The 57,671-nt window shown below is 57.5% G+C and carries 47 protein-coding genes (1 of these 47 only partly in view); 32 read left to right on the top strand and 15 right to left on the bottom strand.

Annotated features, from left to right (window positions below; all coding sequences use genetic code 11):
• Together ACOTX1_RS13880 and livJ are read left to right on the top strand one after the other, a co-directional pair.
• Positions 1-340: the 3' portion of a 4-aminobutyrate--2-oxoglutarate transaminase gene (locus ACOTX1_RS13880; RefSeq protein WP_022651967.1), read on the top strand. Its footprint begins 926 nt before the window's first position; 340 of the gene's 1,266 nt are visible here — the last part of the coding sequence; its start codon lies off the left edge, out of view; it ends in the stop codon at positions 338-340.
• Between the two features lie 197 nt (positions 341-537).
• Positions 538-1,638, top strand: coding sequence for a branched chain amino acid ABC transporter substrate-binding protein LivJ (gene livJ / locus ACOTX1_RS13875; protein WP_003861530.1), 1,101 nt, complete (start codon positions 538-540; stop codon positions 1,636-1,638).
• 117 nt (positions 1,639-1,755) lie between these two features.
• Here livJ and panM read toward each other — a convergent pair whose 3' ends face one another.
• The gene (panM, locus tag ACOTX1_RS13870; protein ID WP_421766827.1) at positions 1,756-2,139 is read right to left on the bottom strand and encodes an aspartate 1-decarboxylase autocleavage activator PanM; all 384 of its coding nucleotides are present in this window, start codon (positions 2,137-2,139) and stop codon (positions 1,756-1,758) included.
• A 424-nt stretch (positions 2,140-2,563) separates the two neighbouring features.
• On the opposite strand from panM, the gene livK reads away from it, so the two are divergent.
• From livK to ugpQ, 10 genes are all read left to right on the top strand, one after another.
• Positions 2,564-3,673, top strand: a complete 1,110-nt coding sequence (livK, locus tag ACOTX1_RS13865; protein WP_003861537.1) for a high-affinity branched-chain amino acid ABC transporter substrate-binding protein LivK — start codon at positions 2,564-2,566, stop codon at positions 3,671-3,673.
• Positions 3,674-3,719: 46 nt separating this feature from the next.
• Positions 3,720-4,646: a high-affinity branched-chain amino acid ABC transporter permease LivH gene (gene livH / locus ACOTX1_RS13860; RefSeq protein ID WP_003861540.1), complete on the top strand. Its 927-nt coding sequence runs from the start codon at positions 3,720-3,722 to the stop codon at positions 4,644-4,646.
• A complete protein-coding gene (locus tag ACOTX1_RS13855) occupies positions 4,643-5,920 on the top strand; it encodes a high-affinity branched-chain amino acid ABC transporter permease LivM (protein WP_003861542.1) in 1,278 nt (425 codons plus the stop codon). The genes livH and ACOTX1_RS13855 overlap by 4 nt, the downstream gene beginning before the upstream one ends.
• Positions 5,917-6,681: a high-affinity branched-chain amino acid ABC transporter ATP-binding protein LivG gene (gene livG / locus ACOTX1_RS13850; RefSeq protein WP_003861544.1), complete on the top strand. Its 765-nt coding sequence runs from the start codon at positions 5,917-5,919 to the stop codon at positions 6,679-6,681. The genes ACOTX1_RS13855 and livG overlap by 4 nt, the downstream gene beginning before the upstream one ends.
• Before the next feature lies 1 nt (position 6,682).
• A complete protein-coding gene (livF, locus tag ACOTX1_RS13845; protein WP_022651964.1) occupies positions 6,683-7,396 on the top strand; it encodes a high-affinity branched-chain amino acid ABC transporter ATP-binding protein LivF in 714 nt (237 codons plus the stop codon).
• Between the two features lie 251 nt (positions 7,397-7,647).
• Positions 7,648-8,964 carry a sn-glycerol-3-phosphate ABC transporter substrate-binding protein UgpB gene (ugpB, locus tag ACOTX1_RS13840; RefSeq protein ID WP_023314972.1) on the top strand — a complete coding sequence of 439 codons (1,317 nt, stop codon included), beginning with the start codon at positions 7,648-7,650 and terminating at the stop codon, positions 8,962-8,964.
• 72 nt (positions 8,965-9,036) lie between these two features.
• The gene (ugpA, locus tag ACOTX1_RS13835; protein ID WP_003861551.1) at positions 9,037-9,924 is read left to right on the top strand and encodes a sn-glycerol-3-phosphate ABC transporter permease UgpA; all 888 of its coding nucleotides are present in this window, start codon (positions 9,037-9,039) and stop codon (positions 9,922-9,924) included.
• Entirely contained in the window at positions 9,921-10,766 is an 846-nt protein-coding gene (gene ugpE, locus ACOTX1_RS13830) for a sn-glycerol-3-phosphate ABC transporter permease UgpE (protein ID WP_263522239.1), read from the top strand. Before ugpA ends, ugpE begins: the two co-directional genes overlap by 4 nt.
• Position 10,767: 1 nt before the next feature.
• The gene (locus tag ACOTX1_RS13825; protein WP_003861554.1) at positions 10,768-11,838 is read left to right on the top strand and encodes a sn-glycerol-3-phosphate import ATP-binding protein UgpC; all 1,071 of its coding nucleotides are present in this window, start codon (positions 10,768-10,770) and stop codon (positions 11,836-11,838) included.
• Positions 11,835-12,575, top strand: coding sequence for a glycerophosphodiester phosphodiesterase (gene ugpQ / locus ACOTX1_RS13820; protein WP_022651961.1), 741 nt, complete (start codon positions 11,835-11,837; stop codon positions 12,573-12,575). Before ACOTX1_RS13825 ends, ugpQ begins: the two co-directional genes overlap by 4 nt.
• On the opposite strand, the gene ACOTX1_RS13815 is transcribed toward ugpQ, so the two are convergent.
• Positions 12,565-12,936 carry a DUF2756 family protein gene (locus ACOTX1_RS13815; protein WP_022651960.1) on the bottom strand — a complete coding sequence of 124 codons (372 nt, stop codon included), beginning with the start codon at positions 12,934-12,936 and terminating at the stop codon, positions 12,565-12,567. The genes ugpQ and ACOTX1_RS13815 overlap by 11 nt on opposite strands.
• 122 nt (positions 12,937-13,058) lie before the next feature.
• Here ACOTX1_RS13815 and ggt point away from each other — a divergent pair, with 122 nt between their 5' ends.
• Positions 13,059-14,804 (top strand): gamma-glutamyltransferase, encoded by a 1,746-nt coding sequence (gene ggt / locus ACOTX1_RS13810; protein ID WP_263522236.1) that lies wholly within the window; start codon positions 13,059-13,061, stop codon positions 14,802-14,804.
• An 87-nt stretch (positions 14,805-14,891) separates the two neighbouring features.
• Here ggt and yhhY read toward each other — a convergent pair whose 3' ends face one another.
• Entirely contained in the window at positions 14,892-15,380 is a 489-nt protein-coding gene (gene yhhY / locus ACOTX1_RS13805; RefSeq protein WP_003861561.1) for an N-acetyltransferase, read from the bottom strand.
• A 258-nt stretch (positions 15,381-15,638) separates the two neighbouring features.
• Here yhhY and ACOTX1_RS13800 point away from each other — a divergent pair, with 258 nt between their 5' ends.
• The 5 genes from ACOTX1_RS13800 (at position 15,639) to gntU (ending at position 20,580) form a co-directional block, all read left to right on the top strand.
• Positions 15,639-16,676, top strand: coding sequence for an oxidoreductase (locus ACOTX1_RS13800; protein ID WP_023314969.1), 1,038 nt, complete (start codon positions 15,639-15,641; stop codon positions 16,674-16,676).
• Between the two features lie 123 nt (positions 16,677-16,799).
• Positions 16,800-17,495: a pirin family protein gene (locus ACOTX1_RS13795; RefSeq protein WP_003861565.1), complete on the top strand. Its 696-nt coding sequence runs from the start codon at positions 16,800-16,802 to the stop codon at positions 17,493-17,495.
• Positions 17,496-17,586: 91 nt separating this feature from the next.
• Positions 17,587-18,582 (top strand): gluconate operon transcriptional repressor GntR, encoded by a 996-nt coding sequence (gene gntR, locus ACOTX1_RS13790; protein ID WP_003861567.1) that lies wholly within the window; start codon positions 17,587-17,589, stop codon positions 18,580-18,582.
• 126 nt (positions 18,583-18,708) lie between these two features.
• Positions 18,709-19,236, top strand: a complete 528-nt coding sequence (gntK, locus tag ACOTX1_RS13785) for a gluconokinase (protein WP_003861569.1) — start codon at positions 18,709-18,711, stop codon at positions 19,234-19,236.
• 3 nt (positions 19,237-19,239) lie between these two features.
• Positions 19,240-20,580, top strand: coding sequence for a gluconate transporter (gene gntU, locus ACOTX1_RS13780; protein ID WP_003861572.1), 1,341 nt, complete (start codon positions 19,240-19,242; stop codon positions 20,578-20,580).
• Positions 20,581-20,659: 79 nt separating this feature from the next.
• On the opposite strand, the gene yhgN is transcribed toward gntU, so the two are convergent.
• Complete coding sequence (gene yhgN / locus ACOTX1_RS13775) at positions 20,660-21,253, bottom strand: NAAT family transporter YhgN (RefSeq protein WP_003861574.1); 594 nt, start codon at positions 21,251-21,253, stop codon at positions 20,660-20,662.
• 178 nt (positions 21,254-21,431) lie between these two features.
• Here yhgN and asd point away from each other — a divergent pair, with 178 nt between their 5' ends.
• The 6 genes from asd to glgP all read left to right on the top strand — a co-directional run bounded on the left by asd (position 21,432) and on the right by glgP (position 32,143).
• The gene (gene asd, locus ACOTX1_RS13770) at positions 21,432-22,535 is read left to right on the top strand and encodes an aspartate-semialdehyde dehydrogenase (RefSeq protein WP_003861575.1); all 1,104 of its coding nucleotides are present in this window, start codon (positions 21,432-21,434) and stop codon (positions 22,533-22,535) included.
• 239 nt (positions 22,536-22,774) lie between these two features.
• Complete coding sequence (glgB, locus tag ACOTX1_RS13765) at positions 22,775-24,961, top strand: 1,4-alpha-glucan branching enzyme (RefSeq protein WP_023314968.1); 2,187 nt, start codon at positions 22,775-22,777, stop codon at positions 24,959-24,961.
• Positions 24,958-26,931, top strand: coding sequence for a glycogen debranching protein GlgX (gene glgX, locus ACOTX1_RS13760; RefSeq protein ID WP_023314967.1), 1,974 nt, complete (start codon positions 24,958-24,960; stop codon positions 26,929-26,931). Before glgB ends, glgX begins: the two co-directional genes overlap by 4 nt.
• 17 nt (positions 26,932-26,948) lie before the next feature.
• Positions 26,949-28,244, top strand: a complete 1,296-nt coding sequence (gene glgC, locus ACOTX1_RS13755; RefSeq protein WP_003861582.1) for a glucose-1-phosphate adenylyltransferase — start codon at positions 26,949-26,951, stop codon at positions 28,242-28,244.
• Positions 28,244-29,677, top strand: coding sequence for a glycogen synthase GlgA (gene glgA / locus ACOTX1_RS13750; RefSeq protein WP_003861584.1), 1,434 nt, complete (start codon positions 28,244-28,246; stop codon positions 29,675-29,677). Before glgC ends, glgA begins: the two co-directional genes overlap by 1 nt.
• An 18-nt stretch (positions 29,678-29,695) precedes the next feature.
• Positions 29,696-32,143 carry a glycogen phosphorylase gene (gene glgP, locus ACOTX1_RS13745; protein ID WP_023314966.1) on the top strand — a complete coding sequence of 816 codons (2,448 nt, stop codon included), beginning with the start codon at positions 29,696-29,698 and terminating at the stop codon, positions 32,141-32,143.
• Positions 32,144-32,230: 87 nt separating this feature from the next.
• Here glgP and glpD read toward each other — a convergent pair whose 3' ends face one another.
• Positions 32,231-33,739 carry a glycerol-3-phosphate dehydrogenase gene (glpD, locus tag ACOTX1_RS13740; protein ID WP_023314965.1) on the bottom strand — a complete coding sequence of 503 codons (1,509 nt, stop codon included), beginning with the start codon at positions 33,737-33,739 and terminating at the stop codon, positions 32,231-32,233.
• Between the two features lie 254 nt (positions 33,740-33,993).
• Between glpD and glpE the strand changes: the two genes are divergently transcribed.
• From glpE to ACOTX1_RS13725, 3 genes are read left to right on the top strand one after another with little or no spacing between them, the layout of a single operon-like run.
• Positions 33,994-34,326 carry a thiosulfate sulfurtransferase GlpE gene (gene glpE, locus ACOTX1_RS13735; RefSeq protein WP_023314964.1) on the top strand — a complete coding sequence of 111 codons (333 nt, stop codon included), beginning with the start codon at positions 33,994-33,996 and terminating at the stop codon, positions 34,324-34,326.
• Between the two features lie 47 nt (positions 34,327-34,373).
• Positions 34,374-35,204 carry a rhomboid family intramembrane serine protease GlpG gene (gene glpG, locus ACOTX1_RS13730; RefSeq protein WP_003861592.1) on the top strand — a complete coding sequence of 277 codons (831 nt, stop codon included), beginning with the start codon at positions 34,374-34,376 and terminating at the stop codon, positions 35,202-35,204.
• A gap of 16 nt (positions 35,205-35,220) precedes the next feature.
• Positions 35,221-35,979: a DeoR/GlpR family transcriptional regulator gene (locus tag ACOTX1_RS13725; RefSeq protein ID WP_003861593.1), complete on the top strand. Its 759-nt coding sequence runs from the start codon at positions 35,221-35,223 to the stop codon at positions 35,977-35,979.
• 62 nt (positions 35,980-36,041) lie between these two features.
• Here the strand turns inward: ACOTX1_RS13725 and malT are convergent, their stop codons facing one another.
• Complete coding sequence (gene malT, locus ACOTX1_RS13720; RefSeq protein ID WP_003861595.1) at positions 36,042-38,747, bottom strand: HTH-type transcriptional regulator MalT; 2,706 nt, start codon at positions 38,745-38,747, stop codon at positions 36,042-36,044.
• A 572-nt stretch (positions 38,748-39,319) separates the two neighbouring features.
• Here malT and malP point away from each other — a divergent pair.
• Positions 39,320-41,713: a maltodextrin phosphorylase gene (gene malP, locus ACOTX1_RS13715; protein WP_023314963.1), complete on the top strand. Its 2,394-nt coding sequence runs from the start codon at positions 39,320-39,322 to the stop codon at positions 41,711-41,713.
• Between the two features lie 9 nt (positions 41,714-41,722).
• Positions 41,723-43,804, top strand: coding sequence for a 4-alpha-glucanotransferase (malQ, locus tag ACOTX1_RS13710; protein WP_023314962.1), 2,082 nt, complete (start codon positions 41,723-41,725; stop codon positions 43,802-43,804).
• An 86-nt stretch (positions 43,805-43,890) separates the two neighbouring features.
• On the opposite strand, the gene gntT is transcribed toward malQ, so the two are convergent.
• The 3 genes from gntT to gntX all read right to left on the bottom strand — a co-directional run bounded on the left by gntT (position 43,891) and on the right by gntX (position 46,830).
• Positions 43,891-45,207: a gluconate transporter gene (gntT, locus tag ACOTX1_RS13705; protein WP_003861600.1), complete on the bottom strand. Its 1,317-nt coding sequence runs from the start codon at positions 45,205-45,207 to the stop codon at positions 43,891-43,893.
• Positions 45,208-45,512: 305 nt separating this feature from the next.
• Entirely contained in the window at positions 45,513-46,088 is a 576-nt protein-coding gene (gene nfuA, locus ACOTX1_RS13700) for a Fe-S biogenesis protein NfuA (protein ID WP_003861601.1), read from the bottom strand.
• Positions 46,089-46,149: 61 nt separating this feature from the next.
• Positions 46,150-46,830, bottom strand: coding sequence for a DNA utilization protein GntX (gene gntX, locus ACOTX1_RS13695; protein WP_023314961.1), 681 nt, complete (start codon positions 46,828-46,830; stop codon positions 46,150-46,152).
• A gap of 36 nt (positions 46,831-46,866) precedes the next feature.
• Here gntX and bioH point away from each other — a divergent pair, with 36 nt between their 5' ends.
• On the top strand, positions 46,867-47,649 hold the full coding sequence (gene bioH / locus ACOTX1_RS13690; protein WP_023314960.1) for a pimeloyl-ACP methyl ester esterase BioH: 783 nt from the start codon (positions 46,867-46,869) through the stop codon (positions 47,647-47,649).
• On the opposite strand, the gene feoC is transcribed toward bioH, so the two are convergent.
• The 5 genes from feoC to greB all read right to left on the bottom strand — a co-directional run bounded on the left by feoC (position 47,624) and on the right by greB (position 53,658).
• On the bottom strand, positions 47,624-47,860 hold the full coding sequence (gene feoC, locus ACOTX1_RS13685; RefSeq protein ID WP_017384148.1) for a [Fe-S]-dependent transcriptional repressor FeoC: 237 nt from the start codon (positions 47,858-47,860) through the stop codon (positions 47,624-47,626). The genes bioH and feoC overlap by 26 nt on opposite strands.
• Before the next feature lie 10 nt (positions 47,861-47,870).
• Positions 47,871-50,189, bottom strand: coding sequence for a Fe(2+) transporter permease subunit FeoB (feoB, locus tag ACOTX1_RS13680; RefSeq protein ID WP_263522231.1), 2,319 nt, complete (start codon positions 50,187-50,189; stop codon positions 47,871-47,873).
• Positions 50,190-50,219: 30 nt separating this feature from the next.
• Positions 50,220-50,447, bottom strand: a complete 228-nt coding sequence (gene feoA / locus ACOTX1_RS13675; RefSeq protein WP_003861611.1) for a ferrous iron transporter A — start codon at positions 50,445-50,447, stop codon at positions 50,220-50,222.
• Positions 50,448-50,766: 319 nt separating this feature from the next.
• Positions 50,767-53,097 (bottom strand): Tex family protein, encoded by a 2,331-nt coding sequence (locus tag ACOTX1_RS13670; RefSeq protein ID WP_023314958.1) that lies wholly within the window; start codon positions 53,095-53,097, stop codon positions 50,767-50,769.
• Between the two features lie 87 nt (positions 53,098-53,184).
• On the bottom strand, positions 53,185-53,658 hold the full coding sequence (gene greB / locus ACOTX1_RS13665) for a transcription elongation factor GreB (protein WP_003861614.1): 474 nt from the start codon (positions 53,656-53,658) through the stop codon (positions 53,185-53,187).
• A gap of 228 nt (positions 53,659-53,886) precedes the next feature.
• On the opposite strand from greB, the gene ompR reads away from it, so the two are divergent.
• The gene (gene ompR / locus ACOTX1_RS13660) at positions 53,887-54,606 is read left to right on the top strand and encodes a two-component system response regulator OmpR (RefSeq protein WP_001157751.1); all 720 of its coding nucleotides are present in this window, start codon (positions 53,887-53,889) and stop codon (positions 54,604-54,606) included.
• Positions 54,603-55,949 (top strand): two-component system sensor histidine kinase EnvZ, encoded by a 1,347-nt coding sequence (gene envZ, locus ACOTX1_RS13655; protein ID WP_003861615.1) that lies wholly within the window; start codon positions 54,603-54,605, stop codon positions 55,947-55,949. The genes ompR and envZ overlap by 4 nt, the downstream gene beginning before the upstream one ends.
• 97 nt (positions 55,950-56,046) lie before the next feature.
• Here the strand turns inward: envZ and pckA are convergent, their stop codons facing one another.
• Positions 56,047-57,666, bottom strand: coding sequence for a phosphoenolpyruvate carboxykinase (ATP) (pckA, locus tag ACOTX1_RS13650; protein WP_023314957.1), 1,620 nt, complete (start codon positions 57,664-57,666; stop codon positions 56,047-56,049).
• Positions 57,667-57,671: the final 5 nt, after the last annotated feature.

Genomic DNA, 57,671 nt, shown 5'->3' with positions numbered 1-57,671 from the left:
GGTGCTGGATGTGATTGACGAGGACGATCTCTGCACCCGCGCGGCGCATCTCGGGCATCATCTGGTCGAGGTGCTGAATAAAGCGAAGGATGGCTGTCCGTATATCGCCGATATCCGTGGGCAGGGGTCGATGGTGGCGGTGGAATTTACCGATCCGCAAACCGGACAGCCGTCGCCGGAATTTACCCGTCAGGTTCAGGAGCGCGCGTTGAACGAAGGGCTGCTGCTTTTGAGCTGCGGCGTTTACGGCAACGTTATTCGCTTCCTCTACCCACTCACCATCCCCGAAGCGCAGTTTCGTAAAGCGCTGGATATTATTTCCGCCTCGCTGACACGATAAAGCCAAAAGCCCGGCTGAAATGAAGGCCGGGCTTATCATATTTTCATTTCAAATTAGCTATTCCAAAATCATAAAAATGGGGTATGTTTTAGCAGAGTATGCTGAAAAAGCGCGAACAGCACGCCTATAACTGAAATAAAGCGCTACACAACAACATCACAACAATCGTTATAACCATAATAATGGGGAATCTCAGGATGAACATGAAGGGTAAAGCGTTACTGGCAGGATGTATCGCGTTGGCATTCAGCGCCATGGCGCAGGCCGATATTAAAGTGGCCGTGGTGGGCGCAATGTCCGGTCCGGTAGCACAGTACGGCGACCAGGAATTTACGGGCGCGGAACAGGCGGTTGCAGACATTAATGCTAAGGGCGGCATCAAGGGCGAAAAGCTGCAAATCGTAAAATATGACGATGCCTGTGACCCGAAACAGGCGGTCGCGGTGGCGAACAAAGTGGTAAACGACGGGATCAAATACGTTATTGGTCACCTGTGCTCCTCTTCCACCCAGCCCGCGTCTGACATCTACGAAGACGAAGGCATTCTGATGATCACGCCGGCCGCGACGGCGCCAGAGCTGACCGCGCGCGGCTATAAGCTGATCCTGCGTACCACCGGTCTGGACTCCGATCAGGGGCCAACCGCCGCGAAATACATCGTGGAAAAAGTGAAGCCGCAGCGCATCGCGATTGTTCATGACAAACAGCAGTACGGCGAAGGCCTGGCCCGTGCGGTGCAGGATAACCTGAAAAAAGCGAACGCCAACGTGGTGTTCTTTGACGGTATCACCGCCGGTGAGAAAGACTTCTCGACCCTGGTCGCGCGTCTGAAGAAAGAAAACATCGATTTCGTTTACTACGGCGGCTACCATCCGGAAATGGGGCAGATCCTGCGTCAGGCGCGTGCGGCGGGTCTGAAGACGCAGTTCATGGGGCCAGAAGGTGTCGCGAACGTTTCCCTGTCTAACATCGCGGGTGAATCCGCTGAAGGTCTGCTGGTGACCAAGCCGAAGAACTACGACCAGGTGCCTGCGAACAAACCTGTTGTCGATGCCATCAAGGCGAAGAAACAGGATCCAAGCGGTGCATTCGTCTGGACCACCTACGCAGCGTTGCAGTCTCTGCAAGCGGGCCTGAACCAGTCAGCCGATCCGGCGGAGATTGCCACCTGGCTGAAAGCGAACTCGGTAGAAACCGTGATGGGGCCGCTGTCCTGGGATGAGAAGGGCGACCTGAAGGGCTTCGAGTTCGGCGTGTTTGACTGGCATGCCAATGGCACTGCTACTGATGCCAAATAATGCTGGTGCGGGTTGATGCCCTCACCCTAACCCTCTCCCACGGGGAGAGGGGATTACCCGGTTTTCTCCCTCTCCCTTAGGGAGAGGGCCGGGGTGAGGGTATCAGGCCGCACAGATCTAGCGCTTCTCCCACCCGTTCGACTGCGCCGTAAACCCTAACGCCTGCATAAACGCTGCCATCACGCCGCGATCCTCCACGCCCACGTCGGCCATCCACCAGGAGTTTACGCTCGGGTTTTCGCGGATCACCTCTTCAATCAAATACTGCCCGACCCCGCGACGACGGGTCACGTCGCGCACGCGCAGGGAGTCCAGCGCCCCTTCCGTGCCGCTCAGCGTTACGCGGACGGCGGCCAGCAGACGTTCATTAAAACGCGCGGCATAGATGCGGTGGTTTTCATCGACGGCCAGCGATGAAGGGGAATATTCCGGCCAGATCTTGCCCAGGTCGATATGATCCTGGTCGCTAAAGGTCACCAGACGCACGATAGTCAGTTTCATTAGCTGCTTGTCCAAATCAAAAAGAGTAGGGCCAGTGTACTCAATTTATTTGCTCAGGCGCTTTCTCTTTTTCTTCCCATTTACCAGGTGATTAGTTTTTTGACAGCGTAATGCGCAGTTTGAAAACACATGGATCGAAAAATAAGCAGAATTTTAACCTGAAGGGCAGTGATTTATTCGGCGCTTTGTACCGTTATTTTATGCTGCCAACTGCGCTTTTATTTGTTTATCTCCGCCTGATTTCAGAATATTATCTTTGCTTAATCGCCTGAAAAATAGAGATATTAGTCTGGTTTTTGACAAAAAACTGCGCTAAACCATTAAAGGCACTGGTAAAAATAGCGTTGTTCATTAAAAGTACAGAATGCTTTTTAACCATAATAAAACAAAATATAAACACGACATCACGAATGGGGATTCAGAGATGAAAAGGAACGCGAAGACGTTAATCGCGGGGATGGTCGCACTGTCGATCTCGCATGCCGCTATGGCAGACGACATTAAAGTTGCGGTAGTGGGGGCGATGTCCGGCCCTGTTGCCCAGTGGGGTGACATGGAGTTCAACGGCGCGCGTCAGGCCATCAAAGATATCAACGCCAAAGGCGGGATCAAAGGCGACAAGCTGGTGGGCGTGGAGTATGACGACGCCTGCGATCCAAAACAGGCCGTCGCGGTCGCCAACAAAATTGTTAACGACGGTATCCAGTACGTCATAGGGCACCTGTGTTCCTCTTCCACGCAGCCTGCGTCTGATATCTACGAAGACGAAGGCATTCTGATGATCACCCCGGGCGCCACCAACCCGGAACTGACCCAGCGCGGCTACCAGCACATCATGCGTACCGCCGGTCTGGACTCCTCTCAGGGGCCAACCGCCGCCAAATACATCCTCGAAACCGTTAAGCCGCAGCGTATCGCCATCATTCATGATAAACAGCAGTACGGCGAAGGCCTGGCGCGTTCCGTACAGGACGGCCTGAAAAAAGGCGGGGCGAACATCGTCTTCTTCGACGGCATTACCGCCGGTGAAAAAGACTTCTCCGCGCTGATCGCCCGCCTGCAAAAAGAGAATATCGACTTCGTTTACTACGGCGGCTACTACCCGGAAATGGGGCAGATGCTGCGCCAGGCGCGCGCCACCGGCCTGAAAACCCAGTTCATGGGGCCAGAGGGCGTGGGCAATGCCTCCCTGTCCAACATCGCGGGGGATTCTGCCGAAGGCATGCTGGTGACGATGCCAAAACGCTATGACCAGGATCCGGCGAATAAGGTTATCGTGGATGCGCTCAAGGCGCAGAAGAAAGATCCAAGTGGTCCGTACGTCTGGATCACCTACGCGGCCGTGCAGTCTCTGGCCACCGCGCTGGACCGTACCGGCAGCAAAGAACCGCTGGATCTGGTGAAAGATTTAAAAGCGCACGGGGCGAACACCGTGATTGGGCCGCTGAACTGGGATGAGAAAGGCGATCTGAAGGGATTTGAATTTGGTGTCTTTAAGTGGCACGCCGACGGTTCGTCCTCGGTCGCCAGATAATCATCCCACCGCCCGGCTCACCGGGCGGGTATAAAAAGGTTTGCATATGTCCGAGCAGTTTCTCTACTTTTTGCAGCAGATGTTTAACGGCGTCACGCTGGGAAGCACCTACGCGCTGATCGCCATCGGCTACACGATGGTTTACGGCATTATCGGCATGATTAACTTCGCCCACGGCGAGGTGTACATGATCGGTAGCTACGTCTCCTTTATGATCATCGCCGCGCTGATGATGATGGGCATCGACAGCAGCTGGCTGCTGGTGGCCGCCGGGTTTGTCGGCGCGATTGTGATCGCCAGCGCCTACGGCTGGAGTATCGAACGGGTAGCCTACCGACCGGTGCGCAGCTCCAAGCGCCTGATCGCGCTGATCTCCGCCATCGGGATGTCCATTTTCCTGCAAAACTACGTCAGCCTGACTGAAGGTTCACGCGACGTGGCGCTGCCAAGCCTGTTTAACGGCCAGTGGATTGTGGGGGCCAGCGAAAACTTCTCCGCCTCTGTCACCACCATGCAGCTGGTAATCTGGGTTGTGACCTTTATTGCGATGCTGGCCCTGACCCTGTTCATCCGCTACTCCCGCATGGGACGCGCCTGCCGCGCCTGCGCGGAAGATCTGAAGATGGCGAGCCTGCTCGGGATTAACACCGACCGCGTGATTGCCCTGACCTTCGTGATCGGCGCAGCGATGGCGGCGGTGGCTGGCGTGTTGCTCGGTCAGTTCTACGGCGTAATCAACCCGTACATCGGCTTTATGGCCGGGATGAAAGCCTTCACCGCGGCGGTACTGGGCGGCATCGGCAGCATTCCGGGCGCGATGATCGGCGGCCTGATTTTGGGCGTGGCCGAAGCGCTCTCCTCTGCGTATCTGAGCACCGAATATAAAGATGTGGTGTCGTTTGCCCTGCTAATTCTGGTTCTGCTGGTGATGCCTACCGGTATTCTGGGCCGTCCGGAGGTAGAGAAAGTATGAAACCGATGCATTTTGCGATGGCGCTGCTCTCTGCCGCCATGTTCTTCGTCCTGGCGGGCGTCTTTATGGGCGTCCAGTTAGGGCTGGACGGCACGAAGCTGGTGGTGGATACCGCCCCCGACATCCGCTGGCAGTGGGTGTTTATCGGCACCGCTGTGGTGTTCCTGTTCCAGCTGCTGCGTCCGCTGTTCCAGAAGACGCTGAAAAACGTCTCCGGGCCGAAATTCGTCCTGCCGGCGATCGACGGTACAACCGTGAAACAGAAGCTGTTCCTTGTGGCGCTGCTGGTGGCTGCCGTGGCGTGGCCGTTTATGGTATCGCGCGGGACGGTGGATATTGCCACCCTGACCATGATCTACGTGATTCTGGGGCTGGGTCTGAACGTGGTGGTGGGGCTGTCTGGCCTGCTGGTGCTGGGCTACGGCGGGTTCTACGCCATCGGCGCGTACACCTTCGCGCTGCTGAACCACTATTACGGCCTCGGCTTCTGGACCTGTCTGCCGCTGGCGGGGCTGGTCTCTGCCGCGGCGGGCTTCCTGCTCGGCTTCCCGGTGCTGCGCCTGCGCGGTGACTACCTGGCGATTGTGACCTTAGGCTTCGGCGAAATCGTCCGTATCCTGCTGCTCAACAATACCGAGGTGACCGGCGGTCCGAACGGCATCAGCCAGATCCCGAAACCGACCTTCTTCGGCCTGGAGTTCAGCCGTACCGCCCGCGAAGGCGGCTGGGATACCTTCAGCAACTTCTTTGGCATCAAATACGATCCGTCCGACCGCGTGATCTGGCTCTATCTGGTGGCGCTGCTGCTGGTGGTGATTACGCTGTTTGTGATCAACCGTCTGCTGCGCATGCCGCTGGGTCGCGCGTGGGAAGCGCTGCGCGAAGATGAGATCGCCTGCCGCTCCCTGGGCCTGAACCCGACCCGCATCAAGCTGACCGCATTTACCATCAGCGCCGCGTTTGCCGGTTTCGCCGGAACGCTGTTTGCCGCGCGTCAGGGCTTCGTCAGCCCGGAATCGTTCACCTTTGCCGAATCGGCCTTCGTGCTGGCGATTGTGGTGCTCGGCGGAATGGGCTCGCAGTTCGCCGTGATCCTCGCGGCTATCCTGCTGGTGGTCTCCCGCGAGCTGATGCGCGACTTTAACGAATACAGCATGTTAATGCTGGGTGGTTTGATGGTGCTGATGATGATCTGGCGTCCGCAGGGTCTCCTGCCGATGACCCGTCCACAGCTGAAGCTGAAACGCACACAGGCGAAAGGAGAGCAGGCATGAAGCCTTTATTATCCGTTAACGGCCTGATGATGCGTTTTGGCGGCCTGCTGGCGGTCAACAATGTGAATCTGGATCTGCACAAGAAAGAGATTGTCTCCCTGATTGGCCCGAACGGCGCGGGAAAAACCACGGTCTTCAACTGCCTGACCGGCTTCTACAAGCCGACGGGCGGCACCATCATGCTGCGCGATCAGCATCTTGAAGGGCTGCCGGGCCAGCAGATTGCCCGCATGGGCGTGGTGCGTACCTTCCAGCACGTGCGTCTGTTCCGCGAGATGACGGTGATTGAGAACCTGCTGGTGGCGCAACATCAGCAGCTGAAAACCGGCCTCTTCTCCGGCCTGCTGAAAACCCCGGCCTTCCGCCGCACGCAGGAAGAGGCGCTCGATCGCGCCGCGACCTGGCTCGACCGTATCGGCCTGCTCCAGCACGCCAACCGTCAGGCGAGCAACCTCGCTTACGGGGATCAGCGTCGCCTGGAGATTGTGCGCTGCATGGTGACGCAGCCGGAGATCCTGATGCTCGACGAACCAGCGGCAGGTCTCAATCCGAAAGAGACCAAAGAGCTGGACGAGCTGATTGCCGAGCTGCGCGACCATCACGACACCACCATCCTGCTGATTGAGCATGACATGAAGCTGGTGATGGGCATTTCGGACCGTATCTACGTGGTAAACCAGGGCACGCCGCTGGCAAACGGCACGCCGGAAGAGATCCGCAACAACCCGGACGTGATCCGCGCATACCTTGGTGAGGCATAAGATGGAAAAAGCGATGTTAACGTTCGACAAGGTCAACGCGCACTACGGCAAAATTCAGGCGCTGCACGATGTCAGCCTGCATATTAATCAGGGCGAAATCGTCACCCTGATTGGGGCTAACGGCGCGGGCAAAACCACGCTGCTCGGCACCCTGTGCGGCGACCCGCGCGCCACCAGCGGGCGGATTGTGTTTGATGGTAAAGACATCACCGACTGGCAGACCGCCAGAATCATGCGTGAAGCGGTGGCGATTGTCCCGGAAGGGCGTCGCGTATTCTCCCGCATGACGGTGGAAGAGAATCTGGCGATGGGCGGTTTCTTCGCCCACCGGGATGAATACCAGACCCGCATCAAGTGGGTGTACGAACTCTTCCCGCGCCTGTGGGAGCGTCGTATTCAGCGCGCGGGCACCATGTCCGGCGGCGAGCAACAGATGCTGGCGATTGGCCGCGCGCTGATGAGCCAGCCGCGTCTGCTGTTGCTGGATGAACCGTCGCTCGGTCTTGCGCCAATCATCATCCAGCAGATTTTCGACACCATTGAGCAGCTGCGCAAAGAGGGGATGACCATCTTCCTCGTCGAACAGAACGCCAACCAGGCGCTGAAGCTCGCTGACCGCGGCTATGTGCTGGAGAACGGGCGCGTGGTGCTCTCCGATACCGGCGATGCGCTGCTGGCGAACGAAGCGGTGCGGAGCGCGTACCTGGGCGGATAGGTAAAAGCAAAAAGGCAACGCAAGTTGCCTTTTTTAGTGTTTTCTCCCTCACCCTGTGGGAGAGGGCCGGGGTGAGGGCACCAGACCGCACCCAACATCTAAACCCCTTCACACAACCATCATCCCTCTGACGCCTGGCTGTAACCTGTCTGTAAACAAACAGTTATTTTTCTGTCATTCGAGCATGTCATGTTACCTCGCGAGCATAAAACGCGTGATATCGCGCATCCGGCACAATAAGAGAGATGACAATGACATCGTTACGACACACAGCTTTGGGTCTGGCACTGGGTCTGGCTTTTGCGACGAACGCAATGGCTGTGACGACCATTCCGTTCTGGCATTCCATGGAAGGGGAGTTGGGTAAAGAGGTTGACTCCCTGGCGCAACGTTTCAACGACACCCACCCGGATTACAAAATTGTGCCGGTGTACAAAGGCAACTACGAGCAGAGCCTGAGCGCGGGCATCGCCGCCTTCCGTACCGGTAACGCGCCTGCGCTGTTACAGGTTTATGAAGTGGGCACCGCGACCATGATGGCCTCCAAAGCCATCAAGCCGGTGTACGAGGTGTTCAAAGAGGCGGGCATTAACTTTGACGAGTCCCAGTTTGTGCCAACCGTGGCGGGATACTATACGGATTCCAAAAGCGGGCATCTGCTGTCCCAGCCGTTTAACAGCTCCACGCCGGTGCTGTACTACAACAAAGACGCCTTCAAGAAAGCCGGTTTAGATCCGGAGCAGCCGCCAAAAACCTGGCAGGACCTGGCCGAATACACCGCGAAGCTGAAAGCGGCGGGGATGAAGTGCGGCTACGCCAGCGGCTGGCAGGGCTGGATCCAGATTGAAAACTTCAGCGCCTGGCACGGCCTGCCGGTTGCCACCAAAAACAACGGCTTCGACGGTACCGACGCGGTGCTGGAGTTCAACAAGCCGGAGCAGGTGAAGCACATCGCGCTGCTGGAAGCACTCAATAAGAAGGGCGACTTCAGCTACTTCGGGCGTAAAGACGAATCCACCGAGAAGTTCTACAACGGCGATTGCGCCATTACCACCGCCTCATCTGGCTCGCTGGCAGACATCCGTCACTACGCCAAATTCAATTACGGCGTGGGCATGATGCCGTACGACGCTGACGTCAAAGGCGCGCCGCAGAATGCCATCATCGGCGGGGCGAGCCTGTGGGTGATGCAGGGTAAAGACAACGGCACCTACAAAGGCGTGGCCGAGTTCCTCGACTTCCTGGCGAAGCCGGAAAACGCCGCCGAGTGGCACCAGAAGACCGGCTACCTGCCGATCACCAAAGCCGCGTACGACCTGACCCGCGAGCAGGGCTTCTACAGCAAGAACCCGGGCGCGGATATCGCGACGCGTCAGATGCTGAACAAGCCGCCGTTGCCGTTCACCAAAGGCCTGCGTCTGGGCAACATGCCGCAGATCCGCACCATCGTCGATGAAGAGCTGGAAAGCGTCTGGACCGGGAAGAAAACGCCACAGCAGGCGCTGGATTCCGCGGTAGAGCGCGGGAATCAGCTGCTGCGCCGCTTTGAGCAGTCGACGAAGTCTTAATCTTTTTGCCCTCACTAACCCTCTCCCTTTGGGAGAGGGACGGGGTGAGGGGAAACCAACCTGAGCTAACCTATGTCATCATCCCGTCCGGTGTTCCGTTCCCGCTGGCTGCCGTATCTGCTGGTCGCGCCGCAGCTGGTCATCACCGTCATCTTCTTTATCTGGCCTGCGGGCGAAGCGCTGTGGTACTCGGTACAAAGCGTCGATCCGTTCGGGCTTTCCAGCCAGTTTGTCGGGCTGGACAACTTTACCGCGCTGTTCCACGACAGCTACTACCTGGATTCCTTCTGGACGACGATCAAATTCAGCGCGCTGGTCACCGTCAGCGGCCTTGTCGCCTCGCTGTTCTTCGCTGCGCTGGTGGACTACGTGGTGCGCGGCAGTCGTCTGTACCAGACCCTGATGCTGCTGCCCTACGCCGTGGCTCCCGCCGTGGCCGCCGTGCTGTGGATCTTCCTGTTTAACCCAGGGCGCGGGCTGATTACCCACTTCCTGGGCGAATTTGGCTACGACTGGAACCACGCCCAGAACAGCGGTCAGGCGATGTTCCTGGTGGTGTTCGCCTCGGTGTGGAAGCAGATCAGCTATAACTTCCTGTTTTTCTTTGCCGCGCTACAGTCTATCCCGCGTTCGCTGGTGGAGGCTGCCGCGATTGACGGCGCAGGGCCGGTGCGCCGCTTCTTCCGGCTGTCGCTGCCGCTGATCGCCCCGGTGAGTTTCTTCCTGCTGGTGGTGAACCTGGTGTACGCCTTCTTCGACACCTTCCCGGTGATCGACGCCGCCACCGCGGGCGGCCCGGTGCAGGCAACCACCACGCTGATTTACAAGATCTACCGCGAGGGCTTTGCCGGGCTTGATCTCTCAGCCTCTGCTGCACAGTCGGTCGTGCTGATGTTCCTCGTCATCATCCTCACGGTGGTGCAGTTCCGCTATGTCGAAAGTAAGGTGCGCTACCAATGATTGAGAACCGTCGCGGGCTGACGATTTTCAGCCATACCCTGCTAATCCTGGGCATCCTCGTCATCCTGTTCCCACTGTACGTGGCCTTCGTCGCCGCCACGCTGGACACCAAAGCGGTGTTCGACACGCCGATGACGCTGATCCCAGGCACGCATCTGTTCGAGAACATGAAGACTATCTGGACGCAGGGCGTGGGCGCTAACAGCGCGCCGTTCTGGCTGATGATGCTCAACAGTTTCATCATGGCGTTCGGCATCACCGTCGGCAAAATCACCGTGTCGATGCTTTCGGCCTTCGCCATCGTCTGGTTCCGCTTTCCGTTGCGTAACCTGTTTTTCTGGATGATTTTCATCACCCTGATGCTGCCGGTGGAGGTGCGTATCTTCCCGACGGTGGAGGTGAGCGCCAACCTGAAGATGCTCGACAGCTACGCGGGCTTAACCCTGCCGCTGATGGCCTCGGCGACCGCCACCTTCCTGTTCCGCCAGTTCTTTATGACCCTGCCGGATGAGCTGATTGAAGCCGCGCGCATCGACGGGGCCTCGCCGATGCGCTTCTTCCGCGACATCGTGCTGCCGCTGTCGAAAACCAATCTCGCGGCGCTGTTTGTGATCACCTTTATCTACGGCTGGAACCAGTATCTGTGGCCGCTGCTGATTGTTCAGGACGTCAACCTCGGCACCGCCGTGGCAGGCATCAAAGGCATGATCGCCACCGGCGAAGGCACCACCCTCTGGAACCAGGTGATGGCGGCGATGCTGCTCACCCTTATCCCACCCGTAGTCATTGTTTTAGCCATGCAGCGCGCGTTTGTCCGCGGCCTGGTCGATAGCGAGAAATAAGATGGCAGGTTTAAAATTACAGGCAGTAACCAAAAGCTGGGACGGCAAAACCCAGGTCATTCAGCCGCTGACGCTCGACGTGGCGGACGGGGAATTTATCGTGATGGTCGGCCCGTCCGGCTGCGGAAAATCCACCCTGCTGCGTATGGTGGCCGGGCTGGAGCGTGTGACGTCCGGGGATATCTGGATTGACCGCCAGCGCGTTACCGAGATGGAACCCAAAGATCGCGGCATCGCGATGGTATTCCAGAACTACGCCCTCTATCCGCACATGAGCGTGGAAGAGAACATGGCCTGGGGGCTGAAAATTCGCGGTATGGGCAAAGGCCATATCGAGGAGCGCGTGAAAGAGGCCGCGCGCATTCTGGAGCTGGACGGCCTGCTCAAGCGTCGCCCGCGCGAGCTCTCCGGCGGCCAGCGCCAGCGCGTGGCGATGGGGCGCGCCATCGTGCGCGATCCGGCGGTATTTCTGTTCGACGAACCGCTGTCAAACCTCGACGCCAAACTGCGCGTGCAGATGCGTCTTGAGCTACAGCAGCTGCATCGGCGGCTGGGAACCACGTCCCTCTATGTGACCCACGATCAGGTTGAAGCCATGACCCTCGCCCAGCGCGTGATGGTGATGAACAAAGGCATCGCCGAGCAGATTGGCACCCCAGTGGAAGTCTACGAGAAACCGGCCAGCCGTTTTGTGGCGAGCTTTATCGGCAGCCCGGCGATGAACCTGCTGGACGGGCGGATCAATGCGGCGGGAACCCACTTCGAGCTGGAAAGCGGGATGGCGTTGCCGATCAACTGGTACTATCGTGGCTACGCCGGGCGTAAGATGACGCTTGGTATCCGCCCCGAGCATATTGGTTTGACGTCTCAGGCGGACGGCGGCGTGCCGCTGGTGATGGACACGCTGGAGATGCTGGGCGCAGACAACTTGGCGCACGGACGCTGGGGCGAGCAAAAGCTGGTAGTGCGTCTGCCGCATCAGGAGCGCCCGAAAGCAGGCAGCACGCTGTGGCTGCATATGCCGGAAAATCACCTGCACTTATTTGACGGTGAAACAGGACAACGAGTATGAGCAACTGGCCTTACCCCCACATCGTCGCCCACCGTGGTGGCGGTAAACTGGCGCCGGAAAACACCCTGGCGGCAATTGACGTTGGCGCACGCTACGGCCACACGATGATCGAGTTCGACGCCAAGCTATCGAAGGACGGCGAAATTTTCCTGCTGCACGACGACAACCTCGAACGCACCAGCAACGGCTGGGGCGTGGCGGGTGAACTGCCGTGGCGTGACCTGCTGAAGGTGGACGCCGGAAGCTGGTTCAGCGGCGAATTCAAAGGCGAACCGCTGCCGCTGCTGGCGGAAGTGGCGGACCGCTGTCGTCAACACGGCATGATGGCCAATATTGAAATCAAACCGACCACCGGCACCGGGCCGCTGACGGGTAAAGTGATTGCCATTGCCGCGCGTGAGCTGTGGGAAGGGATGACCGCGCCGCTGCTGTCGTCGTTTGATATCGACGCGCTGGAAGCCGCACAGGCCGCCGTTCCGGAGTTGCCGCGCGGGCTGCTGCTGGATGCGTGGCGAGAAGACTGGCGCGCGCTGACGACCCGCTTAGGCTGCGTGTCGATCCACCTCAACCATAAGCTGCTGGATGAAGCGCGCGTGACGCTGTTGAAGGAGGCCGGTCTGCATATCCTGGTGTATACCGTCAACAAACCCCAGCGTGCAGCCGAGCTGCTGCGCTGGGGCGTGGACAGCATCTGTACCGATGCGATTGACCAGATCGGGCCGAACTTTATTTATTAAGCATACTGCCGTTCTGCTGGGTCGGCAGCATGTGCTGCTGACCGCTGCTTTGCGATACTCCGCCTCCTAACATCCCACCGTTTGCATTAGGCAGCGGCTGTTCAAGCATCTGGCCCTGCTGTACGCGCTGGGTGTTGGTATTCATCTGGTTTTGCAGGTGCTGCTGCTGCACCTGGGTCTGCGTCTTTAACTGCTGATTGAGCATCCCTTTCTGCTGCTGTTGCTGGCTCATCATCTCCGTCTGCATACGCTGCTGGCTCGGAATGACGTAGCCCGGCTGGTTCGGGTTGTTCAGGGTGTTGATTGGCTGTGCGAGCGCGGCGAACGGAAGCAGCGCGGTCAGGATCAGTAATCGTTTCATGGTTATCTCCTCCTTTGAGGCTTCTCTTAAGTTTACCCTCATTCCGGCATAACGATGATTTTTTAAGAGTTGTGAACCAGGCTTAAGCGGGGAATATGGGCCCCTTCACCTGGAGAACAATAATGATGAAACCAACCTTTTTGCGCTGGGTCGCCATCGCTGCGCTGATGGCAGGCGGCACATTTACCGTGGCGGCCAACCCGCCCGCCGCTCCACCGGTCTCTTACGGCGTGGAGGAGGATGTTTTTCACCCCGTGCGGGCGACGCACGGCATGGTGGCCTCGGTTGACGCGCTGGCAACGCAGGTGGGCGTCGATATTCTTAAACAGGGCGGTAACGCGGTGGATGCGGCGGTCGCGGTGGGATATGCGCTGGCGGTGACGCATCCACAGGCGGGGAACCTGGGCGGCGGCGGGTTTATGATGCTGCGCACCAAAGACGGTAAAACCACGGCCATCGACTTCCGTGAGATGGCGCCGAACCAGGCCTCCCGCGATATGTTCCTCGACGATCAGGGCAATCCGGACAGTAAAAAATCCCTGACCTCGCACCTTGCCTCCGGCACGCCGGGCACCGTTGCGGGGTTCTCGCTGGCGCTGGAAAAATACGGCACGCTGCCGCTGAATAAAGTGGTGCAGCCTGCCATCAGGCTGGCGCGCGACGGCTTCGTCGTCAACGACGCGCTGGCGGACGACCTCAAAACCTACGGCAGCGAAGTTATTCCCAATCATGAGAACAGCAAGGCTATCTTCTGGAAAGACGGCGAGCCGCTGAAGAAGGGCGATAAGCTGGTGCAGAAGAACCTCGCAAAAAGTCTCGAACTGATTGCCGAAAACGGTCCGGATGCCTTCTATAAGGGGCCGATTGCCGATCAGATTGCGGATGAGATGCAGAAGAACGGCGGGCTGATCACCAAAGCGGATCTGGCGGAATATAAGGCGGTGGAGCGCGAGCCGATTAGTGGCACCTATCGCGGCTACGAGGTCTTCTCCATGCCGCCGCCGTCTTCCGGGGGCATTCACATCGTGCAGATCCTCAATATTCTGGAAAACTTCGATATGCACAAGTATGGCTTCGGTAGCGCCGATGCCATGCAGGTGATGGCCGAGGCGGAAAAGCGCGCCTACGCTGACCGCTCGGAATACCTCGGCGACCCGGACTTCGTAAAGGTGCCGTGGCATGCGCTGACCAACAAGGCGTACGCCAAATCCATTGCCGATCAGATCGACATCAACAAGGCTAAGCCGTCGAGCGAGATCCGCCCGGGCAAGCTGGCGCCGTATGAAAGTAACCAGACTACCCACTTCTCGGTCGTGGACAAAGAAGGAAACGCGGTGGCGGTGACCTACACGCTTAACACCACCTTCGGTACCGGGATTGTGGCGGGCAATAGCGGTATTTTGCTGAACAACGAGATGGATGATTTCTCTGCCAAGCCGGGCGTGCCGAATGTCTACGGCCTGGTCGGCGGCGATGCGAATGCGGTAGGGCCGAAGAAGCGCCCGCTATCATCCATGTCGCCCACCATTGTGGTGAAAGACGGCAAAACCTGGCTGGTGACCGGCAGCCCTGGCGGGAGCCGGATTATCACCACCGTACTGCAAATGGTGGTGAACAGCATCGACTTTGGGATGAACGTCGCCGAAGCGACCAATGCGCCGCGTTTCCATCACCAGTGGCTGCCGGACGAGTTGCGCGTGGAGAAGGGCTTTAGCCCGGACACCCTCAAGCTGCTTGAGCAGCGCGGGCAGAACGTGGCGGTGAAGGAGGCGATGGGCAGCACCCAGAGCATTATGGTCGGACCGGATGGCGCGCTGTTTGGCGCGTCGGACCCGCGTTCGGTGGATGATTTAACGGCGGGGTATTGATTTTGTTGCCCGGTGGCGCTGCGCTTACCGGGCCTACAACGGCACGGACGTAGGCCGGGTAAGGCGAAGCCGCCACCCGGCAACTCATTACTTCATCCTCGCCATATAATACGCATCCACATACTCGCCGTTGCGCAGGGCATAGCGCCTGCCGGTGCCTTCAATCTCAAACCCGTGCTTTTTGTACACCGCGATTGCCGGTTCGTTATCCACAAACACCGTTAACTCGATGCGGTCGACGCGCAGCCAGTTGTCGCACATATCGATCATGGTGCGAATCAGCGCGCTGGCCACGCCGCGGTTATGCCACTCTGCGCCAACGCATATACCGAAATCGGCAACGTGGCTGCGGCGTGGTCGCTGGGCGACATCAATGGTGAGGTGGCCGACCACGATATCATCAATGCAGGCAACCAGCTGTTTAATGCCCGGCTGTTCGCCTAGCCGCATTTGCCACATTTCCATTGAAGGATGAGGAACCTGTAGCGTGTTGTGGTACACCTCCGGCTGGGCGTGGATCTGACGAATGGCGTCGTAATCTTTCGGTTCAGCGTGGCGTATCACTATCTCACTCATTCCTTGTTCCTCAGTCAGTTAAAAGTCCCCTCCAACATCAGTGACTTTAAAAGTTGAGTCAATCGCTATTTTTTGCAAAAAGTGTTGGACAAGTGCGAATGAGAATGATTATTATTGCTCTGCGTTCAGGAAGACCTCCTACGGGAACCTGAAAGCACGACATTGCTCACATTGCTTCCAGTATTACTTTAGCCAGCTTTTAGCTGGCTTTTTTTTTGTTATGGTTAGACTCAGCAACCTTCGAAAAAGGACTGAGCCATGACACTACACTGCGCATTTATTGGATTTGGCAAAAGCACCACGCGTTACCACCTTCCGTATGTTCTCAACCGTAAAGAGACCTGGCACGTCGCTCATATCTACCGCCGCAGCGCGAAGCCGGAAGAACAGTCTCCGCAGTATTCCCATATTCATTTCACCAGCGATCTTGATGAAGTGTTAAATGATCCGCAGGTGAAGCTGGTGGTGGTCTGTACCCACGCCGACAGCCACTTTGACTACGCGAAACGCGCGCTGGAAGCGGGCAAAAACGTGCTGGTAGAAAAGCCGTTCACCCCGACCATCGCCGAAGCGAAGGAACTCTTTGCGCTGGCGAAAAGCAAAGGCCTGACCGTCACGCCGTACCAGAACCGACGCTTTGACAGCTGCTTCCTGACGGCGAAAAAGGCGATTGAGAGCGGCAAACTCGGCGAGATCGTGGAAATCGAAAGCCACTTCGATTACTACCGCCCGGTGGCGGAAACCCAGCCCGGACTGCCGCAGGACGGGTCGTTCTATGGTCTGGGCGTGCACACCATGGACCAGATTATTTCTCTGTTTGGCCGCCCGGACCACGTGGCGTATGACATCCGCAGCCTGCGCAATAAGGCCAACCCGGACGATACCTTTGAAGCACAGCTGTTCTACGGCGATCTCAAAGCCATCGTGAAAACCAGCCACCTGGTGAAAATCGACTACCCGAAATTTATCGTTCACGGCAAGAAAGGCTCCTTTATCAAGTACGGCATTGACCAGCAGGAGACCAGCCTGAAGGCCAATATCATGCCGGGTGAACCGGGCTTTGCGGCAGATGATTCCGTGGGCGTGCTGGAGTACGTGAACGACGAGGGCGTGACGGTCAGGGAAGAGCTGAAGCCGGAAACGGGCGACTATGGACGCGTCTATGATGCGCTGTTTGAGACCCTCACAAACGGCACGGCGAATTACGTCAAGGAATCTGACGTTCTGACCAACCTGGAAATCCTCGAACGGGCCTTCGAACAGGCTTCTCCTGCCACGATAACCCTCGCGAAATAAGCAAAAACGGCTCCTCTGCGCTTGTTCACAATTTTTGAACAGAGGAGTCAATTTTCACCCTCTATGATCCCAGGGCGTTCGCGTCCACACTTACTCCATCGAAACGAACTGAGGGTGAAAACAATGATCTACTTACGCAAAGCAAACGAACGTGGTCACGCGAATCATGGCTGGCTGGACTCATGGCATTCATTCTCGTTTGCCGACTACTACGACCCGAACTTCATGGGCTTCTCCGCACTGCGCGTCATTAACGACGACGTGATTGATGCAGGCCAGGGCTTCGGTACCCACCCGCACAAAGACATGGAAATCCTGACCTATGTGCTGGAAGGGGCGGTTGAGCACCAGGACAGCATGGGCAACAAAGAGCAGGTTCCGGCGGGCGAGTTCCAGATTATGAGCGCGGGGACCGGGGTGCGTCACTCTGAGTACAACCCGAGCAAAACGGAAAAACTGCACCTGTATCAAATCTGGATCATTCCAGAAGAGACCGGCATCACGCCACGCTACGAGCAGCGCCGCTTCGACGCGAAACAGGGCAAACAGCTGGTGCTCTCGCCGGATGCGCGTGAAGGTTCCCTGAAAGTGCATCAGGATATGGAGCTGTACCGCTGGGCGCTGGCGAAAGATGAACAGTCTGTGCACCAGATCGCCGCCAACCGCCGCGTGTGGATCCAGGTGGTGAAAGGGGAGGTGTCCATCAATGGCACCAAAGCGACAACCGCCGATGGTCTGGCCGTCTGGGATGAGCAGGCGCTCTCCGTGCATGCCGACAGCGAAAGTGAAATTCTGCTGTTTGACCTGCCGCCGGTCTAAATAATTTCTCAACCTTCCCTTTAAACGGGGAAGGTTGAGCTTTGTCCGTGATAAACTGAGCAAATCTCTCACTTCAAGATTTCTCAGGACGATGAAAAAGAAACGCCCCGTACTTCAGGATGTCGCCGATCGCGTCGGTGTGACCAAAATGACGGTCAGCCGTTTTTTACGTAACCCGGAACAGGTTTCCGTGGCGTTGCGTGGCAAGATTGCCGCCGCCCTTGATGAACTGGGTTATATCCCCAACCGCGCGCCCGATATTCTCTCCAATGCGACCAGCCGTGCGGTGGGCGTCCTGCTTCCTTCCTTAACCAACCAGGTATTCGCCGAAGTGCTGCGTGGCATCGAAAGCGTCACCGATGCGTTTGGCTATCAGACCATGCTCGCCCACTACGGGTACAAGCCGGAACTGGAAGAGGAACGTCTTGAATCGATGCTTTCCTGGAACATCGACGGCCTGATTTTAACGGAACGTACTCACACCCCGCGCACGCTGAAAATGATTGAAGTGGCAGGCATTCCAGTGGTGGAGCTGATGGACAGCCAGTCGCCGTGCCTCGACATCGCCGTGGGGTTCGATAACTTTGAAGCGGCGCGTCAGATGACGGCGGCGATCATCGCCCGCGGTCATCGCCATGTGGCCTATCTGGGTGCGCGTCTGGATGAACGTACTATCATCAAACAGAAGGGATACGAGCAGGCGATGCTCGACGCCGGTTTAACCCCGTACAGCGTGATGGTGGAGCAATCTTCTTCTTACACGTCGGGTATTGAGCTGATGCGTCAGGCGCGACGCGAGTATCCGCAACTGGACGGTATTTTCTGTACCAACGATGACCTTGCGGTCGGCGCGGCGTTTGAGTGCCAGCGTCTGGGTTTAAAAATCCCGGATGATATGGCGATTGCCGGTTTCCACGGCCACGACATTGGCCAGGTGATGGAGCCGCGTCTGGCGAGCGTCCTGACCCCGCGTGAACGCATGGGCCGCATTGGTGCAGAACGCCTGCTGGCGCGCATTCGTGGTGAGGCAGTTACCCCTAAAATGTTAGATTTAGGTTTCACCTTGTCACCGGGTGGATCTATTTAATCCGACAAATTTGAAGTAGCTCACACTTATTCACTTCGCGCACGTTTGGATATTGCTTCTCTTATGCCCCGGCAGGACAATGTTACCGATAACTGTTACCCGTAACAATTGACTGAGGGACACCCTTTGAGCACGACTAATCACGATCACCACGTTTACGTCCTGATGGGCGTGTCCGGTAGCGGTAAATCTGCCGTGGCGAGCGAAGTGGCGCATCAACTCCAGGCTGCGTTTCTTGATGGTGACTTCCTCCATCCGCGTAGCAACATCATGAAAATGGCTTCCGGCGAGCCGCTGAACGACGACGACCGCAAACCGTGGTTGCAGGCGCTGAATGACGCCGCGTTCGCGATGCAGCGCACCAATAAAGTCTCCCTGATCGTCTGTTCCGCGCTGAAAAAAACCTATCGCGACCTGCTGCGCGACGGCAACCCGAACCTCTCTTTCATCTACCTGAAAGGCGATTTCGGGGTGATTGAAAGCCGCCTGAAGGCGCGTAAAGGCCACTTCTTCAAAACCCAGATGCTGGTAACGCAGTTCGAAGCGTTGCAGGAGCCGGGTGCTGACGAGCAGGATGTCTTAGTGGTTGATATCGATCAGCCGCTGGAAGGTGTTGTTGCCAGCACCATCGAGGTTATTAATAAAAGGCAGTAAGTTTTGAGTACATTAACGCTAGTTTTGACAGCAGTGGGTTCCGTATTGCTGCTGCTGTTTTTAGTGATGAAGGCACGTATGCACGCCTTCGTTGCTTTGATGGTGGTTTCTATTGGTGCTGGTCTCTTTTCCGGCATGCCGCTCGACAAAATCGCGGCGACGATGGAAAAAGGGATGGGCGGCACGCTCGGCTTCCTGGCCATTGTGGTGGCACTGGGCGCGATGTTTGGCAAGATTTTGCACGAGACGGGCGCGGTCGATCAGATTGCGGTCAAGATGCTGAAATCCTTCGGGCACAGCCGTGCGCACTACGCGATTGGTCTGGCAGGGCTGATTTGTGCACTGCCGCTGTTCTTTGAAGTGGCCGTTGTGCTGCTGATAAGCGTCGCATTCTCCATGGCGCGCCATACCGGTACTAACCTCGTGAAGCTGGTCATTCCGCTGTTTGCGGGCGTGGCGGCGGCGGCGGCGTTCCTGCTGCCGGGGCCTGCGCCGATGCTGCTGGCCTCCCAGATGCATGCTGACTTTGGCTGGATGATCCTGATTGGCCTGTGTGCGGCGATCCCGGGGATGATTATCGCCGGTCCGCTGTGGGGAAACTTTATCAGCCGTTACGTTGAGCTGCACATTCCGGACGACATCACCGAGCCGCACCTGGGCGAGGGTAAAATGCCGTCCTTCGGCTTCAGTCTGTCGCTGATCCTGCTGCCGCTGGTGCTGGTGGGCCTGAAAACCATCGCTGCACGCTTTGTGCCGGTGGGGTCAACCGCTTACGAATGGTTCGAATTTATTGGTCATCCGTTCACTGCGATTCTGGTGGCGTGTCTGGTCGCGATTTACGGCCTGGCAATGCGTCAGGGCATGCCGAAAGACCGCGTGATGGAGATCTGTGGTGCCGCGCTGCAACCGGCGGGGATTATCCTGCTGGTGATCGGGGCGGGCGGCGTGTTCAAGCAGGTGCTGGTGGATTCCGGCGTTGGCCCGGCGCTGGGCGAAGCGCTGACCGGAATGGGCCTGCCGATTGCGGTCACCTGCTTTGTGCTGGCCGCGGCGGTGCGTATCATTCAGGGCTCCGCGACCGTGGCGTGCTTAACCGCCGTGGGTCTGGTAATGCCGGTGATTGAACAGCTGAACTACTCCGGCGCGCAGATGGCGGCGCTCTCTATCTGTATCGCGGGTGGTTCGATTGTGGTGTCTCACGTGAACGATGCAGGCTTCTGGCTGTTCGGTAAATTTACCGGCGCAACCGAAGCGCAAACCCTGAAAACCTGGACGCTGATGGAAACCATCCTCGGCACGACGGGTGCGGTTGTCGGGATGATTGCGTTTACGCTGCTGAGCTGATCCCGGTTTTCTCCCTCTCCCACGGGGAGAGGGAGCAAACACTAAAAACGGCAATCAAGGATCGCCGTTTTGCTTTTACCTATCCTTTCATCCACGCTCGGATCCCGTCCAGGAACATCTGCGTTGCCATCATTACCAGAATCAGCCCCATCAGGCGCTCCAGCGCGTTCACCCCTTTCTCACCCAGCAGGCGCAGGAATAGCGACGACTGCAACAGGATAATAAATGTCCCGCCCCAGGCGATCAGCAGGGCAATCACCAGATGGCTCATCTGATTCGGATACTGATGCGACAGCAGCATCAGCGTGGCCAGAATCGTTGGCCCGGCGACCAGCGGAATCGCCAGCGGCACGATAAACGGCTCTTCACCCGCAGGCAGGCCGCTGCTGCTGCCCTCCGCGCTAGGGAAAATCATCTTAATGGCAATCAGGAACAAAATGATCCCGCCGGAAATGGAGACCGTTTCGGCGCGTAAGTTCAGGAAAGCGAGAATTTTTTCACCGGCGAACAGGAAGATAAACATCACCAGCAGGGCGATGAGCAGCTCGCGGATCATGATCGCCCGACGGCGCTTCGGCTCGGTGTGCTTCAGCACCGACATGAAGATCGGCAGATTACCGAGCGGATCCATAATCAGGATCAATAAAACCGCTGCGGAAATGATTTCACTCATCTTAAATTATCCCTGATACTTATTGTGGTCATTGCGATGATTAGCACTTTTTCTGATTGCCGGGCAATCATCGATTAATTTCGCTTGCGACTTTGGCAGCATTTTGTAATGTGAAGCATATCCCAGTTCAATACTGGCTTGCACAATCAGCACACACCCCTTGCAGGAAAAAAATGCTATGAAAAACGTTGGTTTTATCGGCTGGCGCGGTATGGTCGGCTCTGTACTCATGCAACGCATGGTTGAAGAGCGCGATTTCGACGCCATCCGCCCGGTCTTCTTCTCCACTTCCCAGCTCGGCCAGGCTGCACCGTCCTTTGGGGGTACCACAGGCACGTTGCAGGATGCTTACGACCTGGAGGCGCTGAAGGCACTCGACATTATTGTGACCTGCCAGGGCGGCGATTATACCAACGAAATCTATCCGAAGCTGCGTGAAAGCGGCTGGCAGGGCTACTGGATTGACGCGGCCTCTTCGCTTCGCATGAAAGACGATGCCATCATTATTCTCGACCCGGTTAACCAGGGCGTCATCACCGACGGCCTGAACAACGGCGTGAAAACCTTTGTTGGCGGTAACTGCACCGTCAGCCTGATGCTGATGTCTCTCGGCGGTCTGTTCGCACAGGATCTGGTGGAGTGGGTCTCCGTGGCGACCTACCAGGCGGCGTCCGGCGGTGGCGCGCGTCATATGCGCGAGCTGCTGACCCAGATGGGCCAGTTGCACCAGAGCGTCGCTGCCGAGCTGGCAGACCCGGCGTCCGCGATCCTCGATATCGAGCGTAAAGTCACTCAGCTCACCCGCAGCGGCGAGCTGCCGGTGGATAACTTCGGCGTACCGCTGGCCGGCGGCCTGATCCCGTGGATAGACAAACAGCTGGATAACGGCCAGACCCGCGAAGAGTGGAAGGGCCAGGCTGAGACCAACAAAATCCTCGGCACCGCGAACACCATTCCGGTTGACGGTCTGTGCGTGCGTATCGGCGCGCTGCGCTGCCACAGCCAGGCCTTCACCATTAAACTGAAAAAAGATGTGTCTATTCCGACCGTGGAAGAGCTGCTGGCCGCGCATAACCCGTGGGCGAAAGTGGTGCCAAACGATCGCGATATCACCATGCGCGAACTGACCCCGGCAGCCGTCACCGGCACGCTGACCACCCCGGTTGGCCGCCTGCGCAAGCTGAACATGGGGCCGGAGTACCTCTCCGCGTTCACCGTTGGCGACCAGCTTCTGTGGGGTGCCGCCGAGCCGCTGCGCCGCATGCTGCGCCAGCTGGCGTAATAATTTGTTAAACACGGGGGGTGATTGTCACCCCCTTTTTTTGCGTACTACATGGAGTAAAACGCAGATGTCTTATTTTTTATCAGGAGGACCCACGACGTTGGCTATGCTTTAAGGAAGATTTATTTCTCACCTGAGGGTAGGGCGGAGCAGAGAGGATTAACTGCACCGTTTAGGTCACATTAAAAGTCGTCCCGGAGCGCGTAAAAAGGGCGACATAAAAAAACAGGATGAATACCATGTCCGATCGTATTTCGAGAGACGTGATTAATGCGCTTATTGCGGGTCACTTTGCCGACCCCTTTTCTGTGCTAGGGATGCACCGTACAGAGGCCGGACTGGAAGTTCGTGCGCTGTTACCGGATGCAACAGAAGTGTGGGTTATCGAACCCAAAACCGGCCGCAAGGTGGGTAATCTGGAATGCCTCGACTCGCGTGGCTTCTTCTCGGGCGTCATGCCCCGCCGTAAAAATCCTTTTCGTTATCAGCTTGCCGTTATCTGGCACGGTCAGCAAAACCTGATTGACGATCCTTATAGCTTCGGCCCGCTTTTAAAAGAGATGGACGCCTGGCTGCTGTCCGAAGGGACCCATTTACGCCCTTACGAAACGCTGGGTGCCCATGCGGATACCATGGACGGTATCACCGGCACGCGTTTTGCCGTATGGGCGCCAAACGCCCAGCGCGTCTCCGTTGTCGGGCAGTTCAACTACTGGGACGGTCGTCGTCACCCCATGCGCCTGCGCCGGGAAACCGGCATCTGGGAGCTGTTTATCCCCGGCGCGCACAACGGTCAGCTCTACAAATTCGAGATGATCGATGCCAACGGCAAGCTGCGCATTAAATCTGACCCGTACGCCTTTGAGGCCGAACTGCGCCCGAATACCGCCTCGCTGATTTGCGGCCTGCCGGAGAAGGTTGTCCAGACGGAAGAGCGCAAGCAGGCTAACCGCTTTGATGCGCCGATCTCCGTCTATGAAGTGCATCTCGGCTCGTGGCGTCGCCACACCGATAACAACTTCTGGCTGAGCTATCGCGAGCTGGCGGACCAGCTGGTGCCGTACGCCAAATGGATGGGCTTTACGCACCTGGAGCTGCTGCCGATCAACGAGCACCCGTTCGACGGCAGCTGGGGCTATCAGCCAACCGGGCTGTATGCGCCTACGCGCCGCTTCGGCACGCGCGATGACTTCCGCTATTTCATCGATGCCGCGCACGCCGCCGGGCTGAACGTCATCCTCGACTGGGTGCCGGGCCACTTCCCGTCGGATGATTTTGCGCTGGCAGAGTTCGACGGCACAAAGCTTTACGAGCACAGCGACCCGCGCGAAGGCTATCACCAGGACTGGAACACGCTGATCTACAACTACGGTCGCCGTGAAGTATCGAACTACCTGGTCGGGAACGCGCTGTACTGGATCGAGCGTTTCGGCATTGATGCCCTGCGCGTCGATGCGGTGGCGTCGATGATTTACCGCGACTACAGCCGCAAAGAGGGTGAGTGGATCCCGAACGAGTATGGCGGGCGTGAAAACCTCGAAGCGATTGAGTTTCTGCGCAACACCAACCGCATCATCGGGGAGCAGGTGGAAGGTGCCGTGACCATGGCGGAAGAGTCCACCGACTTCCCGGGCGTTTCCCGTCCACCGTCAATGGGCGGACTGGGCTTCTGGTACAAGTGGAACCTCGGCTGGATGCACGACACGCTCGACTACATGAAGCTCGACCCGGTTTATCGTCAGTATCACCACGATAAGCTCACTTTCGGGCTGCTCTACAACTACACCGAAAACTTCATGCTGCCGCTGTCGCACGATGAAGTGGTGCACGGCAAGAAATCCATTCTTGACCGCATGCCGGGGGACGCGTGGCAGAAGTTTGCCAACCTGCGCGCCTACTACGGCTGGATGTTCGCCTTCCCGGGCAAAAAGCTGCTGTTTATGGGCAACGAATTTGCGCAGGGGCGCGAATGGAACCACGATACCAGCCTTGACTGGCATCTGCTGGAAGGCGCGGACAACTGGCACCACGGCGTACAGCGTCTGGTCCGTGACCTGAACCTGACCTATCGCCACCACAAAGCGCTGCACGAGCTGGACTTCGACCCGTACGGCTTTGAGTGGCTGGTGGTGGACGACCACGAGCGCTCGGTGTTTGTCTTTGCGCGCCGCGACAAGGCGGGTAACGAGATCATCGTCGCCAGCAACTTCACGCCAGTGCCGCGTGAACACTACCGCTTCGGCATTAACCAGCCGGGCAAATGGCGCGAAATTCTCAATACCGACTCCATGCACTACCACGGCAGCAATGCGGGTAACGGCGGGCTGGTGCAGAGCGATGCCATTGAAAGCCATGGCCGTCCGAACTCCCTGAGCCTGACGCTGCCGCCGCTTGGCACAATCTGGCTGGTGCGGGAGGGAGAATGACGCAGCTTACGGCAGGTAAACCCGAACCGCTCGGGGCGAGTTTTGACGGAAAGGGGGTGAACTTCACGCTCTTTTCCGCCCATGCGGAGCGGGTGGAACTCTGTGTGTTTGACGGGGAAGGTAACGAGCACCGTTACGATTTACCGGCGCGCACGGGGGATACCTGGCATGGCTACCTGGCCGGAGGACGGCCGGGGATGCACTACGGTTTTCGCGTACACGGCCCCTGGGAGCCCTCTCAGGGGCACTGGTTTAACCCGGCGAAGCTGCTGATTGACCCTTGTGCGCACCGGGTGGACGGTGAGTTTAAAGATGACCCGCTGTTCCACGTTGGCTACGGCGAACCTGACCACCGCGACAGCGCGCCCGTCGCGCCCAAAAGCGTGGTGGTGCACGATCTCTACGACTGGGAAGACGATGCCCCGCCGCGTACGCCTTGGGGCAACACCGTTATTTATGAAGCCCACGTTAAAGGGCTGACGTATCTGCACCCGTCAATTCCCAAAGAGATGCGCGGCACCTACAAAGCGCTTGGGCATCCGACGATGGTCGCGTACCTGAAGCACTTAGGGATCACCGCGCTGGAGCTGTTGCCCGTGGCGCATTTCGCCAGCGAGCCGCGGCTACAGCGTCTCGGGTTAAGCAACTACTGGGGCTACAACCCGCTGGCGTTGTTCGCCCTCGATCCGCGTTATGCGGTGAATCCTGAGAAGGCGCGGGATGAGTTTCGCGATGCGGTGAAGGCGCTTCACGCGGCGGGTATCGAGGTCATTCTGGACGTGGTGTTGAACCACAGTGCGGAAAGCGATCTTGACGGCCCGACGCTCTCACAGCGCGGAATCGATAACCGTAGCTATTATTGGATCAGGGACGACGGCGATTACGAGAACTGGACCGGGTGCGGTAACACCCTCAACCTCAGTCATCCGGCCGTTACGCATTACGCGTACGAGTGCCTGAAATACTGGGTTGAGACGTTCCACGTGGACGGTTTTCGCTTCGACCTGGCGCCAGTGATGGGGCGCACCCCGGCGTTCAGCCAGCAGGCGCCGCTGTTTGAGGCCATCAAAAACTGCCCGGTGCTTTCAAAGGTGAAGCTGATTGCGGAGCCCTGGGACATCGGCGAGGGCGGTTATCAGGTGGGGAACTTCCCGCCGCTGTTTGCCGAGTGGAACGACCACTTCCGCGATGCCGTCCGCCGCTTCTGGCTGACGCGCGATCTGTCGCTGGGGGAGTTTGCCAGTCGCTTTGCCGGCTCCAGCGATCTCTTTAAGCGTGACGGCAAACGTCCGTCGGCCACCATTAACGTGGTGACGGCGCACGACGGTTTTACGCTGCGCGACTGCGTTTGTTTCAATCAGAAACACAATGAGGCAAACGGCGAGGAGAATCGCGATGGGACTAACAATAACCATAGCTTTAACCATGGTATAGAAGGGTTAGGCGGAAGTCTGGATGTGATCGAGCGGCGACGCGCCAGCGTTCATGCGCTGCTGACGACGCTTTTGTTGTCGCAGGGCACGCCGATGCTGCTGGCGGGCGATGAGCACGGCCACAGCCAGCACGGCAACAACAACGCCTATTGCCAGGACAACACCCTGACCTGGCTCGACTGGGGAGAAGCGAACAGCGGGCTGACCCATTTCACCGCGGCGCTGATCCATCTTCGCCAGCGCATCCCCGCGCTCACCGCCGACCGCTGGTGGGAAGAGGGCGACGGCAACGTTCGCTGGCTGAATAAAGACGCGCAACCGTTAAGCGCGCAAGAGTGGCAACACGGCATACCCTGTCTGCAAATCCTGCTTTCGGATGCGTGGCTGGTGACGCTGAACGCGACGGATGACGTCGCAGAGATTGTTTTACCTGACGGGGAGTGGCGAGCCATTCCTCCCTTTGCCGGAGCGGATAATCCGGTTGTTATGGCTGTCTGGCACGGGCCTGCGCACGGAGTGTGCGTATTCCAAAGATGATAAAAAAGGAGTTAGTCATGGTTAGATTAGAGAAGAACGATCCGTTAATGTTGGCGCGCCAGCTACCATTAAAAACAGTTGCCCTGATACTCGCGGGCGGGCGTGGTACCCGTCTGAAAGATTTGACCATCAAGCGCGCTAAACCGGCCGTTCACTTTGGTGGTAAGTTCCGTATTATCGATTTTGCACTGTCAAACTGCCTGAACTCAGGCATTCGCCGTATTGGCGTCATTACCCAATATCAGTCGCACACGCTGGTGCAGCACATTCAGCGCGGCTGGTCATTCTTCAGCGAAGAGATGAACGAGTTTGTCGATCTGCTCCCGGCGCAGCAGCGCGTTCACGGGGAGAACTGGTACCGCGGCACGGCGGATGCCGTGACCCAAAACCTCGACATCATTCGCCGCTACAACGCGGAATACATCGTTATCCTCGCCGGGGACCACATCTACAAGCAAGATTACTCCCACATGCTGATCGACCACGTCGAAAAAGGGGCGCGCTGCACCGTGGCGTGCCTGCCGGTGCCTGTTGCGGAAGCAACCGCGTTTGGCGTGATGCATGTAGATGGCGACGACAAGATTATCGACTTTGTCGAAAAACCGGCGAACCCGCCAACCATGCCGGGCGACGACACCAAATCGCTCGCCAGCATGGGGATCTATGTCTTTGATGCCGATTATCTTTATGAACTGCTGGAAGAGGACGACAAAGACGAAAACTCCAGCCACGACTTCGGTAAAGACATCATCCCGAAAATTACCAAAGCTGGCATGGCGTATGCACACCCCTTCCCGCTGTCCTGCGTGCAGTCCGATCCGAATGCGGAACCTTACTGGCGCGATGTGGGAACGCTGGAAGCGTACTGGAAAGCCAACCTCGATCTTGCGTCCGTCACGCCTGAGCTGGATATGTACGACCAGAACTGGCCGATTCGCACCCATATGGAATCGCTGCCGCCGGCGAAGTTCGTCCAGGACCGCTCCGGCAGCCATGGTATGACGCTCAACTCGCTGGTCTCTGGCGGGTGCATTATCTCCGGTTCGGTGGTGGTGCAGTCCGTGCTGTTCCCGCGCGTGCGTATAAACTCATTCTGTAATATCGATTCGGCAGTCCTGCTGCCGGATGTATGGGTAGGGCGCTCATGTCGTCTGCGTCGCTGCGTTATCGACCGTGCCTGCGTCATTCCCGAAGGGATGGTGATTGGGGAAAACGCGGAAGAAGATGCGCGTCGTTTCTACCGTTCGGAAGAGGGGATCGTGTTAGTAACACGGGAAATGTTGCGGAAGCTGCAAATCAAACAGGAGCGATGATGCAGGTTTTACACGTATGTTCTGAGATGTTCCCGTTGTTAAAAACGGGCGGACTGGCGGATGTTCTTGGTGCACTACCGGCGGCGCAAATTGCCGGAGGGGTGGATACCCGCGTGTTGTTGCCCGCTTTTCCGGATATCCGGCGTGGTATTCCCGATGCAAAGGTTGTTACCCGTCGCGAGACCTTCGCGGGACGTATCACCCTGCTGTTTGGACATTACAATGGCACAGGGATTTACCTGATTGATGCCCCGCATTTATACGATCGACCCGGCAGCCCGTATCACGATACCAACCTGTACGCCTATACCGATAACGTGCTGCGCTTTGCCCTGCTCGGCTGGGTGGGGGCGGAGATGGCCGTCGGGCTGGATCCGTTCTGGCGTCCGAACGTGGTGCACGCGCACGACTGGCACGCGGGGCTGGCACCTGCGTATCTGGCGGCGAAGGGGCACCCGGCCAAATCGGTGTTTACGGTGCACAACCTGGCGTATCAGGGCATGTATTACGCGCATCATATGAATGACATCGATCTGCCATGGTCGTTCTTTAACATGCACGGGCTGGAGTTTAACGGACAGATTTCGTTTCTGAAGGCGGGTCTGTACTACGCCGACCATATCACGGCGGTCAGCCCAACCTACGCGCGTGAAATTACCCAGCCGGAGTTCGGTTACGGTATGGAAGGGCTGCTGCAACAGCGCCACCGTGAAGGTCGTCTGTCGGGCATTCTGAACGGCGTAGATGAACAGATCTGGAATCCGGAAACGGACCTCCTGCTGGCGGCGCGCTATGGTCGCGACTCCGTGGAGGACAAAGCGGAGAACAAGCGCCAGCTACAGATTGCGATGGGGCTGAAGGTCAACGACAAGGTACCGCTGTTTGCGGTGGTCAGCCGCCTGACCAGCCAGAAAGGGCTGGATCTGGTGCTGGAAGCGCTGCCGGGATTACTGGAGCAGGGTGGGCAACTGGCGCTGCTCGGCGCGGGCGACCCGGTATTGCAGGAAGGTTTCCTTGCGGCCGCGGCGGAACATCCGGGGCAGGTGGGCGTGCAGATTGGCTATCACGAAGCGTTCTCGCACCGCATCATGGGCGGCGCGGACGTGATTCTGGTGCCGAGCCGTTTCGAGCCCTGCGGCCTGACGCAGCTCTATGGTCTGAAATACGGCACGTTGCCGCTGGTACGCCGCACGGGCGGGCTGGCGGATACGGTGTCTGACAGCTCCCTGGAAAACCTGGCGGATGGTATCGCCAGCGGGTTTGTTTTCGAGGACAGTAATGCCTGGTCGCTGCTTCGGGCGATCCGGCGTGCTTTCGTCTTGTGGTCCCGTCCATCCCTGTGGCGTTACGTACAACGTCAGGCGATGTCCATGGACTTTGGCTGGCACGTTGCGGCGCAGTCCTACCGCGACCTTTATCAACGCTTGATGTAACGAGGCGAAGTTACTGATATGAATGCTCCATTTAGCTACTCTTCCCCCACGCTCAGCGTTGAGGCGTTGAAACACTCCATCGCCTATAAGCTGATGTTTACCATTGGGAAAGATCCCGTTATTGCCAACAAACATGAGTGGCTGAACGCCACGCTGTTTGCGGTGCGCGACCGTATGGTCGAACGCTGGCTGCGCTCCAACCGCGCCCAGCTTTCGCAGGAGACGCGACAGGTGTATTACCTGTCGATGGAGTTTCTGATTGGTCGCACCCTCTCCAATGCGCTGTTATCGCTCGGGATTTATGACGACGTCAAAAACGCACTGGAAGAGATGGGGCTGGATTTAGAAGAGCTGATTGACGAAGAGAACGACCCGGGGCTGGGTAACGGTGGTCTCGGGCGTCTTGCCGCCTGCTTCCTCGATTCACTGGCGACGCTGGCGCTGCCGGGGCGCGGCTACGGTATTCGCTACGACTACGGCATGTTCAAGCAGAACATCGTGGATGGCCGTCAGAAAGAGTCCCCGGACTACTGGCTGGAGTACGGTAACCCGTGGGAGTTCAAGCGCCACAACACGCGCTACAAGGTGCGTTTTGGCGGGCGTATTCAGCAGGAAGGTAAAAAATCCCGCTGGGTGGAAACCGAGGAGATCCTGGCCGTGGCCTACGACCAGATCATCCCCGGCTACGACACCGATGCGACCAATACGCTGCGCCTGTGGAACGCGCAGGCCAGTAGCGAGATCAACCTGGGTAAATTCAACCAGGGCGACTACTTCGCGGCGGTGGAAGATAAAAACCACTCTGAGAACGTGTCCCGCGTCCTGTATCCGGATGACTCGACCTACTCAGGCCGCGAGCTGCGCCTGCGTCAGGAGTATTTCCTCGTCTCGGCAACGATTCAGGATATCCTTAGCCGTCACTATCAGCTGCACAAAACCTATGCGAATCTGGCGGAAAAAACCGCTATTCACCTCAACGATACCCATCCGGTGCTGTCGATCCCTGAGCTGATGCGCCTGCTGATTGACGAGCATAAGTTCAGCTGGGATGACGCGTTTGAAGTAACCTGCCAGGTGTTCTCGTACACCAACCATACGCTGATGAGTGAAGCGCTGGAGACGTGGCCGGTGGATATGCTCGGCAAAATTCTGCCGCGCCATCTGCAAATCATCTTCGAGATCAATGACTACTTCCTCAAGACCTTGCAGGAGCAGTACCCGAACGATACCGGTCTGCTGAGCCGCGCCTCGATCATTGATGAATCCAACGGGCGTCGCGTACGCATGGCCTGGCTGGCGGTGGTGATCAGCCACAAGGTCAACGGCGTATCAGAGCTGCATTCGAACCTGATGGTGCAGTCGCTGTTTGCGGACTTCGCGAAGATCTTCCCGACGCGTTTCTGCAACGTGACCAACGGCGTCACCCCGCGCCGCTGGCTGGCGCTGGCGAACCAGCCGCTCTCCGACGTTCTGGATGAGAACATTGGCCGCACCTGGCGCACCGATTTGAGCCAGCTGAGCGAGCTTGAGCAGCACATCGATTTCCCGACGGTGAACAAAGCGGTACGGGAAGCCAAGCTGCTGAACAAGAAGCGTCTGGCGGTCTGGCTGGCGATGCATCTGAACGTGGTGGCGAACCCGAAAGCGCTGTTCGACGTGCAGATCAAACGTATCCACGAGTACAAGCGTCAGCTGATGAATGTCCTGCACGTCATTACCCACTACAACCGCATTAAGGCTGACCCGACGGCGGAGTGGGTGCCGCGTGTGAAAATCTTTGCCGGTAAGGCGGCCTCCGCGTATTACATGGCGAAGCACATCATTCATCTCATCAACGATGTGGCGAAGGTGGTGAACCACGATCCGGACATTGGCGATAAGCTGAAGGTAGTGTTTATCCCGAACTACAGCGTGAGCCTGGCGCAGCTGATCATTCCGGCGGCGGATCTCTCTGAGCAGATTTCCACGGCGGGGACGGAAGCATCCGGCACCAGCAACATGAAGTTTGCCCTGAACGGCGCGCTGACTATCGGCACGCTGGACGGCGCAAATGTCGAAATGCTGGAGCATGTGGGCGCGGAGAATATCTTTATCTTCGGGAATACGGCGGAAGAGGTGGAGGCGCTGCGCAAGCAGGGCTACTCGCCGCGTGAGTATTATGAAGAGGATGAAGAGTTACGCCAGGTGCTGACGCAAATCGCCACCGGAGTGTTTAACCCTGAGGAGCCTGGACGCTATCGTGACCTGGTGGACTCGCTGATTAACTTTGGCGATCACTATCAGGTGCTGGCGGATTACCGCAGCTACGTGGATTGTCAGGATAAGGTGGACGAACTGTACCGTCAGCAGGAGAAGTGGACCAGCACCGCGATGCATAACATCGCCAACATGGGCTACTTCTCGTCAGACAGGACCATCAAAGAGTATGCCGAGAATATCTGGCATATTGATCCGGTGCGGTTGTAAAAACAAAGCCCGGTGGCGCTGCGCTTACCGGGCCTACGGGATCGAGTAGGCCGGGTAAGGCGGAGCCGACACCCGGCTTTTTTTCAATTACGACGCCAGCGACAATTCACGCTTTCCCGCATGTTGCGCCAGCCACTGCGCCACGCGAGACTGCTGCTCGGCATTCAGCCACATCCCTTCTTTAGTACGACGCCAGATGGCATCGTCCAGACGGCGCACCCACTCGTGTTCCACCAGGTAGCGCAGCTCGGCTTCGTATAGCTCATGGCCAAAATGCTCGCCCAGATCGGCAATCTCTTTCGCGTCGCCGAGGAACAGTTCGGTGTTGCTGCCGTAGGTGCGGGCGTAGTGGCGCGCCATGCCTTCGGTAATGAACGGGAAGCGGCGACGCAGCTTCGCGGCGTAATCGTCGCGGTTATCGCCGATATCGCCGCCAGGCAGCACGGCGCCTTTCGTCCACGCCGGGCCGATGCCTTTGTAATACGGCGCCAGTTTCTCCAGCGCGTGCTCCGCCAGTTTACGGTAGGTGGTGAGCTTACCGCCAAACACGGAGAGCAGAGGCGCCTGACCGTCAACGTCGTGAATATCAAGCGTATAGTCACGGGTGATGGCCTGCGGTGAGTCAGACTCGTCATCACACAGCGGACGCACGCCGGAGTAGGTCCAGACCACGTCATCGCGCGCCAGCTGTTTCTTAAAGTGCGCGTTGTACACTTTCAACAGGTAGCTGACTTCACTCTCGTCGATCTCAACGTTTTTCGGATCGCCTTTGTACTCCACGTCGGTGGTGCCGATGATGGAGAACTCGTCCATCCACGGGATCACAAACACAATGCGCTTGTCTTCATTTTGCAGGATATAAGCCTGTTTCTGGGTATGCACGCGCGGCACCACGATGTGGCTGCCCTTAATCAGGCGGATGCCGTACGGTGAAGGCAGGTGCATGCCGTCGTCGAAGAACTGTTTCACCCACGGGCCGGTGGCATTCACCAGGCCGCGCGCTTTCCAGCTAAACTTCTCGCCGGTATCCACGTCTTCCGCTTCCACAATCCACAGGCCGTTTTCGCGGCGTGCGGCGGTGGCGCGGGTGCGGGTTTTCACCTCGCCGCCTTTCTTCTCGACCATCTGCGCGTTAGCCAGTACCAGACGCGCATCGTCCACCCAGCAGTCGGAATATTCGAAACCGCGCACGATTTCAGGCTTAAGGACCGATTCTGAGCCAAAACGCAAACCGGTTGAACCCGGCAGGCTGGTGCGTTTACCCAGATGATCGTACATAAACAGACCGATGCGGATCATCCACGCCGGACGCAGATGCGGGCGATGGGGCAGGCGGAAGCGCATCGGGATCGCCAGATGCGGGGCCATTTTCAGCAGCACTTCGCGTTCGGCCAGCGCTTCGCTGACCAGGCGGAATTCGTAGTGTTCCAGGTAGCGCAGGCCACCGTGGATCAGCTTGGAGCTGGCGGACGACGTCGCGCAGGCGAGATCGTTAGCTTCCAGCATCAGCACGGATAAACCGCGTCCTGCGGCATCAACCGCAATACCGGCACCGTTGATGCCACCGCCTATCACAATCAGATCTTTGGTTTCCATAACACCCTCATGCACTTTCGTTAAAGCTCAAAAATGTTCGATATCGCTCATAATAGCAAAGGAACGCGCTTTTGGTAACATCAAAAAAACAATTTAGAGTGATATGGATAACATAATGGCGTTTACCCGCCGCCAGGACGTACACTACGGGGTAAAATCGTGCGGTCTGATGCCCTCACCCCAGCCCTCTCCCTCCGGGAGAGGGTAGGGTGAGGGGAAAACCGCACCACACCTGAATATAAGATGAGAACACCATGGATCAGTTTGAATGTATTAACGTAGAAGAAGCCCACCAGAAGATGCACCAGGGAAAAGCGGTGCTGGTGGATATCCGCGATCCGCAGAGCTTTGCGATGGGCCACACGCCGGGCGCGTTCCATCTCACCAACGACACGCTGGGCGCGTTTATGCGCGATAACGACTTCGATACCCCGGTGATAGTGATGTGCTATCACGGCAACAGCAGTAAAGGCGCGGCGCAGTATCTGCTCCAGCAGGGTTACGAGGCGGTATACAGCGTCGATGGCGGCTTCGATGCCTGGCATCGTCATTTCCCGGCAGAAGTTGAATACGCGTTTGAGCGCTGATCCCGCTATACTGTCCCCTTTTGTGTGGAAATAAGCGACCGCTGCCCATGTTGATGATCACCTCTTTTAGCAACCCGCGCGTCGCCCAGGCGTTTGTCGACTATATGGCGACGCAGGGCATTATCCTGACTATTCAGCAGCATACACAGACGGATGTCTGGCTGGCAGACGAAAGCCAGGCTGGGCGCGTGAACGCCGAGCTGGCGCGTTTCCTGGAAAACCCGGGCGACCCGCGTTATCTGGCGGCAAGCTGGCAATCCGGCCAGACCGGCAGTGGCCTGCACTATCAACGTTTTCCGTTTCTCGCCACCCTCCGCGAGCGCGCAGGACCGTTTACGCTGCTTTTAATGGTAGCCTGCATCATCGTCTTCATTATTATGAGCGTGGTGGGTGACCAGAGCGTGATGATTGCCCTCGCATGGCCGTACGATCCCTCCCTGCAATTTGACGTCTGGCGCTACTTCACGCATGCGCTGATGCACTTCTCGGTGATGCATATCCTCTTTAACCTGCTGTGGTGGTGGTATCTCGGCGGGGCGGTGGAGAAGCGGCTCGGCAGCGGCAAGCTGATTGTGATCACCCTTATCAGCGCCCTGTTAAGCGGCTACGTGCAGCATAAATTCAGCGGTCCATGGTTCGGCGGGTTATCCGGCGTGGTGTACGCCCTGATGGGTTACGCCTGGCTCAGAGGCGAGCGCGACCCGGATAGCGGCATCTATTTACAACGTGGATTAATAACCTTTGCGTTAATATGGCTTATTGCCGGATGGTTTGATCTGTTTGGTATGTCTATCGCCAATGGTGCGCACGTTACCGGCCTGGCGGTCGGGCTGGCGATGGCGTTGGCCGATACGCTCCATGCGCGAAAGCGAACATAATTCCCAGGGATATTTCATGAAACAAACACAACGTCATGACGCCATTATCGAACTGGTAAAAAAACAGGGATACGTCAGTACTGAAGAGCTGGTGGAGCAGTTTGCCGTTAGCCCGCAAACCATCCGTCGTGACCTCAACGACCTGGCCGATCAGAACCGTATTCTGCGTCACCACGGCGGCGCCGCGCTGCCGTCCAGCTCGGTGAACACCTCATGGCATGACCGTAAGGCGACGCAAACGGCAGAGAAAGAGCGTATCGCCCGTAAAGTGGCGAGCCAGATCCCGAACGGCGCGACGCTGTTTATTGATATCGGCACCACGCCGGAAGCGGTCGCCCATGCGCTGCTGAACCACGAGAACCTCCGCGTGGTGACCAACAACCTGAACGTGGCCAACACGTTGATGCAGAAAGACGATTTCCGCATCATCCTCGCGGGCGGCGAACTGCGCAGCCGCGACGGGGGCATTATCGGCGAAGCGACGCTCGATTTTATCTCTCAGTTTCGCCTCGATTTCGGCATTCTGGGGATCAGCGGCATCGACACCGACGGCTCGCTGCTGGAGTTTGATTACCACGAGGTGCGCACCAAGCGCGCGATCATTGAGAACTCACGCCACGTAATGCTGGTGGTGGATCACTCCAAGTTTGGTCGTAACGCGATGGTGAACATGGGCAGCATCAGCATGGTGGATGCGGTTTATACTGATGTGATGCCACCGGCGGGCGTGATGCAGGTGATTAAAGATAATAATTTGCAGTTAGAGTTATGTTGAGAAGCCATTCTCCCTCTCCCTGTGGGAGAGGGCCGGGGTGAGGGCATCAGACCGCAAAGGATTTACACTCCGTACCCCATCATCTTCAACAGCTGCTGCGCATGCTGCACCGCATCCTGACGGTGCGCCACGCCCAGCTTCTGATACAGATTGCGAATGTGCGTTTTGATGGTGGTCGCCGCCACCGCCAGCTCACCGGCAATCTGCTCGTTGCTGTAGCCTGAATAGATCAGCCCCAGCACCTGCCATTCACGCTGGGTGAGCGGGCTGGTACGGATAAGCTCCGGCACTTCCGGATGGTTCAGCAGACGTTCAACAAAGTTCTCATCGAAGTGCGCAAACTTGTGGCGATGATGCTGGTTAATCTCGCGCAGAATGCGCTGGGCGCGATGCTGATCGAGTTCCGGCAGTGTGTTGAGTTGAATCAGCTGGCGCAGCTGCTGGGCCATCACTTCACCCTCAATCACAAAGTGGCTGATAAACCCGGTGCGGTTCGCCAGCTGCAACGCTTCCAGCAGTACGCGCTGGGCATCGTTTTTACGTCCTGCCTGCCAGTAAAGCTGGTTTAACAGCAGCAGGTTGCGGTTTAAATCGCTCATCAGGCGCAGGCTGCGGGCGTTTTCGTTTAACTCTTCCAGCACGATCTCGGCAGGCTCAAAGTCACCCAGCAGGATCTGCACGCGGGCAATATTGCGCCACTGGCTTTGCAGGAAGTGGTTATTGGCAAATTCCGGTTTAGGCGTGTGACGCAGCCAGTTGGCGGCGGACTTTTTATCGCCGGTCATCTGCCAGTAAATCACCCTGACCTTATCGGCGTTGGAGACCCAGTCGCTATGGTACTGTCCGTTGCCGAGCAGATTTTCCAGGCGGTTAAGGTGGTTACGGGCATTATCCAGGTCGCCGCGTGCCAGCGAGCACTGCACCAGCAGAGCCAGACACTGGAGCTGCTGCTGCGGCTGGAAGCTCGAAAGGACATTCAGACCCTGGCGGGCGCAGCTTTCTGCTTCATCCAGACGCGACCATGCCCACAGCAGCTGAGCGCGAATACGCAACAGGAACTCGTGCATCGGCAGCTGTTCCAGATGTTGTTCACGGATCAGCTGGAACGCTTTCTCCTGGTTTTCCCAGGCTGCTTGCAGAAACCCCTGAGCAAATAAAATCTCGCTTTGCTGAATCAGGCTCCACAGGGCGTAATGCCAGACATCGTGGCGGCGCGCCATCTGTTCGGTTTGCTGCATGAGTGAAAGCGAACGCGTGAGATCGCCCTTACAGTGCAGCACTTCGCCGTGTACCGAGGTGGCCACAATACGGCTGTAAAAATTCGCCAGCGGCAGCTCATCCAGCGCGACCATCGCCAGCCGTTCAGCTTCATCCGGGTCCCCGTCGTTAATCGCCACCTGTGCGCGCAGGGCGTTAAATTCGCCGTGCAGGGTGGTATCCATCTCGCTTTCCATCTCCTGCTCGGCGCGCGCCAGCAGGGTGTTCACTTCGCTGTAGCGATGCTGGCTCTGCATCAGCCAGGCCTGGAGCAGCACCAGACGCGGATTCTCCAGCAGGCTTTCCCACGGCAGCGCTTTTAACGACTCTTCCAGCAGCGTCAGTTCGCTGTGGTTGAACAGTCCCCACGCGTGGTTGAGCAGAATATCGCGCAGCATACCGGCATCCCCGGCGGCCAGCGCATGGTGGATAGCCTCGCTCGGGAAACCTTGCGCCATCCAGCTTTCGGCGGCGGCGCGGTGAATGTCAGGCAGCTCTGCGGCCAGTTCCCACTGGCAACGCTGGCGCAGGAAGCTGCCAAACAGCGGATGGTAGCTAAACCATTCGCCGTGATCGTCCATGCGCGTCAGGAACAGACCCTGACGTTCAATCTCTTCGAGCTGAAGCTGCCCGTTTTCAATGCCGGTGACGCGTACAATCAGCGCATCGTTCATGGAACGCAGCAGGGAGCTTTTCAGCAGGAAATGGCGGGTGGAGAGGTCAACGCTGTCGAGTACCTCATCCACCAGATAATCCGACAGGTGGCTGGCGTTGATGCCCGCCAGGCGGCGTGCGGACTGATGCGTCGGGCTGTTGTTTTGCCGCGCGGAGAGGGCAATCAGCTGAAGCGCCGTGGCCCAGCCGGCAACGTCATCGCACAGGCGGCTGCTTTCAGACGCCTCAATCGGAGACGTCAGACGGCAGTCAAAGAACTGCTTCGCTTCCTGATGGGTAAAGGCCAGCTGCTGACTGCCGATTTCCAGAAGCTGATCGCGCACCCGCAGGTTGGCAATGCCCAACTGCGGAAGGTTACGCGACAGGACAACCAGCGTCAGGTTTTCCGGCTGATGGCGCAGGAAGAAACGCATGGACTCGTGAATAACCGGGTTGGTGATCAGATGATAATCATCAATCACCACATACAGCGGGCGATGCCATTCGGCCAGCTCGATAAACAGCTGGGAGAAAAGAGAGGACAGGCTGGCGTACTGGCGCTTTTGCACCATCACCTCGCTGGTGACGCAGTGTCCGTTGGTCGCCTGCTGAATCGCGGCAATTAAATAGCTGGCAAAACGCTCCTGCTGGTTATCACCCTCATCCAGGGAGTACCAGCCAAGATCGCTTTTACCTGCCGCCCATTGCGAAATGAGCGTTGTTTTTCCATAACCCGCAGGACTCGTAACCAGCGCCAGTCGGAAATTATGCGCACCGGAAAGTTTAGCCAGCAGGCGCTCGCGGACCACAGTATGGTCAAGACGAACCGGGCGACTTAATTTGGACGGAATCAACATAGTTTTCACTTCACTGTGGGGAACGAGAGAATTTATTTTTTTTGCGCTTCGTAATTAATATCTATAAGTTCGGCCAATAGAGGAACTATTGCAAGTTATGTCTGGGTTTGGAGGCTCTGAATTTGCACTCTGTCACAAAACATTCTCATCACTGATGGAACTTTCCGTAAATGGCTGGATGCCGCGCTGCTTCTGGCTTGTCTGCATGACGCTCGGTTGCGCTGAAACTGGTTTCAGAAAGAGATAATGGCGGTGAAGTTAATTAACTTTGGGGAAAGTTGCATGGGCTTAATAGTGGTGCTGAATAATCCCGACGCGCGGAAATATTATTCTACGTAAGTAATCATTTCAGCGATGATTAATTTCTTCCGAAACTGCATTTCATTTCTTTGAGGTTCTTCCGGGATCGCTTTTTCCGCGAAGCGCACACTTACACAGTGGCCTCGATCACACTTTTATGCTCATCCCCGCTACTCCTCCCTGCCTAATCCCCGACAGGAGGAGGAAGAGGCGCAATGAGCCAGGCACACTAGCGCCAAATGTGTTTTCTCTCTACAGGATGCCGATTCCCTATGTCACAGCCTACTTTCAACAAAGCTCAATTTCAGGCTGCCCTGACGCGTCAGTGGCAGCGTTTTGGCCTTCATGCTGCAAACGAGATGACGCCTCACCAGTGGTGGCAGGCGGTGAGCGGGGCGCTCGCAGAACAGCTGGACGCTCAGCCTGTGGCGAAGCCTGTGAAAGGCCAGCGTCACGTCAACTACATTTCGATGGAGTTCCTGATTGGCCGTCTGACGGGTAACAATCTGCTGAACCTTGGCTGGTATCAGGAGGTCGGTGACGTGCTGAAAGAACACGACATCAACCTGACCGATCTGCTGGAAGAAGAGGTTGACCCGGCGCTGGGTAACGGCGGTCTGGGACGTCTGGCAGCCTGCTTCCTGGATTCCATGGCAACGGTGGGCCAGTCGGCGATTGGCTATGGCCTGAACTATCAGTACGGCCTGTTCCGTCAGTCATTTGCCGACGGCCATCAGATGGAAGCGCCGGACGACTGGCACCGCAATACCTATCCGTGGTTCCGCCACAACGCGCAGCTGGATGTGCAGGTCGGGATTGGCGGGAAAGTCACGAAGCAGGGACTCTGGGAACCGGCGTTCACCATTACCGGTGAAGCCTGGGACCTGCCGGTACTCGGCTACCGTAACGGCGTGGCGCAGCCGCTGCGTCTGTGGCAGGCGAAGCACGCGCATCCGTTTAACCTGACCAAATTCAACGACGGTGACTTCCTGCGCGCCGAGCAGCAGGGGATCGACGCCGAGAAGCTGACCAAAGTCCTCTATCCAAACGATAATCATCTGGCGGGTAAAAAGCTGCGTCTGATGCAGCAGTACTTCCAGTGCGCCTGCTCCGTGGCGGACATTCTGCGTCGACACCACCTGGCGGGCCGCAAGCTGGCTCAACTGCCGGACTTCGAAGTTATTCAGCTTAACGACACGCATCCGACCATTGCCATCCCGGAACTGCTGCGCGTGCTGATCGACGAGCATCAGCTGAGCTGGGACGACGCCTGGGCCATCACCAGCCGCACCTTCGCCTACACCAACCACACCCTGATGCCGGAAGCGCTGGAGTGCTGGGATGAGAAGCTGGTGAAAACGCTGCTGCCGCGCCATATGCAGATCATCAATAAGATTAACGACCAGTTCAAAACGCTGGTGGAGAAAACCTGGCCGGGTGACAAAGCCGTCTGGGCGAAGCTGGCGGTGGTTCACGATAAGCAGGTACGCATGGCGAACATGTGCGTAGTAAGCGGCTTTGCGGTGAACGGCGTGGCGGCGCTGCACTCGGATCTGGTGGTCAAAGATCTGTTCCCGGAATACCACCAGCTGTGGCCGACCAAATTCCACAACGTGACCAACGGCATTACGCCGCGTCGCTGGATCAAGCAGTGCAACCCGCTGCTGGCTGGCCTGCTGGACAAGACCCTGAAGAAAGAGTGGGCCAACGACCTGGACCAGCTCATCAACCTGGAAAAACAGGCCGACAACGCGAAGTTCCGCGAGCAGTACCGCGCCATTAAGCTGGAGAACAAGGTTCGTCTGGCTGAGTTCGTGAAAATGCGCACCGGGATTGAGATCAACCCGAATGCGATTTTCGATATCCAGATCAAACGTCTGCACGAGTACAAACGTCAGCACCTGAACCTGCTGCACATTCTGGCGCTGTATAAAGAGATCCGCGAGAATCCACAGGCCGACCGCGTTCCGCGCGTGTTCCTGTTCGGTGCGAAAGCGGCGCCGGGCTACTACCTGGCGAAAAACATTATCCTCGCCATTAATAAAGTGGCGGCGGCGATCAACAACGATCCGAAAGTGGGCGATAAGCTGAAGGTGGTGTTCCTGCCGGACTACTGCGTTTCTGCGGCTGAAATGCTGATCCCGGCGGCGGATATTTCCGAGCAGATCTCTACCGCCGGTAAAGAAGCGTCCGGTACCGGCAACATGAAGCTGGCCCTGAACGGTGCGCTGACCGTCGGCACGCTGGACGGTGCGAACGTCGAAATTGCCGAGAAGGTCGGCGAAGAGAACATCTTTATCTTCGGCCATACTGTTGAAGAAGTGAAAGCCATCAAAGCCAAAGGGTACGACCCGGTGAAATGGCGTAAAAAAGACAAAGTGCTGGATGCGGTGCTCAAAGAGCTGGAAAGCGGGAAGTACAGCGACGGCGACAAGCACGCGTTTGACCAGATGCTGCACAGCATGGACAAACAGGGCGGCGACCCGTACCTGGTGATGGCTGACTTCTCGGCTTATGTTGAAGCGCAGAAGCAGGTCGACGTGCTGTATCGCGACCAGGATGCCTGGACCCGCGCGTGTATCCTGAACACCGCGCGCTGCGGTATGTTCAGCTCTGACCGCTCAATCCGTGATTATCAGGCTCGTATCTGGCAGGCAAAACGCTAAGGAAGCGCGATGGAGAGTAAACGTCTGGACAGTGCCGCGCAGGCGGCGGGAATTAGCCTCAGTTACATCAATGCGCACGGCAAACCGCAGTCTATTGGTGCGGACACCAAAAGACGTTTGCTGGATGCCATGCACAAAACCGACGCGAAAGCGTCGGGTGCGCCGGTACCGAACGTGAAGGTCTTTACCGCGGGCAAAAAGATGCCGCTGGCGGTGGAAGGGCGCGGCGAGTTCAGCTGGCTGCTCACCACCGAAGAGGGGCATCAGCACAAAGGCCATGCCACAGGCGGCAAAACCCTTAACCTTCCGGCGAAGCTGCCGGAGGGCTACCACACGCTTACGCTTACCCGGGACGACCAGCGTTTTCACTGTCGGGTGATCGTGGCGCCAAAGCGTTGCTATGAGCCGCAGGCGCTGCTTGAAGGCAAAAAGCTGTGGGGCGCCTGCGTGCAGCTCTATACCCTGCGTTCGGACAGTAACTGGGGCATTGGCGATTTTGGCGACCTGAAAAAGATGCTGGCATCCGTGGGCGAGCGCGGCGGCGCGTTCATCGGCCTCAACCCGATCCACGCCCTCTATCCGGCCAACCCGGAAAGCGCCAGCCCGTACAGCCCGTCGTCCCGTCGCTGGCTGAACGTGATTTATATCGACGTTAACGCGTTAGACGATTTCAAAAACAGCAAAGAGGCGCAGGCGTGGTGGAAGCTTGAGACCACCCAACAGATGCTGAAACAGGCCCGCGATGCGGACTGGGTCGATTATGCCTCCGTGACCGCGCTGAAAATGGCGGCGCTGCGTCTGGCATGGAAGGGCTTTGCGAAGCGTGACGACGAGCAGATGGCAGCCTTCCGCCAGTTTGTGATGCAGGAAGGCGAGAGCCTTTACTGGCAGGCGGCGTTTGATGCGCTGCATGCGTATCAGGTCCAGGAGGATGAGATGCGCTGGGGCTGGCCGGTGTGGCCGGAAGCGTATCAGTCCGTGGATACCCCGGAAGTGAAGGCGTTCTGTGAGACGCATGCCGACGAGGTGGATTTCTATCTCTGGTTGCAGTGGCTGGCGTACAGCCAGTTTGCCGCCTGCTGGCAGGTGAGCCAGGGCTATAACATGCCGATCGGGCTGTATCGCGATCTGGCCGTCGGCGTGGCGGAAGGCGGGGCGGAAACCTGGTGTGACCGCGAGCTTTACTGCCTGAATGCTTCGGTGGGTGCGCCGCCGGATATTCTGGGCCCGCTTGGTCAGAACTGGGGCTTACCGCCAATGGATCCGCACGTGATGGCGGCGCGTGCCTACGAGCCGTTTATCGACCTGCTGCGCGCTAACATGCAGAACTGCGGCGCGTTGCGTATCGACCACGTGATGTCCGTGCTGCGCCTGTGGTGGATCCCGTACGGTGAAACGGCTGACCACGGGGCGTACGTGCAATATCCGGTGGACGATTTGCTCTCAATCCTCGCGCTGGAGAGTAAACGTCATCAGTGCATGGTGATTGGCGAAGATCTCGGAACCGTGCCGGTGGAAATTGTCAGTAAGCTCCGCGACAGCGGCGTCTACTCCTACAAAGTGCTGTATTTTGAAAACGACCATGAGAAAACCTTCCGCGCGCCGAAAGCGTACCCTGAACAGTCAATGGCAGTCGCGACGACGCATGATCTTCCTACGCTCAGAGGCTACTGGGAAAGCGGCGACCTGACGCTCGGCAAAACGTTAGGTCTCTACCCGGATGAAGAGGTTCTGCGCGGGTTGTATCAGGATCGCGAGCTGGCGAAACAGGGGCTGCTGGACGCGCTGCATAAGCATGGCTGTCTGCCGAAGCGCGCCGGGCATAAGGCGTCGCTGATGTCGATGACGCCAACGCTTAATCGTGGCTTACAGCGCTATATTGCCGACAGCAACAGCGCATTGCTCGGTCTGCAACCGGAAGACTGGATTGATATGGCGGAGCCGGTAAACATCCCCGGCACCAGCTATCAATACAAAAACTGGCGACGCAAACTGTCCACCACGCTTGAGGCGATGTTTGCCGATGATGGGGTGAACAGGCTGATTAAGGATTTGGACAAGCACAGAAGAGCGGTGGGTAATAAGCGGTAGTTTCACCCTCACCCTAACCCTCTCCCAGAGGGAGAGGGAATAGAATGTAGGCCGGGTAAGCGTCAGCGCTACCCGGCTTTTTTACATCAAACCACCATATTCAACAGCAGCACACCGACCAGACCGCACACCGAAATAATGGTTTCCAGCGCGGACCAGGACTTGATGGTTTCACCGATGGTCAGGTTGAAGTACTCCTTGAACAGCCAGAAGCCCGGATCGTTCACGTGGGAGAAAATCACGCTGCCCGAACCGACCGCGATAACCATCAGTTCAGGGCTGACGCCCGTCGTGGCAATCAGCGGTGCCACGATGCCGCCTGCGGTAATCGCCGCAACGGTCGCAGAGCCCAGCGCAATACGCAGAACGGCGGCGATAGACCACGCCATCAGCAGCGGCGATACGTTGGTTTCATGCATCATGGCAGCGATGTATTTATCCACGCCGCTGTCGACCAGCACCTGCTTGAACGCGCCGCCGCCGCCGATGATCAGCAGCATCATGGCGATGATTTTGATGGAAGAGGTCAGCGTGTCGTTGATCTGATCCATGGAGCGACCGCGGTTAAGACCGAAGGTAAACATCGCAATCAATACCGCAATCAGCGTTGCCATTACCGGGTCGCCCAGGAACTCCGCAACGGACAGGAACGCGTGACCTTTCGGCAGAACCATCTCTGCTATGGCACGCATCGCCATCAGGATCACCGGTACCAGTGAGGTCCAGACGCTGACGCCAAAGCCTGGCATCTCTTCTTCAGTAAAGGTTTTGGCGCTGTACAGCCCTTCCGGGATAGGCTTATCGATGCCTTTCAGGAAGCGCGCATACACCGGGCCTGCCAGAATCACCGTCGGGATCGCCAGAATCGTACCGAACAGCAGGGTTTTACCCATATCGGCGTGGAAGATGGTGGCGATAGCCGTTGGACCCGGGTGCGGCGGCAGGAAACCGTGGGTGACGGACAGCGCCGCAGCCATCGGCACGCCCACGAACAGCAGCGGGATGTTGGCGGCAGCGGCGATGGTGAACACCAGCGGCAGCATCAGGACGAAGCCCACTTCATAGAACAGTGCGAAACCGACGGTAAAACCGGTTAACACCACCGCCCACTGGATGTGCTGCTTGCCAAATTTATCGATAAGGGTAGTGGCAATACGCTGCGCGCCACCGCAGTCCGCGAGCATTTTACCGAGCATGGCGCCGAAGCCCATGATCAGCGCCAGGCTGCCGAGCGTACCGCCGACACCGGCTTTAATGGAGCTGATAACTTTAACCAGCGGCATTCCCTGCATCAGACCGACTGCCAGTGCCACCAGAACCAGAGCGATAAATCCGTTCATTTTGAAGCGGATCATCAAGAGCAGTAATAACACAACACCGATAGCGACGATGACTAATGGCATGATTGACCTGGCCTTTGAATTGTTATGGGTAACGTCATTGTTTCAACGACAAATTCCGGTTGTCCCAACTGGGAACAGAGTGTTAACGGCACTCATACTGATGCCTGCGAAAACGTTAAGTTTAGTCGGCTGTTATAAGGGTGTTGAGTGCCCACGAGAATGATACGGGTAACATGATGTGATTGAGAATCACCCAGGGAGGCAAAATTTGAATTATGAGACGCAGGTCAACATATAGAGGGGGAGGCAAGAAAATGTAGGCCCGGTAAGCGCAGCGCCACCGGGCAATACAGACGGGCACTGAATCAGTAGTAGGAGTGCTCGCCGCGCTGGTGCTCTGTCAGATCGCGCACGCCTTTCAGTTCCGGGAATTCGTTCAGCAGCTGCTTCTCGATCCCTTCTTTCAGGGTGACATCGACCATGGAGCAGCCGTTACAGCCGCCGCCGAATTGCAGGATTGCCAGACCATCTTCGGTGATTTCCATCAGGGAAACACGTCCCCCGTGGCCGGCCAGCTGCGGGTTGATCTGCGATTGCAGCAGATATTCCACACGCTCCATCAGCGGGGCATCGTCAGAGACTTTACGCATTTTCGCGTTCGGTGCCTTCAGCGTCAGCTGAGAACCCAGCTGGTCGGTGACGAAATCAATCTCCGCATCTTCAAGATACGGCGCGCTCAGCTCATCAACGTACGCGGTGAGCTGTTCAAATTTAAGGGCAGTGTCAGTTGCTTCCACGGCATCCGGAGGACAATAAGAGACACCACATTCTGCATTCGGAGTGCCTGGATTGATCACAAACACGCGGATCTGCGTCCCTTCTTCCTGATTTGCCAGCAGTTTGGCAAAGTGCGCTTGTGCAGAATCGGAAATACGGATCATAGCTTTGGCCTAATAGTTGACTAAATTACCTGGGTATAATCATACGCCCATTGAAGAAGGGCTACAAGGTACGGCACAGACACCATACCTGAACTGACGCGGCGCCGCTTTGCAAAAGCAGTCGGGAAAGTTCAGCCACGGTACTGCCCGTGGTGACGACATCATCCACAATCGCGATATGGAGGCCGTTGACCGGCAATTCAAGGCGAAAGGCGTTTTTCAGGTTCCTTTTGCGCGACCGGGCGTTGAGCCGGTGCTGAACGGCAGTGGCATGAGTACGTTTCAGTGCAGAGGCGGGGTACCGGCAACCCAGCCAGTGGGCGAGCGGACGACACAGCAGGTCGCTTTGATTGTATCCCCGCCGCCAGTGGCGGCGCTGAAACAGTGGCACGTTCACGAGCGTGTCGACCGGCGCTAGCCCACGCGTTCTTCGCGCCTGCAATACCGCCAGTAATAACAGGCGTGCCAGCGGCTGCGCCAGCGCGATCTGGCTGGAAAATTTGAACTGATGAACCAGACGACTCAGCGGCAATACATAATCATCCACCGCCACCAGCGCGCTCCACGGCGGCGCTTTTTTCAGGCATCGGCCGCAGGGAAGCGTCTGGCTGACGGCAGGCAAGCCGCATTGCGGACAGCCCTTCAGGTAACCCAGCGCTCGCGTGCAAACGGAACAGACGCCCCACACGCTCATCGCAAGTGGCATTCGGCATAGCCAGCACAAGCCGGGCACTGTTAGCATACGCAACCTCCATGTGAAAAAAGAGAACGTTAACTGATGAAGACGCTGTGGTGGCAGACCGTTGGGACGGGAAATTGTCATCTTGTGCTGCTGCACGGATGGGGACTGAACGCCGAAGTGTGGCGTTGCATAAGTGAGGAACTGGCCTCGCAATTCACGGTACACCTGGTGGATCTACCGGGCTATGGCCGTAGCCACGGCTATGGCGCGATGACGCTTGACGACATGGCGGAGCAGGTTCTGGAAGCGGCGCCGCAAAAAGCCGTCTGGCTCGGCTGGAGCCTGGGCGGGCTGGTGGTAAGCCAGATTGCGCTGCGCCATCCTGAGCGGGTCCAGGCGCTGATCACCGTTGCCTCATCACCCTGTTTCAGCGCCAGCGAGGCGTGGCCGGGCATTAAACCCGAGGTGCTGGCCGGGTTCCAGTATCAGCTGAGCGAAGACTTCCAGCGGACGGTGGAGCGTTTTCTGGCGCTACAAACCATGGGAACAGAAACCGCCCGTCAGGACGCACGGACGTTGAAGCAGACGGTGCTTTCTCTGCCGATGCCGGAGGTTGAGGTGCTGAACGGTGGACTGGAGATCCTGAAAACGGCCGATCTGCGCGAGCCGCTGGCGTCGTTAACGGTGCCGCATCTGCGTATTTATGGCTATCTGGATGGACTGGTTCCGCGCAAGGTGGTTCCGCTGCTGGATGCGCTGTGGCCGGAGAGTAAATCAATGGTGGTTGCCAAAGCGGCACATGCGCCGTTCATCTCTCATCCTGCTGAGTTTTGTTCGGCGCTGTCCGGTTTTATCAGCGAAGCGTCCACCACTCCCTGAGACAGGCTTTACCTTCAGGACAACTCTTGCAACTGCCGGACAGACAACCGTCCGGCTCTTCCTGAATGCGCACGGCTTTCCCCATCGCCTCCAGCCTTTCCAGCATGGCATCGATCATCGGCTGCGGCGTATGCAGGCTGAGGCTGAGCTGCTTCGCCTCCATTCGTCCCTGTAACGCCAGTAAGTCACGAACCTGAATCAACGATGCCATCTTTTTCCCCTCAGTGACAGTCGCCTGCTGGGCTGTTACAGCAGGTCGTTGGGGTTTTGCGCGTTGCCAGCAGGTTAATGTCAACGCGGCTACGCGCCCGGCGCAGCAGGCCAATCACCATTACGTTAAACAGGATCACCGCGAGGATACAGACCAGGCTGTAGCGCGGATGCTGGCTGTAATTGACGGCCTGATAAAACACGGTCGCCAGCGAGTAGGCAATGTTCAGCCCCCACAGAATGGAGAAGCCCATCCAGCCGCGGCTGGACTCACGGGCAATGGCGCCCATGACCGAGATGCATGGAATATAGAGCAGGACGAAGATCAGGTAGCTGTAGGCCGCCGACGCGCTGCCAAATTTCTGGCCCATCACGCCCATTGCTCCGGTCGCCATTTCGCCGTCGCCTTTGCTGGCTTCAATCGGGTTCGCCAGTACGCTCAGGCTGAAGGTGTCTTTCAGGCTCTGCCAGGTCTCTTCCACCGCGCCAAGCAGTTCATCGCCGAGGTTGAACGCTGCCGGGTTGAACTCCTCTTCCTGGATGTTTTCCGCGGTGTAAAGCGTGTTCAGGGTGCCGACAACCACCTCTTTTGCCATCGCGCCGGTGAACAGGCCCACGGTTGCCTGCCAGTTGTCTTCCTGAACGCCAATCGGTTTGAAGACCGGCGTAATGATCCGGCTGACGGAGGCCAGGGCAGAGTCATTAATGTTGTCCGCGGCCTGGCCGCTCAGGGTGAAGCTGTTCAGGGCGCTCAGGAAAATGCTGACCACCACAATCACCTTACCGGCGCGCAGAACGAAGCCCTTCAGGCGCTGCCATGTCTGAATAATCAGGCTTTTCAGATGCGGAACGTGATAAACCGGCAGTTCCATCACGAACGGCGACGCTTCGCCACGCATGATGGTGTGCTTCAGCATCAGGCCGGTGAGAATAGCCATCACGATACCCAGCACATACAGGGAGAAGACGGCCAGCGCCCCTTCCTGACCAAAGAACGCCGCGGCAAAGACCGCGAAGATCGCCAGACGCGCGCCACAGGACATGAACGGCGCCATCATGATGGTCATCAGGCGTTCGCGCGGGGCATCCAGCGTACGCGCGCCCATGACTGACGGCACGTTACAGCCAAAACCGACAATCAGCGGCACGAAGGATTTCCCCGGCAGCCCCAGCGCCTGCATCAGGCGGTCCATTACGAAGGCCGCGCGCGCCATGTAGCCGGAATCCTCAAGGAAGGAGAGGAACAGGTACATCATGCCGATCTGCGGTACTAGTGGCAGGACGGTATTAATCCCGCCGCCGATCCCCTGCGCAAGGAAGATGGTCAACCATTCCGGGAAGTGGAGGGTGTAGCCCAGCCACTGAATACCGTGCACGAAGATAGCGACAGAGCCGCCATCAAAGATAGGTTGTAATGCACCGCCGATGTTAATGGCGAGCAGGAACATCACGTACATCACCAGTAAAAAGATCGGCAAACCGAGGAAGCGGTTGAGCACAATCTTATCCACGGCGGCGGTGAAGCGGCTGGGTTCAGCGGTTAATGCATTGCTGACCACGTCACAGATAGCGGCGATGGCCTGATAGCGCGCATCCGCAATATGCAGAGCGGGATCGTCCAGCTCGTCGCTCAGGCGAGCCTGCGCGACGCCCAGCTTATCCGCCGCATCGCCTGCGTAGGTGCGGCTGTAGATATCGCCTTCCAGCATTTGCAGGCCAAGCCACAGACGTTGTCTGGCGGGCATGCTGTTGTCCATCTCCTGCGCCAGTTGCCCGGCTTCGCGCAGCAGGGGTTGGGCGTAGTGCACCAGTTCGACGTCGGCATTGCCCGTGTGGCGGTCAATCGCCAGCTTCAGGGCGTCAATGCCGCGTGCGCGGGTAGAAACCAGCGGAACCACCGGGCAGCCCAGGCGTGCGGAGAGGGCATCGACGTCGATGCGCAGCTTTTGCTTCTCGGCGATGTCGAGCATGTTAAGCGCCACGATGCAGGGAATACCCAGCTCCAGCAGCTGTAACGTGAGATACAGATTTCGTTCGAGATTGGAGGCATCCACCACATTGATGAGCAGATCCGCGTCGCCGCTCAGAATATAGTGGCAGGCAATTTGCTCATCGAGTGAGGTCTGGGATGAAATCGTGGTGAGTGAATAGGTCCCCGGTAAATCAACCAGCGTGACCTGATTATCTGTTGTAGTGAACTGGCCCTCTTTGCGTTCAACCGTTACGCCTGCCCAATTTCCCACACGCTGGCGTGCGCCGGTTAACTGATTAAATAAGGTTGTCTTGCCGGAATTAGGATTGCCAATTAAGCCAATAGTTAATTTTTTCATTGTAATAGACTCACTGAAACCGCTGGCTTGTTAACGGGATAAAGATTCAACTTCAATTAATGCGAGGTCTTTTTTACGCAGAACCAGATTAACGCGTCGGGTTTCGATATGAACAGGATCGCCCAACGGCGCAACGCGCACCACCTGGAACGATGAGCCGGGTAGCATGCCCAGGGACAGCAGCTTCTGCCGATAGGCCGGGCTTATCTCACGGGTAAAACCGATAATTTTCCACGCACTGTCTGGAGTGAATTGCATAGCGCCTGATTCCACGAGAGGTTAAATAATCTACACTGCGATGATAATGAGAATAGTTTTTATCAGCAATAATAAAAATGTGACGGGATGTTGTTAATCGTATTAATTTGCGGTCTGCTTGACCTTGCTCAATATTTGCGAAATTGAGGTGAAAATAAAAAGAAGGCTATTTGTTAATGAGGTGATAATTCGTGGTTTAAATATGGATACAACTTATTTATTTTAATTCCCTGCGGCCTGCTTGCCGGGCGGCACTGCGTTTGCCCGGCCTACAAAACCGTAGGCCCGGTAAGCGTCGCGCCACCGGGCATTTACAGTATTAGCGTTTCTTACCCATCGCCGCTGCCAGCGCATCCATCATCGCGCTGTTGCCTGCTGGCTGTGCGTCACGTCCGCGTGGCTTCGCGGCTTTCGCTGCCGGACGCTGCTGTTCACGGCCACCGCCATTACCGCCACGGCGCGCGTTAGTGTCGCCCGGCTGCTCGTCCAGACGCATGGTCAGGGCAATACGCTTGCGCTGGAGATCCACTTCCAGCACTTTCACCTTCACGATGTCGCCCGCTTTGACCACGGTGTGCGGATCTTCAACGAACTTGTCGGCGAGGGAAGAGATATGCACCAGACCGTCCTGATGCACGCCGATATCCACAAACGCGCCAAAGTTGGTGACGTTGGTTACCGCCCCCTCCAGCACCATGCCCGGCAGCAGGTCGTTCATGGTTTCCACGCCGTCAGCAAAGGTCGCGGTTTTAAACTCAGGACGCGGATCGCGGCCCGGTTTTTCCAGCTCTTTGATGATGTCAGTGACCGTCGGCACACCGAACTGTTCGTCGGTGAAATCCACCGCTTTCAGGTTACGCAGCGCGCTGCTGTCGCCCATCAGGTCTTTAAGCGCCTGCTGAGTCGCGGCCAGGATGCGCTCAACAACAGGGTACGCTTCCGGGTGAACGGTAGAGGCATCCAGCGGGTTATCGCCGTGGTTGATGCGCAGGAAGCCCGCGCACTGCTCAAATGCTTTCGGCCCCAGACGGCTCACCTTCAGCAGCTGCTGGCGGTTCTGGAACTGACCGTTCTCATCACGCCAGGCGACGATATTCTGTGCCATCATACGGGTCAGGCCCGCCACGCGGGTCAGCAGGGGAACGGAAGCGGTGTTCAGGTCCACGCCGACGGCGTTAACACAGTCTTCCACTACCGCATCCAGCTTGCGCGCCAGCTGCGTCTGGCTCACGTCGTGCTGATACTGGCCCACACCGATGGATTTCGGGTCGATCTTCACCAGCTCCGCCAGCGGATCCTGCAAACGACGGGCGATAGAGACCGCGCCGCGCAGGGAAACGTCCAGATCCGGGAACTCCTGCGCTGCCAGCTCAGAGGCGGAGTAGACTGATGCCCCCGCTTCGCTGACGATCACTTTCTGCGCCGTCACTTTCGGGAACTGCTTCTGCACGTCGAGATAGAAACGTTCGGTTTCGCGGGACGCCGTACCGTTACCGATGGCAACCAGCTCAACGTTGTACTTCTCGCACAGCGCGGCGACGACGACAGCCGCTTTCGCTGCCTGACCGGTGTGCGGGTAAATGGTGTCGGTGGCAACCAGCTTGCCGGTGCCGTCAACCACGGCCACCTTCACGCCGGTACGCAGACCCGGATCGAGACCCATGGTGGCGCGCAGGCCAGCTGGCGCAGCCATCAGCAGGTCGTGCAGGTTACGGGCGAAGACGTTGATCGCTTCGTCTTCGGCGCGCTCGCGCACGGTGCCCATCAGCTCGGTTTCGAGGTGCATCAGCACCTTAATGCGCCAGGTCCAGCTCACCACGCCTTTGCGCCAGCTGTCCGCCGGTGCGTTGTTCAGGCGCAGGCCCAGATGATCCATAATGATCTGCTCGCAGTGGCTCTCTTTTGGCGGCTCGTCAAACTGCGGATCGGCATTCAGGGAGAGTTGCAGCACGCCTTCGTTACGGCCGCGGAACATCGCCAGCGCGCGGTGAGACGGCGCGGTAGAAATGGGTTCGTGGTGATCGAAATAGTCGCGGAATTTCGCGCCTTCTTCCTCTTTGCCGGACACCACGGTGGAGACGATATGCGCGTTCTTCCACAGGTAATCACGCACTTTGGCCAGCAGCGCCGCGTCTTCGGCGAAGCGCTCCATCAGAATATAGCGAGCACCGTCCAGCGCGGCTTTGGTGTCTGCTACGCCTTTATCGGCGTCGATAAACTTGGCGGCTTCGGTTTCCGGATCGTGAGACGGCTCGTTCCACAGCAGATCGGCCAGCGGCTCAAGGCCGGCTTCGATCGCAATCTGCCCGCGCGTGCGGCGCTTCGGTTTGTACGGCAGATAGAGGTCTTCGAGTTCGGTTTTGCTCAGGGTGCCGTTAATGGCTTTTTCCAGGTCACTGGTCAGCTTGCCCTGCTCGCCGATAGATTTGAGGATCGCCTGACGTCGGTCTTCCAGCTCGCGCAGATAGCCCAGACGGGTCTCCAGGTTTCGCAGCTGCGTGTCATCCAGACCGCCGGTGACTTCCTTACGATAACGTGCAATAAACGGCACGGTGTTCCCTTCATCAAGCAGGCGAACGGCAGCTTCTACCTGTTCGGCTCTGGCCTGAAGTTCACCCGCAATAATGCGGCAGAGCGACTCTTTCATCATGGTCAGTTCATCTTGTGGATCGAAAATCAGGGGGATAGTTATACGGGCTGACACCAAAAAATGCCAGCCGGGGAGGGCGCTCTCGGACTATTTAACATACACGATTTCGTTGACGTACCAGCTTGCTTCACCTGCGGGCGTCTGGACAACGGCTAAATCGCCCACCTCTTTTTTCAGCAGGGCGCGGGCCATGGGTGAATCGATAGAAATGTAATCCTTACGACCGAAAATTTCATCATAGCCGACGATACGAAAACGCAGGGTATCGCCGTTGTCGTTTTCAATTTCGACCCACGCGCCGAAGAACACTTTACCTTCCTGCTGCGGGGAGTAATCGACAATTTTGAGATTCTCGAGACACTTCGTCAGGTAGCGTACCCGGCGATCGATTTCGCGCAGTCGCTTTTTATTGTACTGATAGTCCGCATTCTCGCTGCGGTCGCCCAGACTTGCGGCCCAGGTGACTTTTTTGGTCACTTCCGGACGCTCTTCGCGCCACAGGTAATCCATCTCTTTTTTGAGTTTCTCGTACCCTTCGCGGGTGATCAGAGGCGTTTTCATGGTGCAGCCTTTAATGCCGGTTAACTGTCTTTGCGCACAATACGTAGCGCACAGTGTAACAGACAAGATTAATAATGATTTATGTGATGAAATGAACAGATAAGCTGCTGTTAAATATGCTTTGTAACAATTTCGTCTAGAATTTATACCAGAATTTGCTGGTCGAACCCGTGCACTTTTTTAGAATACGCTGTTCCAGGCTTATCCGAACCTTTGGGAGTACACACAATGCAAGAGAACTACAAAATTCTGGTCGTAGATGACGACATGCGCCTGCGTGCGCTGCTGGAACGTTATCTGACCGAGCAGGGCTTCCAGGTTCGTAGCGTCGCGAACGCGGAACAGATGGATCGTCTGCTGACGCGTGAATCTTTCCACCTGATGGTGTTGGACCTGATGCTGCCTGGCGAAGACGGGCTCTCTATTTGCCGCCGTCTGCGCAGCCAGAGCAACCCGATGCCGATCATCATGGTGACGGCGAAGGGTGAAGAAGTCGACCGTATTGTCGGCCTTGAGATTGGCGCTGATGACTACATTCCAAAGCCGTTTAACCCGCGTGAACTGCTGGCGCGTATTCGCGCCGTGCTGCGTCGTCAGGCGAACGAACTGCCGGGCGCGCCATCTCAGGAAGAGGCCGTCATTGCATTCGGTAAGTTTAAGCTGAACCTCGGCACCCGTGAGATGTTCCGTGAAGATGAGCCAATGCCGCTCACCAGCGGTGAGTTCGCGGTGCTGAAAGCGCTGGTCAGCCACCCGCGTGAGCCGCTCTCCCGTGACAAGCTGATGAACCTGGCGCGTGGTCGTGAATACTCCGCGATGGAGCGTTCTATCGACGTGCAAATCTCTCGTCTGCGTCGTATGGTGGAAGAAGATCCGGCGCATCCTCGTTATATTCAGACCGTTTGGGGTCTGGGCTACGTGTTTGTCCCGGACGGCTCTAAAGCATGAGGCGAATGCGCTTCTCGCCGCGAAGTTCGTTTGCCCGCACGCTGTTATTGATCGTCACCCTGCTGTTTGTCAGTCTGGTGACGACCTACCTGGTGGTGCTGAACTTTGCAATCCTGCCGAGCCTTCAGCAGTTTAATAAGGTGCTGGCATACGAAGTGCGTATGCTGATGACCGATAAGCTGCAGCTGGAGGACGGCACGCAGTTGGTTGTTCCCCCGGCGTTCCGTCGGGAAATCTACCGTGAGCTGGGCATTTCTCTCTACTCGAACGAAGCGGCGGAAGATGCTGGCCTGCGCTGGGCGCAGCACTATGAATTCCTCAGCCAGCAGATGGCGCAGCAGCTTGGCGGCCCGACGGAAGTGCGCGTTGAGGTCAATAAAAGCTCGCCGGTTGTCTGGCTGAAAACCTGGCTGTCACCCAACATCTGGGTGCGTGTTCCGCTCACCGAGATTCATCAGGGCGACTTCTCACCGCTGTTCCGATACACCCTGGCGATCATGCTGCTGGCCATCGGCGGCGCATGGCTGTTTATTCGTATCCAGAACCGACCGCTGGTCGACCTGGAGCATGCAGCATTACAGGTCGGTAAAGGTATTATCCCACCGCCGCTGCGCGAGTATGGCGCATCGGAAGTGCGCTCGGTAACGCGTGCGTTTAACCACATGGCGGCAGGCGTTAAACAGCTGGCGGACGACCGTACGCTGCTGATGGCGGGGGTCAGCCATGACCTTCGCACGCCCCTGACGCGTATCCGGCTGGCGACGGAGATGATGGGCGAGCAGGATGGTTATCTTGCAGAGTCCATCAACAAGGATATCGAAGAGTGTAACGCCATCATCGAGCAGTTTATCGACTACCTGCGCACCGGGCAGGAGATGCCGATGGAGATGGCGGATCTGAATGCGGTTCTGGGCGAAGTGGTTGCTGCCGAAAGCGGCTACGAACGTGAAATTGCGACCGACCTTCAGGCAGGTGAGATTCAGGTACGTATGCACCCGCTCTCCATTAAACGCGCGGTGGCGAATATGGTGGTCAACGCGGCGCGCTACGGCAACGGCTGGATCAAAGTCAGCAGCGGTACGGAACTCAACCGCGCCTGGTTCCAGGTGGAAGACGATGGCCCGGGCATCAAGCCTGAGCAGCGTAAGCACCTGTTCCAGCCATTTGTGCGCGGCGACAGCGCGCGCAGCACCAGCGGAACCGGCTTAGGCCTGGCGATTGTGCAGCGTATTGTTGATAACCATAACGGACTGCTGGAAATTGGCACCAGCGAGCGGGGTGGTTTGAGCATTCGTGCGTGGTTACCGGTGCCGGTTTTACGGGGTCAGGTGAAAGAGAGTTAAAAAAGGGTGGGGCCTGATGCCCTCACCCCGGCCCTCTCCCACGGGGAGAGGGAAAAAACATTAAAAAAGGCAACTTTCGTTGCCTTTTTGCTTTTACCTACAGCTTCGGTCCCGCACTCACCAGCGCAGCACCCGCCGGGGTGTCGGTATACTTCTCGAAGTTTTCGATAAACAGTTTCGCCAGCGATTCAGCCTTCTCACGCCACTGTTCCGGTGAACCGTAGGTGTTACGCGGATCCAGGATACGCGTATCCACGCCCGGCAGCTCTGTTGGGATCGCCAGATCGAACATCGGCAGCGTAAAGGTCTCGGCGTTATCCAGCGAACCATCCAGAATCGCGTCGATGATGGCGCGTGTATCTTTGATGGAGATACGTTTGCCCGTACCGTTCCAGCCGGTGTTTACCAGGTATGCCTGGGCGCCGGATGCCTGCATGCGTTTCACCAGCACTTCCGCGTACTGCGTTGGGTGCAGCGACAGGAACGCCGCGCCGAAGCAGGCGGAGAAGGTTGGGGTTGGCTCGGTCACACCGCGCTCGGTACCCGCCAGTTTAGCGGTAAAGCCGGAGAGGAAATGGTACTGCGTCTGGCTGGCGGTCAGGCGGGAAACCGGTGGCAGCACGCCGAATGCATCCGCGGTCAGGAAAATCACCTTCGTGGCGTGACCCGCCTTCGATACCGGCTTGACGATGTTCTCGATGTGGTAGATCGGGTAAGAGACGCGGGTGTTTTCCGTTTTCGAGGCATCGTCGAAGTCGATAGAGCCATCGGCACGCACGGTGACGTTTTCCAGCAGCGCATCGCGGCGAATCGCGTGGTAGATATCCGGCTCTGCCTCTTCCGACAGGCGAATGGTCTTCGCGTAGCAGCCGCCTTCAAAGTTAAACACGCCGTCATCATCCCAGCCATGTTCATCGTCGCCAATCAGACGACGTTTTGGATCGGTGGACAGCGTTGTTTTACCGGTGCCGGAAAGGCCGAAGAACACTGCTACATCGCCTTTTTCCCCGACGTTCGCCGAGCAGTGCATGGAGGCGATACCGCGCAACGGCAGCAGGTAGTTCATGACCGAGAACATCCCTTTCTTCATTTCGCCGCCGTACCAGGTACCGCCGATCAGCTGGATACGCTCGGTCAGGTTGAAGGCGATAAAGTTTTCGGAGTTCAGACCCTGCTCTTTCCACTGCGGGTTGGTGCATTTCGCGCCGTTCATCACGATAAAGTCAGGGGTGAAGTCTTGCAGTTCTTCATCGGTTGGACGAATGAACATGTTCTTCACAAAATGCGCCTGCCAGGCCACTTCGGTGATAAATCGTACGGAGAGACGGGTGTCGGCGTTAGCGCCGCAGAACGCATCAATAATAAACAGACGCTTGCCGGAAAGCTGATGGGTGACAAGTCCTTTCAGATGCTGCCAGGTTTCCGGGGAGAGCGGTTTGTTATCGTTCTTACCTTTGCCCTTATCAGCCCACCACAGCGTATCGCGGGTGGTGTCATCTCGGACGATATACTTATCTTTCGGCGAACGACCGGTAAAAATACCCGTATCGACGGCGATAGCACCCAGGTTCGTCAACACACCACGCTCGTATCCTTCCAGTGCCGGATTGAGCTCTTCCTGATACAGCGTATCGTAATCGGGGTTGTAGACCACTTCCTGGACGTCGTGAATACCATAAGCCTTGAGATCTTGCGGGGTTAAACCATTAACACGCATATCAC

This window comes from Enterobacter cloacae complex sp. IR5401 (genome assembly GCF_049238425.1).
Lineage (GTDB): Bacteria > Pseudomonadota > Gammaproteobacteria > Enterobacterales > Enterobacteriaceae > Enterobacter > Enterobacter hormaechei_C.
This window is presented reverse-complemented; position numbering and strand designations above follow the sequence as displayed.

What these genes read in the sequence shown, in the direction of transcription:
- ompR (WP_001157751.1), top strand. Translation starts at nt 53,887, where the DNA reads ATGCAAGAGAACTACAAAATTCTGGTCGTAGATGACGACATGCGCCTG.
- gntX (WP_023314961.1), bottom strand. Translation starts at nt 46,830, where the DNA reads ATGCTAACAGTGCCCGGCTTGTGCTGGCTATGCCGAATGCCACTTGCG.
- glgP (WP_023314966.1), top strand. Translation starts at nt 29,696, where the DNA reads ATGAATGCTCCATTTAGCTACTCTTCCCCCACGCTCAGCGTTGAGGCG.
- pckA (WP_023314957.1), bottom strand. Translation starts at nt 57,666, where the DNA reads ATGCGTGTTAATGGTTTAACCCCGCAAGATCTCAAGGCTTATGGTATT.
- ugpA (WP_003861551.1), top strand. Translation starts at nt 9,037, where the DNA reads ATGTCATCATCCCGTCCGGTGTTCCGTTCCCGCTGGCTGCCGTATCTG.
- ACOTX1_RS13670 (WP_023314958.1), bottom strand. Translation starts at nt 53,097, where the DNA reads ATGATGAAAGAGTCGCTCTGCCGCATTATTGCGGGTGAACTTCAGGCC.
- feoB (WP_263522231.1), bottom strand. Translation starts at nt 50,189, where the DNA reads ATGAAAAAATTAACTATTGGCTTAATTGGCAATCCTAATTCCGGCAAG.
- glgC (WP_003861582.1), top strand. Translation starts at nt 26,949, where the DNA reads ATGGTTAGATTAGAGAAGAACGATCCGTTAATGTTGGCGCGCCAGCTA.
- ACOTX1_RS13815 (WP_022651960.1), bottom strand. Translation starts at nt 12,936, where the DNA reads ATGAAACGATTACTGATCCTGACCGCGCTGCTTCCGTTCGCCGCGCTC.
- malT (WP_003861595.1), bottom strand. Translation starts at nt 38,747, where the DNA reads ATGTTGATTCCGTCCAAATTAAGTCGCCCGGTTCGTCTTGACCATACT.
- ggt (WP_263522236.1), top strand. Translation starts at nt 13,059, where the DNA reads ATGATGAAACCAACCTTTTTGCGCTGGGTCGCCATCGCTGCGCTGATG.
- yhhY (WP_003861561.1), bottom strand. Translation starts at nt 15,380, where the DNA reads ATGAGTGAGATAGTGATACGCCACGCTGAACCGAAAGATTACGACGCC.
- yhgN (WP_003861574.1), bottom strand. Translation starts at nt 21,253, where the DNA reads ATGAGTGAAATCATTTCCGCAGCGGTTTTATTGATCCTGATTATGGAT.
- livF (WP_022651964.1), top strand. Translation starts at nt 6,683, where the DNA reads ATGGAAAAAGCGATGTTAACGTTCGACAAGGTCAACGCGCACTACGGC.
- glgX (WP_023314967.1), top strand. Translation starts at nt 24,958, where the DNA reads ATGACGCAGCTTACGGCAGGTAAACCCGAACCGCTCGGGGCGAGTTTT.
- ACOTX1_RS13795 (WP_003861565.1), top strand. Translation starts at nt 16,800, where the DNA reads ATGATCTACTTACGCAAAGCAAACGAACGTGGTCACGCGAATCATGGC.
- ACOTX1_RS13855 (WP_003861542.1), top strand. Translation starts at nt 4,643, where the DNA reads ATGAAACCGATGCATTTTGCGATGGCGCTGCTCTCTGCCGCCATGTTC.
- bioH (WP_023314960.1), top strand. Translation starts at nt 46,867, where the DNA reads ATGAAGACGCTGTGGTGGCAGACCGTTGGGACGGGAAATTGTCATCTT.
- glgB (WP_023314968.1), top strand. Translation starts at nt 22,775, where the DNA reads ATGTCCGATCGTATTTCGAGAGACGTGATTAATGCGCTTATTGCGGGT.
- envZ (WP_003861615.1), top strand. Translation starts at nt 54,603, where the DNA reads ATGAGGCGAATGCGCTTCTCGCCGCGAAGTTCGTTTGCCCGCACGCTG.
- livG (WP_003861544.1), top strand. Translation starts at nt 5,917, where the DNA reads ATGAAGCCTTTATTATCCGTTAACGGCCTGATGATGCGTTTTGGCGGC.
- malQ (WP_023314962.1), top strand. Translation starts at nt 41,723, where the DNA reads ATGGAGAGTAAACGTCTGGACAGTGCCGCGCAGGCGGCGGGAATTAGC.
- livH (WP_003861540.1), top strand. Translation starts at nt 3,720, where the DNA reads ATGTCCGAGCAGTTTCTCTACTTTTTGCAGCAGATGTTTAACGGCGTC.
- nfuA (WP_003861601.1), bottom strand. Translation starts at nt 46,088, where the DNA reads ATGATCCGTATTTCCGATTCTGCACAAGCGCACTTTGCCAAACTGCTG.
- ugpB (WP_023314972.1), top strand. Translation starts at nt 7,648, where the DNA reads ATGACATCGTTACGACACACAGCTTTGGGTCTGGCACTGGGTCTGGCT.
- asd (WP_003861575.1), top strand. Translation starts at nt 21,432, where the DNA reads ATGAAAAACGTTGGTTTTATCGGCTGGCGCGGTATGGTCGGCTCTGTA.
- glpD (WP_023314965.1), bottom strand. Translation starts at nt 33,739, where the DNA reads ATGGAAACCAAAGATCTGATTGTGATAGGCGGTGGCATCAACGGTGCC.
- feoA (WP_003861611.1), bottom strand. Translation starts at nt 50,447, where the DNA reads ATGCAATTCACTCCAGACAGTGCGTGGAAAATTATCGGTTTTACCCGT.
- malP (WP_023314963.1), top strand. Translation starts at nt 39,320, where the DNA reads ATGTCACAGCCTACTTTCAACAAAGCTCAATTTCAGGCTGCCCTGACG.
- gntR (WP_003861567.1), top strand. Translation starts at nt 17,587, where the DNA reads ATGAAAAAGAAACGCCCCGTACTTCAGGATGTCGCCGATCGCGTCGGT.
- ugpQ (WP_022651961.1), top strand. Translation starts at nt 11,835, where the DNA reads ATGAGCAACTGGCCTTACCCCCACATCGTCGCCCACCGTGGTGGCGGT.
- feoC (WP_017384148.1), bottom strand. Translation starts at nt 47,860, where the DNA reads ATGGCATCGTTGATTCAGGTTCGTGACTTACTGGCGTTACAGGGACGA.
- ugpE (WP_263522239.1), top strand. Translation starts at nt 9,921, where the DNA reads ATGATTGAGAACCGTCGCGGGCTGACGATTTTCAGCCATACCCTGCTA.
- glpE (WP_023314964.1), top strand. Translation starts at nt 33,994, where the DNA reads ATGGATCAGTTTGAATGTATTAACGTAGAAGAAGCCCACCAGAAGATG.
- panM (WP_421766827.1), bottom strand. Translation starts at nt 2,139, where the DNA reads ATGAAACTGACTATCGTGCGTCTGGTGACCTTTAGCGACCAGGATCAT.
- gntT (WP_003861600.1), bottom strand. Translation starts at nt 45,207, where the DNA reads ATGCCATTAGTCATCGTCGCTATCGGTGTTGTGTTATTACTGCTCTTG.
- ACOTX1_RS13725 (WP_003861593.1), top strand. Translation starts at nt 35,221, where the DNA reads ATGAAACAAACACAACGTCATGACGCCATTATCGAACTGGTAAAAAAA.
- livJ (WP_003861530.1), top strand. Translation starts at nt 538, where the DNA reads ATGAACATGAAGGGTAAAGCGTTACTGGCAGGATGTATCGCGTTGGCA.
- glgA (WP_003861584.1), top strand. Translation starts at nt 28,244, where the DNA reads ATGCAGGTTTTACACGTATGTTCTGAGATGTTCCCGTTGTTAAAAACG.
- greB (WP_003861614.1), bottom strand. Translation starts at nt 53,658, where the DNA reads ATGAAAACGCCTCTGATCACCCGCGAAGGGTACGAGAAACTCAAAAAA.
- ACOTX1_RS13800 (WP_023314969.1), top strand. Translation starts at nt 15,639, where the DNA reads ATGACACTACACTGCGCATTTATTGGATTTGGCAAAAGCACCACGCGT.
- glpG (WP_003861592.1), top strand. Translation starts at nt 34,374, where the DNA reads ATGTTGATGATCACCTCTTTTAGCAACCCGCGCGTCGCCCAGGCGTTT.
- ACOTX1_RS13825 (WP_003861554.1), top strand. Translation starts at nt 10,768, where the DNA reads ATGGCAGGTTTAAAATTACAGGCAGTAACCAAAAGCTGGGACGGCAAA.
- livK (WP_003861537.1), top strand. Translation starts at nt 2,564, where the DNA reads ATGAAAAGGAACGCGAAGACGTTAATCGCGGGGATGGTCGCACTGTCG.